54 protein-coding genes, 1 tRNA gene and 1 pseudogene (2 of these 56 running past the window's edge) are annotated in these 55,675 nt (G+C 67.9%); 20 read left to right on the top strand and 36 right to left on the bottom strand.

Translation table 11 applies throughout. The features are described 5' to 3' along the window. From QRT08_RS10865 to QRT08_RS10850, 4 genes are all read right to left on the bottom strand, one after another. A protein-coding gene (locus QRT08_RS10865) for a sodium:calcium antiporter (RefSeq protein ID WP_286045968.1) crosses the window boundary here: on the bottom strand, positions 1-653 show its 5' portion. The gene continues 352 nt to the left of window position 1, outside the view; only the first 653 of its 1,005 coding nucleotides appear in the window; the start codon lies at positions 651-653; the stop codon falls past the left edge of the window. 84 nt (positions 654-737) lie between these two features. Then, positions 738-1,703 carry an ABC transporter substrate-binding protein gene (locus QRT08_RS10860; protein ID WP_286045967.1) on the bottom strand — a complete coding sequence of 322 codons (966 nt, stop codon included), beginning with the start codon at positions 1,701-1,703 and terminating at the stop codon, positions 738-740. Continuing rightward, positions 1,700-2,689: an ABC transporter substrate-binding protein gene (locus QRT08_RS10855; protein WP_286045966.1), complete on the bottom strand. Its 990-nt coding sequence runs from the start codon at positions 2,687-2,689 to the stop codon at positions 1,700-1,702. The genes QRT08_RS10860 and QRT08_RS10855 overlap by 4 nt, the downstream gene beginning before the upstream one ends. Before the next feature lies 1 nt (position 2,690). Continuing rightward, a complete protein-coding gene (locus QRT08_RS10850; protein WP_286045965.1) occupies positions 2,691-3,581 on the bottom strand; it encodes an ABC transporter substrate-binding protein in 891 nt (296 codons plus the stop codon). A gap of 89 nt (positions 3,582-3,670) precedes the next feature. On the opposite strand from QRT08_RS10850, the gene QRT08_RS10845 reads away from it, so the two are divergent. Continuing rightward, complete coding sequence (locus tag QRT08_RS10845; protein WP_286045964.1) at positions 3,671-4,039, top strand: cupin domain-containing protein; 369 nt, start codon at positions 3,671-3,673, stop codon at positions 4,037-4,039. 38 nt (positions 4,040-4,077) lie between these two features. Continuing rightward, positions 4,078-5,769, top strand: a complete 1,692-nt coding sequence (locus tag QRT08_RS10840) for an aldehyde ferredoxin oxidoreductase family protein (RefSeq protein ID WP_286045963.1) — start codon at positions 4,078-4,080, stop codon at positions 5,767-5,769. 19 nt (positions 5,770-5,788) lie between these two features. Here QRT08_RS10840 and QRT08_RS10835 read toward each other — a convergent pair whose 3' ends face one another. Continuing rightward, complete coding sequence (locus QRT08_RS10835) at positions 5,789-6,064, bottom strand: MoaD/ThiS family protein (RefSeq protein WP_286045962.1); 276 nt, start codon at positions 6,062-6,064, stop codon at positions 5,789-5,791. A 36-nt stretch (positions 6,065-6,100) separates the two neighbouring features. Continuing rightward, entirely contained in the window at positions 6,101-8,278 is a 2,178-nt protein-coding gene (locus QRT08_RS10830) for a CDC48 family AAA ATPase (protein WP_286045961.1), read from the bottom strand. A 266-nt stretch (positions 8,279-8,544) separates the two neighbouring features. Between QRT08_RS10830 and QRT08_RS10825 the strand changes: the two genes are divergently transcribed. From QRT08_RS10825 to QRT08_RS10815, 3 genes are all read left to right on the top strand, one after another. After that, positions 8,545-9,456 (top strand): hypothetical protein, encoded by a 912-nt coding sequence (locus tag QRT08_RS10825; RefSeq protein ID WP_286045960.1) that lies wholly within the window; start codon positions 8,545-8,547, stop codon positions 9,454-9,456. 16 nt (positions 9,457-9,472) lie between these two features. Further along, positions 9,473-11,179 (top strand): pyrroloquinoline quinone-dependent dehydrogenase, encoded by a 1,707-nt coding sequence (locus tag QRT08_RS10820; RefSeq protein WP_286045959.1) that lies wholly within the window; start codon positions 9,473-9,475, stop codon positions 11,177-11,179. A gap of 162 nt (positions 11,180-11,341) precedes the next feature. Then, entirely contained in the window at positions 11,342-11,821 is a 480-nt protein-coding gene (locus tag QRT08_RS10815; RefSeq protein WP_286045958.1) for a hypothetical protein, read from the top strand. 62 nt (positions 11,822-11,883) lie between these two features. Here the strand turns inward: QRT08_RS10815 and QRT08_RS10810 are convergent, their stop codons facing one another. Both QRT08_RS10810 and QRT08_RS10805 read right to left on the bottom strand, forming a co-directional pair. Further along, positions 11,884-12,630, bottom strand: coding sequence for a class I SAM-dependent methyltransferase (locus QRT08_RS10810; protein ID WP_286045957.1), 747 nt, complete (start codon positions 12,628-12,630; stop codon positions 11,884-11,886). After that, on the bottom strand, positions 12,630-12,938 hold the full coding sequence (locus tag QRT08_RS10805; RefSeq protein WP_286045956.1) for an amphi-Trp domain-containing protein: 309 nt from the start codon (positions 12,936-12,938) through the stop codon (positions 12,630-12,632). Before QRT08_RS10805 ends, QRT08_RS10810 begins: the two co-directional genes overlap by 1 nt. Positions 12,939-13,041: 103 nt before the next feature. Here QRT08_RS10805 and QRT08_RS10800 point away from each other — a divergent pair, with 103 nt between their 5' ends. Both QRT08_RS10800 and QRT08_RS10795 read left to right on the top strand, forming a co-directional pair. Continuing rightward, the gene (locus tag QRT08_RS10800; protein ID WP_286045955.1) at positions 13,042-13,335 is read left to right on the top strand and encodes an ArsR/SmtB family transcription factor; all 294 of its coding nucleotides are present in this window, start codon (positions 13,042-13,044) and stop codon (positions 13,333-13,335) included. Between the two features lie 52 nt (positions 13,336-13,387). Next, positions 13,388-13,840, top strand: a complete 453-nt coding sequence (locus QRT08_RS10795) for a hypothetical protein (RefSeq protein ID WP_286045954.1) — start codon at positions 13,388-13,390, stop codon at positions 13,838-13,840. Position 13,841: 1 nt separating this feature from the next. Here QRT08_RS10795 and fer read toward each other — a convergent pair whose 3' ends face one another. The 5 genes and pseudogenes from fer to QRT08_RS10775 form a co-directional block, all read right to left on the bottom strand. Beyond that, on the bottom strand, positions 13,842-14,318 hold the full coding sequence (fer, locus tag QRT08_RS10790) for a ferredoxin Fer (RefSeq protein WP_483299948.1): 477 nt from the start codon (positions 14,316-14,318) through the stop codon (positions 13,842-13,844). Between the two features lie 75 nt (positions 14,319-14,393). After that, positions 14,394-15,545, bottom strand: coding sequence for an ABC transporter ATP-binding protein (locus QRT08_RS18825; protein ID WP_369684837.1), 1,152 nt, complete (start codon positions 15,543-15,545; stop codon positions 14,394-14,396). A gap of 24 nt (positions 15,546-15,569) precedes the next feature. Next, positions 15,570-17,183 (bottom strand): annotated as a pseudogene (locus tag QRT08_RS18820) (ABC transporter permease); the annotation flags it as partial. Between the two features lie 18 nt (positions 17,184-17,201). Then, on the bottom strand, positions 17,202-18,296 hold the full coding sequence (locus QRT08_RS10780) for an extracellular solute-binding protein (protein ID WP_286045952.1): 1,095 nt from the start codon (positions 18,294-18,296) through the stop codon (positions 17,202-17,204). Positions 18,297-18,382: 86 nt separating this feature from the next. Next, positions 18,383-19,213: a DUF8054 domain-containing protein gene (locus QRT08_RS10775; protein WP_286045951.1), complete on the bottom strand. Its 831-nt coding sequence runs from the start codon at positions 19,211-19,213 to the stop codon at positions 18,383-18,385. 387 nt (positions 19,214-19,600) lie between these two features. Here QRT08_RS10775 and QRT08_RS10770 point away from each other — a divergent pair, with 387 nt between their 5' ends. Both QRT08_RS10770 and QRT08_RS10765 read left to right on the top strand, forming a co-directional pair. Further along, positions 19,601-21,538: an aldehyde ferredoxin oxidoreductase family protein gene (locus tag QRT08_RS10770; RefSeq protein ID WP_286045950.1), complete on the top strand. Its 1,938-nt coding sequence runs from the start codon at positions 19,601-19,603 to the stop codon at positions 21,536-21,538. Positions 21,539-21,582: 44 nt separating this feature from the next. After that, entirely contained in the window at positions 21,583-22,872 is a 1,290-nt protein-coding gene (locus QRT08_RS10765) for a glycoside hydrolase family 68 protein (protein WP_286045949.1), read from the top strand. Here the strand turns inward: QRT08_RS10765 and QRT08_RS10760 are convergent. The 13 genes from QRT08_RS10760 to QRT08_RS10700 all read right to left on the bottom strand — a co-directional run bounded on the left by QRT08_RS10760 (position 22,866) and on the right by QRT08_RS10700 (position 35,479). Further along, positions 22,866-25,007, bottom strand: coding sequence for a glycoside hydrolase family 32 protein (locus QRT08_RS10760; RefSeq protein ID WP_286045948.1), 2,142 nt, complete (start codon positions 25,005-25,007; stop codon positions 22,866-22,868). The genes QRT08_RS10765 and QRT08_RS10760 overlap by 7 nt on opposite strands. Positions 25,008-25,052: 45 nt before the next feature. Continuing rightward, complete coding sequence (locus QRT08_RS10755; RefSeq protein WP_286045947.1) at positions 25,053-28,292, bottom strand: DEAD/DEAH box helicase family protein; 3,240 nt, start codon at positions 28,290-28,292, stop codon at positions 25,053-25,055. A 36-nt stretch (positions 28,293-28,328) separates the two neighbouring features. Further along, positions 28,329-28,682 carry a DUF8048 family protein gene (locus QRT08_RS10750; RefSeq protein ID WP_286045946.1) on the bottom strand — a complete coding sequence of 118 codons (354 nt, stop codon included), beginning with the start codon at positions 28,680-28,682 and terminating at the stop codon, positions 28,329-28,331. Then, positions 28,679-28,933 carry a MoaD-like domain-containing protein gene (locus tag QRT08_RS10745; RefSeq protein ID WP_286045945.1) on the bottom strand — a complete coding sequence of 85 codons (255 nt, stop codon included), beginning with the start codon at positions 28,931-28,933 and terminating at the stop codon, positions 28,679-28,681. Before QRT08_RS10745 ends, QRT08_RS10750 begins: the two co-directional genes overlap by 4 nt. After that, complete coding sequence (locus tag QRT08_RS10740) at positions 28,930-29,214, bottom strand: ubiquitin-like small modifier protein 1 (protein ID WP_286045944.1); 285 nt, start codon at positions 29,212-29,214, stop codon at positions 28,930-28,932. The genes QRT08_RS10745 and QRT08_RS10740 overlap by 4 nt, the downstream gene beginning before the upstream one ends. A gap of 53 nt (positions 29,215-29,267) precedes the next feature. Beyond that, positions 29,268-29,705 (bottom strand): hypothetical protein, encoded by a 438-nt coding sequence (locus QRT08_RS10735; RefSeq protein ID WP_286045943.1) that lies wholly within the window; start codon positions 29,703-29,705, stop codon positions 29,268-29,270. Continuing rightward, entirely contained in the window at positions 29,702-30,085 is a 384-nt protein-coding gene (locus QRT08_RS10730; RefSeq protein WP_286045942.1) for a DUF7971 family protein, read from the bottom strand. Before QRT08_RS10730 ends, QRT08_RS10735 begins: the two co-directional genes overlap by 4 nt. A gap of 77 nt (positions 30,086-30,162) precedes the next feature. Further along, positions 30,163-30,633: a hypothetical protein gene (locus tag QRT08_RS10725; RefSeq protein ID WP_286045941.1), complete on the bottom strand. Its 471-nt coding sequence runs from the start codon at positions 30,631-30,633 to the stop codon at positions 30,163-30,165. Between the two features lie 113 nt (positions 30,634-30,746). After that, the gene (gene arcS / locus QRT08_RS10720; RefSeq protein WP_286045940.1) at positions 30,747-32,501 is read right to left on the bottom strand and encodes an archaeosine synthase subunit alpha; all 1,755 of its coding nucleotides are present in this window, start codon (positions 32,499-32,501) and stop codon (positions 30,747-30,749) included. Further along, positions 32,498-33,985: a tRNA guanosine(15) transglycosylase TgtA gene (gene tgtA / locus QRT08_RS10715; RefSeq protein WP_286045939.1), complete on the bottom strand. Its 1,488-nt coding sequence runs from the start codon at positions 33,983-33,985 to the stop codon at positions 32,498-32,500. The genes arcS and tgtA overlap by 4 nt, the downstream gene beginning before the upstream one ends. 39 nt (positions 33,986-34,024) lie before the next feature. After that, complete coding sequence (locus QRT08_RS10710; RefSeq protein ID WP_286045938.1) at positions 34,025-34,579, bottom strand: class I SAM-dependent methyltransferase; 555 nt, start codon at positions 34,577-34,579, stop codon at positions 34,025-34,027. Then, positions 34,576-35,115: an NUDIX hydrolase gene (locus QRT08_RS10705; RefSeq protein ID WP_286045937.1), complete on the bottom strand. Its 540-nt coding sequence runs from the start codon at positions 35,113-35,115 to the stop codon at positions 34,576-34,578. Before QRT08_RS10705 ends, QRT08_RS10710 begins: the two co-directional genes overlap by 4 nt. Positions 35,116-35,122: 7 nt before the next feature. Next, positions 35,123-35,479, bottom strand: a complete 357-nt coding sequence (locus QRT08_RS10700) for a CHY zinc finger protein (RefSeq protein WP_286045936.1) — start codon at positions 35,477-35,479, stop codon at positions 35,123-35,125. Positions 35,480-35,641: 162 nt separating this feature from the next. On the opposite strand from QRT08_RS10700, the gene QRT08_RS10695 reads away from it, so the two are divergent. The 4 genes from QRT08_RS10695 to QRT08_RS10680 all read left to right on the top strand — a co-directional run bounded on the left by QRT08_RS10695 (position 35,642) and on the right by QRT08_RS10680 (position 41,082). Then, positions 35,642-36,520, top strand: coding sequence for a helix-hairpin-helix domain-containing protein (locus QRT08_RS10695; RefSeq protein ID WP_286045935.1), 879 nt, complete (start codon positions 35,642-35,644; stop codon positions 36,518-36,520). A gap of 111 nt (positions 36,521-36,631) precedes the next feature. Next, a complete protein-coding gene (locus QRT08_RS10690; RefSeq protein ID WP_286045934.1) occupies positions 36,632-37,819 on the top strand; it encodes an alpha-1 4-glucan-protein synthase in 1,188 nt (395 codons plus the stop codon). Positions 37,820-37,858: 39 nt separating this feature from the next. Beyond that, complete coding sequence (locus tag QRT08_RS10685; protein ID WP_286045933.1) at positions 37,859-39,001, top strand: extracellular solute-binding protein; 1,143 nt, start codon at positions 37,859-37,861, stop codon at positions 38,999-39,001. Between the two features lie 11 nt (positions 39,002-39,012). Beyond that, the gene (locus tag QRT08_RS10680) at positions 39,013-41,082 is read left to right on the top strand and encodes a DUF7846 domain-containing protein (protein WP_286045932.1); all 2,070 of its coding nucleotides are present in this window, start codon (positions 39,013-39,015) and stop codon (positions 41,080-41,082) included. Here the strand turns inward: QRT08_RS10680 and QRT08_RS10675 are convergent. From QRT08_RS10675 to QRT08_RS10665, 3 genes are all read right to left on the bottom strand, one after another. After that, positions 41,079-41,726, bottom strand: a complete 648-nt coding sequence (locus QRT08_RS10675; RefSeq protein ID WP_483299954.1) for a dolichyl-phosphate hexose transferase — start codon at positions 41,724-41,726, stop codon at positions 41,079-41,081. The two genes, QRT08_RS10680 and QRT08_RS10675, sit on opposite strands and share 4 nt — an antisense overlap. A 175-nt stretch (positions 41,727-41,901) precedes the next feature. Further along, a complete protein-coding gene (locus tag QRT08_RS10670; RefSeq protein WP_286045930.1) occupies positions 41,902-43,485 on the bottom strand; it encodes a GMC family oxidoreductase in 1,584 nt (527 codons plus the stop codon). Next, complete coding sequence (locus QRT08_RS10665) at positions 43,482-44,006, bottom strand: gluconate 2-dehydrogenase subunit 3 family protein (protein WP_286045929.1); 525 nt, start codon at positions 44,004-44,006, stop codon at positions 43,482-43,484. Before QRT08_RS10665 ends, QRT08_RS10670 begins: the two co-directional genes overlap by 4 nt. Before the next feature lie 128 nt (positions 44,007-44,134). Here QRT08_RS10665 and QRT08_RS10660 point away from each other — a divergent pair, with 128 nt between their 5' ends. After that, on the top strand, positions 44,135-45,733 hold the full coding sequence (locus tag QRT08_RS10660; protein ID WP_286045928.1) for an ABC transporter permease: 1,599 nt from the start codon (positions 44,135-44,137) through the stop codon (positions 45,731-45,733). Positions 45,734-45,802: 69 nt separating this feature from the next. On the opposite strand, the gene QRT08_RS10655 is transcribed toward QRT08_RS10660, so the two are convergent. From QRT08_RS10655 to trmY, 3 genes are all read right to left on the bottom strand, one after another. Next, positions 45,803-45,973 (bottom strand): hypothetical protein, encoded by a 171-nt coding sequence (locus tag QRT08_RS10655; protein WP_286045927.1) that lies wholly within the window; start codon positions 45,971-45,973, stop codon positions 45,803-45,805. A 204-nt stretch (positions 45,974-46,177) separates the two neighbouring features. Beyond that, positions 46,178-46,250 (bottom strand) — tRNA-Pro (locus QRT08_RS10650). A gap of 49 nt (positions 46,251-46,299) precedes the next feature. Next, positions 46,300-46,896, bottom strand: a complete 597-nt coding sequence (trmY, locus tag QRT08_RS10645) for a tRNA (pseudouridine(54)-N(1))-methyltransferase TrmY (protein WP_286045926.1) — start codon at positions 46,894-46,896, stop codon at positions 46,300-46,302. A gap of 171 nt (positions 46,897-47,067) precedes the next feature. Between trmY and QRT08_RS10640 the strand changes: the two genes are divergently transcribed. The 5 genes from QRT08_RS10640 (at position 47,068) to QRT08_RS10620 (ending at position 51,993) form a co-directional block, all read left to right on the top strand. Next, positions 47,068-48,387 (top strand): tRNA pseudouridine(54/55) synthase Pus10, encoded by a 1,320-nt coding sequence (locus QRT08_RS10640; RefSeq protein WP_286045925.1) that lies wholly within the window; start codon positions 47,068-47,070, stop codon positions 48,385-48,387. A gap of 253 nt (positions 48,388-48,640) precedes the next feature. After that, the gene (locus QRT08_RS10635) at positions 48,641-49,489 is read left to right on the top strand and encodes a LolA-like protein (protein ID WP_286045924.1); all 849 of its coding nucleotides are present in this window, start codon (positions 48,641-48,643) and stop codon (positions 49,487-49,489) included. Positions 49,490-49,492: 3 nt separating this feature from the next. Then, positions 49,493-50,476, top strand: a complete 984-nt coding sequence (locus tag QRT08_RS10630) for a hypothetical protein (RefSeq protein ID WP_286045923.1) — start codon at positions 49,493-49,495, stop codon at positions 50,474-50,476. Between the two features lie 79 nt (positions 50,477-50,555). After that, positions 50,556-51,197 (top strand): ribonuclease HII, encoded by a 642-nt coding sequence (rnhB, locus tag QRT08_RS10625; protein WP_286045922.1) that lies wholly within the window; start codon positions 50,556-50,558, stop codon positions 51,195-51,197. Positions 51,198-51,345: 148 nt separating this feature from the next. Then, positions 51,346-51,993 carry a DUF8215 family protein gene (locus QRT08_RS10620; protein WP_286045921.1) on the top strand — a complete coding sequence of 216 codons (648 nt, stop codon included), beginning with the start codon at positions 51,346-51,348 and terminating at the stop codon, positions 51,991-51,993. Positions 51,994-52,109: 116 nt separating this feature from the next. Here QRT08_RS10620 and QRT08_RS10615 read toward each other — a convergent pair whose 3' ends face one another. Together QRT08_RS10615 and secF are read right to left on the bottom strand one after the other, a co-directional pair. Next, positions 52,110-53,681 carry a preprotein translocase subunit SecD gene (locus QRT08_RS10615; protein WP_286045920.1) on the bottom strand — a complete coding sequence of 524 codons (1,572 nt, stop codon included), beginning with the start codon at positions 53,679-53,681 and terminating at the stop codon, positions 52,110-52,112. After that, entirely contained in the window at positions 53,678-54,538 is an 861-nt protein-coding gene (secF, locus tag QRT08_RS10610; protein WP_286045919.1) for a protein translocase subunit SecF, read from the bottom strand. The genes QRT08_RS10615 and secF overlap by 4 nt, the downstream gene beginning before the upstream one ends. Before the next feature lie 81 nt (positions 54,539-54,619). Between secF and QRT08_RS10605 the strand changes: the two genes are divergently transcribed. After that, the gene (locus QRT08_RS10605; protein ID WP_286045918.1) at positions 54,620-54,934 is read left to right on the top strand and encodes a DUF7968 family protein; all 315 of its coding nucleotides are present in this window, start codon (positions 54,620-54,622) and stop codon (positions 54,932-54,934) included. Here QRT08_RS10605 and QRT08_RS10600 read toward each other — a convergent pair. Together QRT08_RS10600 and QRT08_RS10595 are read right to left on the bottom strand one after the other, a co-directional pair. Continuing rightward, on the bottom strand, positions 54,931-55,395 hold the full coding sequence (locus QRT08_RS10600) for a DUF5812 family protein (protein ID WP_286045917.1): 465 nt from the start codon (positions 55,393-55,395) through the stop codon (positions 54,931-54,933). The genes QRT08_RS10605 and QRT08_RS10600 overlap by 4 nt on opposite strands. Before the next feature lie 37 nt (positions 55,396-55,432). Then, on the bottom strand, positions 55,433-55,675 hold the end of the coding sequence (locus tag QRT08_RS10595) for a DUF8056 family protein (protein WP_286045916.1). Its footprint extends 270 nt past the window's final position; 243 of the gene's 513 nt are visible here — the last part of the coding sequence; the start codon falls outside the window, past its right edge; its stop codon occupies positions 55,433-55,435.

Below are 55,675 nucleotides of genomic sequence, written 5' to 3'. Positions count from 1 at the left end.
AGCAGGTCGCGCGCGCCCGTCACCGCGAGTTCCGAGCCGACGGTCATCCCGAGGGTGGCGACGAGCGCGATCCCCAACTGATACCAGCCCTCGTAGCGCTCGCGCAGCGAGTCGTCGCCGGCGTCCCCGTCGTCCTCCTCGGATCCCTCCTCGAGCGCCTCCTCGACCTCCTCGGCCGAGAGGTATCGCGTACTCCGGTTGCGTTCGAGGGCGTAGACGATCCCCAAAAGCGGGAGGAACGAGCCGGTGAGAAGCGCGCCGTCGAGGCGCGAGAGCGTCCCGTCGAACGCGAGCACGAACAGGAGCGACGGGGCGCCGAGCGCGAGCAAGAGGTACGACCGGGGCACCGCGGTCTCGAACGGCGTGAGCACGCCCGCGAGCCCGACGGCCGCACCCAGCACGAACAGCGCCTCCCCGAAGACGGTGCCGAGCGCGAGATCCGGGAGCCCGTCGACGACGGCCGCCAACCCGAGGATGGCGTTCTCGAGGTCGGTCCCGGCGAGGACGACCGTCAGGAAGAAGCCCGAGACGCCGATCGAGAGCGCGCTCTCGGCGACCGCCTCGATGAACGTCTCGACGCTCGCGATCACCAGCACGACGCCGGCGAGAAAGAACGCGAGCGCGATCAGTTCCGCCGGGAGTCCGAACGGCATGCTCGGCACCGACGCGACGACGGGCCATAAGTGCGGGCCCCTCGGGTGGAGGATGTCGATCGCCCCGACGCGGTCTCGACGGCGCTACCGACCGATCCGGTCGGCGTACTCGGCGATCGCCGGGGCCTCGCCGTCGAGGTACTCATTCGTCCAAACCGCTCGAGGGTCGATCTCCCCGTCGAGCAGGTCGGTCTCGGCGAGCGTCTCCCCGAGGCGCTCCCACCGCGCGGCGTCGTGGTTGCCCCACCCCTCCCGGGCGACGTGCTCGGTGAACTGCAGGTCCTCGGCGGCGGTCTCGAACTTCACGCGCTCGATCCCCCGGTCGCGTTCGAGGGTGGCGTTTCGCGCGACAAGCGCGTCGATCGCCGCCGCGGGGTCGGTCGTCGCCGCGGCCCACCCGCGGGCCGTGGCTCGGAGGAACCCTCGAACGGTATCGGGGTCCCCGGTGGCGAATTCCGGGTTCGTCACGAGCGTCATCCCGTAGATCGGGAGGTAGTCGCCGATCGGGAGTTCGTCGGCCTCCCGGTCGTGCTCGCGTTCGAGTTCCGTTCCATTGGTGACGACCCCGACCGCGGCGTCGACCGACCCGTCGAGCAACTGGTGTTCGACGCGGTGGTGCGTGTGGGGGTCGACATCGAGGAGGTCGACCTCGTCCCTGATCCCGGCGTCCGAGAGGAGCTGGGCCGCGAGGATCCGCGTCTTGGTCGCCGAGGGCGCGACCGTCTTGCCGGCGAGCTGTGTTGGCTCTTCTAAGGGCTCGCCGAAGACGTCCCGGAGCGTGTAGACCGCCGCGGGCGTCTTCTGGGTGACGGCGGCGACCGCCAGCGGCTCGTGACCCCGGCTCTGCACCGAGAGCACGGCGCTCGCGCCCGCGAGCGCGAAGTCGGCCCGCCCGCGGGCGGCCTCCTTGGCGGCGAAGGGCGAGCCGTGGCCCTCGACGAACCTGACCTCTATCCCCTCCTCCTCGTAGAACCCCCGCTCCCGCGCGAGGAAGTAGGGGGCCTGAAAGCCGTTGGGTTCCCAGTTGAGCTGGAAACTGATGGAACTCATTCGGGGACCTCCAGGCGGAATAAGCCGTCTGGAAGGTGATCGACGCCGATTGCCTCCTCGCCCGCGACGTCGAGCAGGTGGTCGAACAGCCGGTCCATCCCTTCTATCGTACTCTCGTCCCAGTCGGCGACGACCATGTCGCGCCAGCCGTCCCGCACGGCACGAATCACCTCGGGGTCGTTCTCGTACATCAGCTCGTCGCCGATGGTCTCCCAGAGCTCGTCGTCGCTGGTCAGCTGCTCTACCGCCTCGCCGTAGGCGCGCTTGAACCCGCGGATCGCTTGGGGGTCGTCCTCGAAATAGTCCTCGCTCGTCAGAAACGTCGATATCGGGAGCTTGTTCTCGGTGCCCGAGAGGCGCTGAACGAGATCCGAGACCGGAAACGCCTCCCGATAGGGGCCCGTCTCGGTGATCTCGGGGACGATCGGCCAGAACTGGAAGATTCCGTCGACTTCACCGGCACGAAGCATCTCCGTGAGTCCGACCTTCGAGCCCGCCTCGATGGGTGTCGCCTCCTCGTCGGGGTCGAAGCCGTGGAACTCGCGGCACGCGGCCCGCGTGAGGATCCAGTTCTTGTCGAGCCGACGGACGACCCCGAGGCGCTTCCCGCGGAGGTCCTCTAGTCCCTCTATCTCCGAATCATCGGGCACGACGAGCCCGCCGACCGTCCGCCCGTAGGGGTGGAAGGCGACGATGGGCGCGCCCTCCGCGCGCTCGCGCGCAGTTGAAATGTAGTCGATGTCGATCAGGTCCGCGTCGCCGTCCTGGAGTTTGGCCTCGACGGTCTCGACACCTCCCTCCAACTCATCGGAGACGAGTCGCACGTCGAGATGGAAGCCGTGGTCGTGGTCGAAGCCGAACTTCTTGATCGTATAGAGCATGTACCGCGGGCTGCCGTTGTGCTCGAAACGCGCGCGCAGCACGGGCAGCTCCCCTGAATCGTCGTGGAGCGCGTCGAGCGCCTCCTGTTGGGTCTCGACGTCCATGTCAGTTGGCGACGATCCGGTCGATGTCCGCGCTCTCCTCTACTAGCTTCCGTTCCTTCATCCACTCCAGATGCGCGTCGAGTTCGGCCCTGTCGGCGCGCTCGGGCACCTCGTACCGCGGCACCGAGAGGTCCGCCCGGACCGCGTCCATGTCGACGTCCTCGAAGAGGTCAGGCGCGACTCTCGAATCCTTCTCGAGCATGTCGAGATACTCCGCTCGATAGCGCTCGGGGTTCGCGTTGATCTCCATCGCCGCGCGGTCGTAGGCGGCCATGAACGCGTCGAGCACCTCTCCATCTACGTCCTCGCCGCCGACGATCCCCATGTGGTTCTCGAAGGTGAGGACCTCCCGGAAGCCCATGTGCTCGGCGAGCGTGCTCTGGGGGTCGAGCAGGATCGCGGCCGCGACCTCGCCGTCCCGCAGCGCTCGCAGGCGGTCGGTCGGCATCCCGAAACCTTCGAGAGTCACGTCCTCGGGGGCCATGTGCTCCTCCAGCGCCCGCATCGCGGTGTACTCCTGGCCGGTTCGGCGGTTGACCGCGACCGGCACCCCCGCGAGGTCGGCCGGATCCTCGATCCCCGAATCGGGCCGGACGAACACGGTGTAGGGCAGGTCCGCGAACGTGCCCTTGGCGACGATCCGGCCGTCGTCCATCTCCCACGTACGCTTGATGGACTCCCACTTGCAGATCGGGTAGAGGTCGACGCCGTGATCCCCCGTCAGGCTCGACTCGCTCGGGATGTACTTCACGTCGACCGATTCGCGCTCGCGCTCGATCAGTTCGACCGCCAGCCCCGCCTCCTCGAAGTACCCCCGCTCGTGTGCCACCCGCTGGGGGAGCATGAACGAGAACGGGAGGTGAAACAGCCGCACACTGTTACCGGTTCCCATGTCTCTAGGTCGATGGGGAGTGTTCCACTTAAAAATTCCTCCAGAATGTTTATTAGGAAATCGACCCACGACTCACGGGAACGCGAACCATGGAACGCATCAGCACCGAGGGGGCGGGCATGGAGGAGGTCGCGGAGGGCGTGTTTCTGGGCGATCTGGCGACGGGCGAGCGCGCGGGGATGAAGTACTGGCGCGTCGATCCCGGCGCGACCCTGCCGGCCCATCGCCACGACCACGAGCAGATCGGCTACATGATCAGCGGACGGCTCGTGGCGGTCGTCGAGGGCGAGGAGGTCCTTCTGGAGCCGGGCGACTCCTACCGCTTTTCGAGCAACGAACACCACGGCGCGGTCAACAGGGGCGACGAGCCCGCCGTCGGCGTCGGGATCCTCGCGCCGCCACGGGGGAAGCCCGCGTGGGGCGACCCGGGAGCCGAGGAGCCGAACCCGCCGCAGTAGGGGCCACCACTTTTGTCCCAGTAGGGCGATCGATACCCATGCTCCACGCAACCGGTCCCCTCTTGACGGTCGACGTCTCCGAACGCACCGCGGAGCGGACGAACATCGACGACGTCCTCGCGGAGTTCATCGGCGGGCGCGCGGTCGCGACCGCGCTCGCCCACGAGCGGATCCCGTTCGACGCCGACCCCCTCGGGGCCGAGAACCGCGCGTACCTCTCGACCGGCCCGCTCCAGACGAGCAGGATGAGCTTTACGGGACGGATGAACATGACCGGCCTCTCGCCGCTGACCGACGGGCTCGCCTCAACCAACGCCGGCGGCTATCTCTCGCGGAACTTCGCCGCCACCGGGATTTCGGTCGTCGAGTTCGTCGGGCGCTCCGACGACCTCCTCGCGATCCACATCACCGATGAGGACGTGGAGTTCGAGTCGGTAGCCGAACTCGAGGGGGCGACGGTCCCGGAGACTTCGGCGTACATGGCCGAACACCACGATCTCGGCCCCGACCACTGCATCGCGATCGGCCCGGCGGGCGAGAACCTCGTTCGGTTCGCGAGCGTGATGACGTTCGACTCGCGGGCGTTCGGCCGGGGCGGGCTCGGCGCGGTCCTCGGCTCGAAGGGAATCAAGTGCGTCACGTTCGAGGGCGATTCGGCCCCCGAGATCGAGGTCGCGGACGTTCAGAACGAGGTCCACCGGGAGGCCGCGACCAGCGACGACCTGATGCGCCGGCAGGGGACGACCAGCAGCACCGAGTTCATCAACGACAACTTCGCACTCCCCACGAGGTACTTCGACGAGTACGAGTTCGAGTCGGCGGCGGGGATCGGCGGCGACGCCGTCGAGGAGAAGAAGTACAAGAAGGGGGCCTGTTCGGCCTGCGCCTACGCCTGCAAGCTCCCGACGCGCGACGAGGCGGAGGGGGTCGAGACGGAGGGTCCGGAGTTCGAGACGGTCTACTCGTTCGGGTCGTGTCAGGGCGTCGGCGACGTCGTCGACGTGATGAAGGCCAACCGGCTGTGTGACGACCTCGGGATGGACACCATCTCGGCGGGCGTGACCGTCGCCGCGTACCTCAAGAGCGAGGACGCCTTCGGCGACGCCGAACTCGCACGCGAGATAACGGAGAAGATCGCCCGCCGCGAGGGGATCGGCGACCTGCTCGCGGAGGGGGTCGACCGCGCCCACGAGGAACTCGGCGTCGACAACTACACCGTGAAGGGAATGGAGTTCGCGGCCCACGACGGCCGCGTGCTGCACGGACAGGGACTCTCCTATGCCGTGGCGAACCGCGGGGCCGACCACATGTACGGCGGGATGCTCACGCTCGAGTACGAGGGCGCCCTCGACCCGGAGGGAACCCTCGGCAAGGCCGAACGGCTCGTCCACGAGGAAAACAGGAGAGTAGTCCGGGACTCGGGGATCGTCTGTGCCTTCGCCAGCGGCTACGTCACGAACGACCGGCTGGCGACCCTTCTGGAGACCGAGTACGACCGCCTGCTCGAGATCGGCGCGCGAACGGTCGCCCGCGAGCGCCACTTCAACAACCGACGGGGGAGGGACGCCGACGACGACGGCCTCCCCTACGCCGAGGAGGTACCCGATCTGGAGGCGGCGATCGAGGAGTACTACGAGGCGCGCGGCTGGAACCCGGATGGAACGGTTCCATCGAACGCGCTCGATTCGATCCCCGAGAGCGCGGTCGGCGCGGGCGTCGCCGACGACTGATTTCGTCACCTCTCCCGCCTCACCCGCCGTAGACCGACGGCGTGAGCCGGATCACGTCGTCCTCGTTCAGTTCGGTGGCGGTGCCGTCGAGGTGTCGAACGTCCTTCTTGGCCTTCGTGACGACCGTCGAGCCGGCGATACCGTCGTCGTCGAGGAGCCGCCCGTCGAGCGCGGGGTACGCCGCCGATAGCTCGCTCAACAGCTCCCCGACGATTCGGGCGTCGGTCTCACGAACGATCCTCTTCTCGCCGACGTCCTCGCGGAAGGGGCCGTAGAAGCGACACTCGATCCGCATGGGTCGTCTACGCGGCGGGACGGGTTATAACCGTCCTCATCCGAGAAACTCGCCGAACCGGCCCGAACCCTCGGCCGCGTTCGGGTCGACGTCGTCCAGCGCGCGCTCGAAGCCCGCGCGGGTCAGGAAGATCCCCTCGACGTCGCCGTCGCCCTCGACGTACTCGCGGACGGCGGCGGTCGCGGCCTCCCGGCAGACCGCCTCGACGTCCGCGCCGACGTAGCCCTCGGTCTCGGCGGCGAGCCGGTCGAGGTCCACGTCGTCTGCCAGCGGTTTGTCGCGGGTGTGGACGGCGAAGATCTCCCTCCTGGCCTCCTCGTCGGGCACCGAAACGTGGATGTGGCGGTCGAGCCGCCCCGACCGGAGCAGCGCGTCGTCGATCAGGTCGGGGCGGTTGGTCGTCGCGATCACGACCACGTTCTCGAGCTCCTCGAGCCCGTCGAGTTCCGTGAGGAGTTGCGAAACCACCCGTTCACCGACGTTCGAGCCGCCGGGGCCGCCGCCGCGCTCGGCCGCCAGCGCGTCGAGTTCGTCGAAGAAGACCACGGTGGGAGCGTTCTCCCTCGCCTTCGCGAAGATCTCCCTGACGCCGCGCTCGGACTCGCCGACGTACTTGTCGAGCAGTTCGGGGCCCTTGATCGAGATGAAGTTCGACTCGGCCTCGTTGGCGACGGCCTTCGCGAGCAGCGTTTTGCCGGTGCCCGGCGGGCCGTAGAGCAGCACGCCCGTCGCGGGCTTGAGGCCCGCGCGTTCGAACGCCTCGGGATACGACAGCGGCCACTGGACGGTCTCCTGCAGGCGGGCTTTCGTCTCGCCCAGCCCGCCGACGTCGGCCCAGGTCACGTCCGGGAGTTCGACGAACACCTCCCGGAGCGCCGAGGGCTCGACGGCGCGCAGCGCCCGGCGGACGTCCCCGTCGGTGATGCGAAGCGAGTCGAGCACCGAGGGGTCGACCTTCCCGTCGAAGTCGACGTCGGGGCGGAGCCGTCGCAGGGCGGCCATCGCGCTCTCGCGGACGAGGTTCTCGATGTCGCCCCCGACGAACCCGTGGGTGGTCTCGGCGTAGGCCGCGGGGTCCACGTCGTCTGCGAGCGCCACCCCGCGGGTGTGGATGACGAAGATCTCCTCGCGGCCCGCCCGGTCGGGGACGCCGATCTCGATCTCGCGGTCGAACCTGCCGGGCCGCCTCAGGGCCGGATCGACGGCGTCGACGGCGTTTGCCGTCCCGATGACGGCGACGCGCTGGCGGTCCTCGAGACCGTCGAGCAGCGAGAGCAACTGGGCGACGGCCCGCCGGTCGCCCTCGCTCCCCTCGCGCTCCGTGCCGATGGCGTCGATCTCGTCGATGAAGACGATCGCGGGGGCGTTCTCCTCGGCCTCCTCGAAGACCTCCCGGAGGCGGTCTTCCGTCTCGCCGTAGCGTTTCGAGAGCAGGTCCGCGATCGAGAGCCGCCGGACGTAGCTGTCCGTCTCGTTGGCGATCGCCCGCCCGAGCAGCGTCTTCCCGGTGCCCGGCGGCCCGTACAGCAGTACCCCCCGGGGCGGGTCGACCCCGAGGACGTCGAACAGTTCGGGGTGTCCGATCGGGAGTTCGACCATCTCGCGGATCTGCGTGATCTCGCCATCGAGGCCGCCGACGTCGTCGTAGGTGACGCCGCCCGGTCCGACCGCCCGCCCCCCGGCCTCGACCGAGAGCCCCTCGGCGGCCGTCTCGGAGATCGTGAGCCGGGTCCATTCCTTGACGACGACCGGTCCGGTCGGCTCCGTGGCGACGATCCGGACCGGAACGCGGCGCTCGGCCTCGGCCGACTCCGCGAGCGGGACCGTCGCCGTCTGCCCGGTCGTGACGACCCGGTCGACGAGCGCGTCCCGGAGGCGGAGCAGGGGGTGGTCCGCGGGCGGGAGGTCCCCGGGGAGCGCGACCGTGACCCGGTCGCCGGTCCCGACGCTGACCGCCTCGACGGCGACAGTCTCGTCGACCGACACCCCTGCCGCCCGCCGGAGGTCGTCGTCGAGGCGGATCACGCCCTCCTCGGCGTCGTTGAAACTGGGACGCACCGTCGCGACCGCCCGCTCGCCGCCCTCGCCCTCGATGGCGACGTGATCGCCGCGTTCGAGCCCTAGTTCGTCCATCGTCTCGTGGTCGATCATCGCCAGCCCCTCGCCGACGGCGCGCTTCTCCATCGGCCTGACGAGGAGGTTCCCGGAGCCCATACTATCGCGTGTCGTTCGCGACCGTGATATTCCCGTCGCCACCCGGTCCCGAACGGTCGTCGGAGGCGGCTATAGCGTCAGCCGATGATATCGTCTTTTTGAACTGATCGATTGGACGGAGAATCACGCGACTGGAGCGAGGAGAGAGGAGTGTGTCTCGGAACACATACTAAGTTATTGTTCTTCTGCTTATGAATTATTCTTAATATTGGAGATTCTTATACGAGAAGAACTATGTCGTCCCCCTGTATAATGAACAATGGTCCATGGCAAACGTAAACAGGCCGCAGGTATCGGTCGAGGACCAAGACGAGTTGGCGAGGAACCTCGGGATCGGTGCGACGGCGTCCGGCGAGGAGTTGACGATCGAGGGGTTGCGCGGCGCGATCGACGCCGGGACCGACCCGGGATTCGCCTCGATGGGCGAAGCGATCCGGGACGACCTCACGGGGAAGCTCGACGCCGACCTCCTCGAACGGGAGCTGTCGGAGCTGGCGACGCAGATCGGGAGGCTCTCGGAGGTCCGAGAGGCCGGTATCCCGGATGGGGACGCCCAGCCGGAGGTCCTGTATCGGGAGCTCGTCGCTCCCGGCTGGCGGGTGTACGATCACCTCGTCGAGGCGGGATTTTTCGACAGCGTCGAGGCCAACCTGCCGCGCTTTACGCCCGAACACATCGAGGGAACGGCCCACGGGCTGATTCGGGCCGAACCGCTCTCGTCGGCGCTGGCCGACTGTGGATTCGACGAGCGCGAGCAGACCGTCTTGGTGATGAACGTCGTGAACAACAACAACCGCCTCGCGCGGTGGACGCCCACGAAGGACATCCCCGAGGGGGTGGAGTTCAACGTCGAGGACGTCCCGCCGCTCCAGCAGCGGGCGATGGGCGGGACCCTGCTGTGGGTCAACGCCCTGGACGTCCACCTCTGGCAGAAAAAGATCCTCATCACCGACGCGATCCTCGACGACGGCTACTGGGACGTCAAGGCGATGCTCGGCGGGCTGTACGTCATGACGATGGCCGCCCACGAGATCGCGACGGGCGAGTCGCTCTCGGACGAGGAGTTGGCCGCGGCGCTCTCGGCGAGCACCGCGATCATGATCACCAACCAGGAGGAGATCGTCAAGGACATGTTCTGGATCACCGAGGAGATGCGCGCGCCAAGTACACTGCGATAACACACAACACACAACAATGTCAATAGACGAAGACAGGGCCGTCAAGGCCGCACAAGACACGGTCGTACGGGAGACAGACAACGGGTATCGGGTGCTCGGCGCACCGGAGAAGTCGGTCACACACCAGCACGACATCGACCGGATCCCCGAGAGGGACGTCACCCAGGAGATGCTGAACGAAACCGCCGAGAATCCCGAAAGCTGGTTGACGTACGGCGGCGGCTACGAACAGCATCGCCACACGACCTGCGAGGTCATCACGCCCGAGAACGTCGGGGACCTCGAACTCGAGTACGAACTCTCGGTCGGGGCCGGCTCCAGCATGGAGGGAACTCCACTAGTGGTGCCGGGCGACCCGCCGATCATGTACCAGACCAACGGGCCGACCCACATGAAGGCGATCGACCCCCGCGAAGGGGAGATCCTCTGGAGCTACACGTACGCGGTCCCGAACGACGTGGTGCTCTGCTGTGACGACAACACCCGCGGTGCCGCGGTGCTGGGCGATCAGGTCTTCATGACGACGCTCGACTCGGGCGTCGTCGCGCTGGATCGCTACACCGGCGAGGAGCAGTGGTACACCGGTACCGCCGATCACGAGCGCGGCTACTCGGCGACGTGGGCGCCCGTCGTCTACGACGGCACCCTGTTCACGGGCAGTGCCGGGGGCGAATACGGGGTCCGCGGCTTCCACACCGCCCTCGACACCGACACCGGCGACGAGAAGTGGCGCATCAACGTCTCCTCCGAGGAGGAGTGGGTCGGCGACAGCATCAACCAGTCGAGCACGACCAACTGGATGACCGCGACCCCCGATCCCGAGAACGGGCGGCTGTACATGCCGATCGGCAACCCCGGACCGGACTTCGACGGCTCGGTCCGGCCGGGCCCCAACAGGAACAGCGCCGGAACGCTGTGTCTCGACCTCGAGACGGGCGAGGAGCTGTGGTTCCACCAGGAGTCGCCCCACGACGTCTGGGACTACGACTCGGCGATGCCCCGCATCCTGATCCGCGACGTCGAGATGCGCGGGAAGACCCGCGACGTGGTCGTGAGCGTCGGCAAGACGGCGTGGCAGTACGTGCTGGACGCCGAGACCGGCGAGCTGCTCATGCGCAGCGAACCGCTCGCCCAGCAGCTCAACATGTTCCGGATGATCCCCCACATCGACGAGGGCCGACGGGTCCCGTTCATGCCCGGCGGGATGGGCGGCAACGACTGGCAGCCCGGCTGTTACAACCCCGAACTCGGCCTCACGTACCACAAGCTCCACAACTCCTTCCAGGAGGCGTGGTGGCGCTTCGAGGAGTTCGAGGAAGGCAAGAAGTACTGGGGCGGCATCCTCGAGGACGAGACCGAAGCGGTCCCCGAGGGGTACAACGAACACATCAGCGTCATCACGGCGGTCGACCCGTTCACGGGCCAGATAGCCTGGCAGGACTGGATCGACAGCGACATCTACCTGTGGGGCGGCACGATGTCGACGAAGACCGGTTTGATGTTCGCCGGAAACCAGAACGGCGACTTCGTCGCCTACGACGGCGAGTCCGGCGAGCGCCTCTGGGAGTACGACTGCGGCGAGCCCGCGATCTCGGGCGACCCGATGAGCTGGTACGACCCCGGTACCGAAAAGCAGTACGTCGCCGTCCAGATCGGCGGCAGCGGCTGGCTCCGCCGGGGCAAGCGCGACGACAGACTCGTCGTCTTCTCGATGGAGGAGTAGGACGACGCCGCGATCACGGTTTTTTCGAGGCGAAACCGGCACCAGCGACCGGTTTGCGATCCGTGTATCGACCGAGGAGGTGTGGTACGGCCCGTTCACCGCTCGTTGAAGTCCTCCACTATCCCGGGCAGATATATATTCACAGAAATATAATGGTTCGACATGGCCTCGCTCGTGAGAGCACGGCGGACCCTACTCGGGCGCGACGTCGCGGTCGCCTATGCAGTCATCATCGCGCTCTATCTCGTGAGGACCGTCGAGTTTCGAGCGTTGCAGATTCCGGCCTACCTCCTGATCGTCGCATACGACGTCGTCGAGGTCGTCCTCCCGTTCCTGACTCCCTACTATCCCCTCGGGTTCCCCCTCTTCCTCTACCTGCTGGCGCTCGTCGGAGCAGGAGTAGCCCGTCGACTCCAGTCGGGGGACGGATCGACCGTGATCCGGACGGTCGGCGGCGTCTGTCTGATCGTCGGAACGATCTCGCTCCTGTTCGGCGCGTCCATCGGCGGCCCGCTCGTTACCCCCGGCGACAACCCGACGCCGTTGGTCATCACCGCGACGACGGGGGGCGTCCTCCTGATCACCGGTTGGTGGTTACTCGGTCGTCCACTGCGAGGAGCGAGGCCGTCACGCCGTGAGTGACGGAATGAACCGCCGTCCCTACCGCTCCATCAGTATCGAGCGACGCCTCGACCAGTACCGTGTCACCCGATGGGCGCGGCGACGAGCACGATGTAGGGCTCGCCGCCGCGCGTTCGCTCGACCCGTTTCACCCGTTCGATCGAAAAGCCCGCCTCTGCGACCCGCTCGCGCCAGTACGTCTCGGGATCGCTCGCGGCCCCGTCGGGAACCAAGGGCAGTTCGAGGACGCCGAGGGTTCCGCCGGGTCGGCAGACCCGGTTGATCTCCCGGAGCGCGCGCCCGTGATCCTCGGCGGGCAGGTCGTGGAGGACGCGACAGGCGGTGACGACCTCCTGTGAGTCCTCGACGAGGGGGAGTCGGACGGCGTCACCCCTGACGGGAACGACGTCGATCCCCGCCTCGCGGGCGTTTCGCCGGGCGAGCAGCGGGGCGTTGCCGAGGATCACTCGGTCGTCGAAGACGTCGAGGCCGATCACCGACGCGCCCCCCGAGAGGTGGGGTGCGAGCCCGACGAGCGACCGACCCGTCCCACAGCCGACGTCGAGGACCCGCGTGGCGTCCCCGAGGGGGAGTTCGACCGCCAGCGCGTCGTACTTGTGGCGTTCGAGCGCCCACGGCGGCGGACGCAGGAGCTTCGATCCCGCGCGGCCCGCGCGGACGAACGCCGGCGTCGCCACGACCACCGCGAGCGCGCGAGCGCGCCGGAAGGGGGTCGCGCGCCACGCCGCGGCGACCGCGAGGAGCGCGCCAACCCCGACGGCGAGTTCTCGAAGCCGCCGTCGCCAGTGGTACAGCCCGAAGTAGTACACTACTCGACGCTGAGGCCGCTCCCCTCGCCGCCACGGGCCTCGGAGAACTCGACTTCGATCTCGAGTTCGCCCTCGCGCTTCTTCGAGAACTCGACCTCGACCTCGATGGGTTCGCGGTACTCGAAGGGGATCTCCCAGTCGCTGCCCGAGACGGTGATCGAGGTATCGCTCTCGATGGCGTCGGCGAGGTTACGGAGGAAGGCCGCGGTCTCGCCCCCCGAGAGGCGTATCTCGCGCTCGAAAAAGCCGCTGGTGATCGTCTTGCGCCCGTGGTCGCTCTCGTCCGGAAACTCGATGTCGTTACCCATGGTGATGGGTGTCACCCGACTCACTTAACTCCGGGCGCTCCCGTCGGGAGCGCCTGTCAGTCGAGTAGCAATGACTATGGTGGGGAGTTACAAAGGGTATCCCGTGTCACTGATTGACGTGCTGGGGAGCACGCCGCGGTTGAAGATCATCCGCGAACTCTCCCACGGGCCGCGGTACGTCTCCGAACTCACGGAGGCCGTCGGGATGGACGGGAAGACGGCAGCCCACCACCTCTCGACGCTCGAGGAGAGCGGGATCGTCGAACACTACCGTCGGGGGAACCGCAAGTACTACCGGCTGGTTCGAACCGTCGAGTTCCGCGTCGCCCCGCCGCCCCAACGGACGTTCATCCTCCAGGCGACGGAGCGCCCGGACGCCGCGTCGGGCGACGACTGATCCCCGAGTCCCGTGCCAAAGCTATATGGTAAATCGTGGTGATTGTGCTCACATGTCTTCCAGCGACGGGGCGGCAATCGAGACGGGCGAGGACGCCGAGAACGGCGAATCGACGGTCGACTACCAGATCGAGGAACTGATCGACCGACGAACCGAGGAGATCGAAGAGCGGATCGACGACCTCCAGACGGAGATCGAGGAGGTGGACAACTACGCCCGGATCAGCCTGGGCGAACGGCGGGTCAAGGGCACCGAGGCCAACCTCGCGGAGTTCTCCGAGTCGCTCACCGACTTCGCCGACCGGACGTTCACGAAGACGAACGCCCTCGAGAGCCAACTGGAGATCCAGCGACTCCTGCTGGCGGAGGTGCTGGAGGCGCTTGCGGAGGCCGACGTCGAGGTCGACGTCTCGGAGGTGACGAGCTACCAGGAGGACCAGTTGGTGATGAGCGCGTCGCCCGAAAAGCGCCTGCAGGAGGCGATAGAGAAACACGCCACGGACTGACTCAGACCTCGCGGACGCCGACGACGTTCTCCTGGAGGTAGTCGTGGTGCATGGCGTTGTAGACCACCTTGACCTCCTCGCTCTTCGGGATCGACTGACAGCTCAGGTAGATGTTTCGTTCCTCGACCTCCTCGTCGGTGAGGATCAGGTCCATGTCCATCTTCACCTCTCCCTCGACGAGGATCATCGTACAGTACGCACACGAGGCCGCCCGGCACTCGAAGGGCCACTTCTGGTCGGCGTCCTCCGCGCCGTCGAGGATGTAGCGCGTTCCCCGGATCTCGAAGGTCCCGTGGTCCTTCTCGTCGAGGTCCGCCCGCGCAGCCTTCTCGAAGAGGTCGTCGTCGTCGATGTCCCAGCCGTGCTCGGGGATCACCTGATAGTTCAGATACTCGATCTCGTAGACGGGGAGTTCCTCGGGATCCATGTCCGCCTCGGCGTCGCGCCCGACTTTGATGTTTGGAAGGCTACTGGACATACACGGACGATAGTGACACACGTACTTAACTGGCGTGCTGGCCGGTACCGGGGGACATCGGGTCGTGTGAGCACGTCATTCGATCGGCGGAAACGCCCTGAGCCGGTGGGAGGCGACGACCCGGAGATCGACCGCCGTGCCACGGTCGAGCAGCTCGTCGTTGCTGGCCGTGCAGTCGACGACATCGCCGTTTTCGAGCGTGACGCGGTAGCTCACCGTGGGACCGTTGAACCGGCGGTAGCCGATCGTTCCGTCGGCCCGGTCGTCGCCCGCTCGTTCGATCGAAACGTCGTCGGGACGGACGAGCACGTCGGGCCGGGGCCCCTCGTAACCGACGAGCCGGTCCGCGTCGATCGGCCCGACGGGCGTCTCGACGGTACCGTCGCGTCGGCGGCCGGGGAGGTAGCTCGCCTCGCCGAGGAAGTCCGCGACGGTTCGCGAAACGGGTTGCATGAACACGTCGTGGGGTGGGCCGACCTGTCGCAGCCGCCCATCGTCCATCACGGCGACGCGGTCGCCGATCGACAGCGCCTCCTCCTGGTCGTGGGTGACCCAGACGGCGGTGACCGCCACCTCCTCGAGCACCCGCCGAACGGCCTCGCGCATCTCGACCCGGAGACCGGCGTCGAGGTTCGACAGGGGTTCGTCCAGAAGCAGGACGTCGGGTTCGGGCGCGAGCGATCGCGCGAGCGCGACGCGCTGTTTCTGCCCGCCCGAGAGCTCCGCCGGGTAGTGCTCGGCGTGGTCGGACAGCCCCACCAGATCGAGCAGTCGGGCGATCCGTCGGTCGCGTTCGGCCTCCTCGACACCCCAGAGCCCGAAGGCGACGTTCTCGGCGACCGTCTTGTGGGGAAACAGCGCGAAGTCCTGAAAGACGATGCCGACGTTTCGTCCCTCGATCGCCGTCGAGGCCCCGCCGTCCGCGAGGGTCTCCCCCCGAACGGCGACCGTCCCCGCGTCGGGCTCCTCGAGGCCGGCGATCAGCCGCAGGGTCGTGGTCTTCCCGCAGCCCGAGGGACCGACGAGTGTCAGCACCTCCCCTTCTCGAACCGCGACCGAGACGTCCTCGACGACCCGCTCCCCGTCGAACGACTTCGTGACGCCGTCGAGTTCGAGCGCGTCCTCGTTCGACGGGCGACGGTCGCGCTCGGCCGCCGGCTCGACGCCGCCGTCGGCGACCGCCGGCTCGTCGACGCCGAACCCGTCGTCGGCGACGTCCTCGGCGATCGATTCGCGGACCGTGCCGCGCCGGTCGTAGCGGTCCCGGAAGACGACGACTAGCATCGACAGTCCCGAGACACAGAGCAACACGAGCGCCGGGATCGCGGCGAAGCCGTAGTAGGCGCTGCGCTCGATCCGCCAGATGAACGTCGCGAGCGTCTCGAAGCCCGCCGGTCCCAGAAGCAGGGTCGCCGGGAGCTCCTTCATCGCCGTCAGGAAGACCAGCGCCGCGCCCGCGACGATCCCCGGGACGATCAGCGGGAGGACGACGTGTCGAAACGCCTTCGAGGGCGTACAGCCCAGCGACCGGGCGGCCTCGACCAATCGAGGGTTGACGTGGAGCACTCCCGTCCGAGTGGAGCCGACGGCCTGTGGGAGGTACAGGACGACGTAGGCGAACACCAGAAGCGGGAAGGTCTGGTAGAGCGCCCCGACGTAGCGCGTGCTGAAGTAGACGAGGCTCAGCCCGATGACGACGCCGGGCACCGCGTAGCCGATGTACGTCGCCCGCTCGAAGAGCGCGACCAGCCGCGAGGAGTAGCGTGCCGAGAGGTACGCGACGGGGATCGCGGCGAGGGCGGCGACGAGGGCCGCGGCCGCCGCGACGGTGACGGAGTTGATCGCGTAGGACGGCTCGAAGGCGAGCGACGGGGCGTACACGTCGGGCATCCGGAGTAGCCACATCGTCAGTACGCCGATCGGAAACAGGAGGGTCGCCCCGGCGAGCAGCGCAAGACAGGCGAGCGCGGGCCACTTCCAGCGGCCCAGCGAGACGGCGTACTCGTCGGTCGAGCCGCGGACGCTACCGTGGAGCGTGTCGTCGCCCCTGACCCCCGACTCGATCGCGAGGATCACCAGCGCGATGACGACGAGATGCATCGCCAGCAGCGAGGCGTACTCCCGACCGAAGGCGTTGTACTCGACGTAGATCACCCGGGTGAAGACGTCCAGTTGGAGCATGGCCGGGGTGCCGAAATCCCCGACGGCGTACAGCGCGACCAGCAGCGCCCCCGCCGTAATGCCGGGCCGGACGAAGGGGATCACTGCCCGGAGGAACGAGCGCCACGTCCGGCCGTCGAGCGATCGGGCGGCGTCGAGATACGTCTTGTCGAACGAGCGAAGCGCCGCCCGGGTCGTGATGTAGACGTAGGGGTAGTTGTAGAGCGTGAGGATGACCACCGCCCCGGGGATCCCGTAGAGATCCGGCAGGGAGTCGACGCCGAGCGGTGCGAGCAGCGACTGGATCTCTCCCTGTGGCCCCCAGACCGAGATATAGGAGAACGCGCCGATGTAGCTCGGAACGACGAGGGGAAGCGAGACGACGACCGCCCAGAAGCGGCTGTAGGGCAGGTCGGTGAGTTCGGTGAGACAGGCCAGCGGAACCGACAGCAGGACCGACAGCGCGGTGACGCCGACGACGAGCGCGAGCGTGTTGAGCAGTATCTCGAGGGTCTTCGTCCGGAACAGGAGCGCGGCCGCCCGCCCGGGGTCGACGCTCCCGGCGACGACCGCGATCCACAGGACGGGAACGACCACGCTCGCGGCGACCGCGCCCGCGAGCAGCGTCACCGTGAGCGGGGGGCGCTCTCGCTCCAGTCCGTCGCCCGCCGCGCGACCGACTCGGGGCGTCGAATCGCGTCCCATCAGCGCGCACCTCCCCGATCAGAGCACATCCAGATCCCGGAGCAGCTCGAGGGTCGTCTCGATGTCGGCCAGATCGTTCAGGTCGATCTCCGGGGGCTCGAGTTCGTCCCGATCGGGCAGCACGTCGAGCGGCTCGACGTGGGGGCTGACGGGGTACTCCCAGGTCGTCGTCGCGAAGTACTCCTGGGCCTCGGCGGAGGCCCAGTGGCCGATGAAGTTCACGGCCGTCTCGTGGTCGTCGCTCGCGTCCATCACACAGGCTCCTGGAACGATCGGAACGACGCCCGCGTCGTTTCTCGTGTAGGTGACGTCGATCGGCATATCGAGGTTGCCCCGGACGATGTAGTGGTTGTAGAGGCTGGCGCCTATCTCGCCGCTTCCGGTCGCCTGCGCCAAGTCGCTCCGGCCGCCCTCGTAGGTCCGGAGGCCCGCATCGAGCATCCCCTCGATCCACTCGCGGGTCTCCTCTTCGCCGTGGATCACCCGCATCGCGGTGACGAAGGCCTGGGTCGAACCCCTGAACGGGGCCCACCCCATCTCGCCCGCGACCTCGCTCTCGGGAAATTCCATGATCCCCTCGGGGATGTCGCTCGCCTCGAACCGGTCGGTGTTGAACGCGACCGCCCACGAGCGCCGGGTGAGCCCCATCCACTGGTCGTCCGGATCGCGGAACTCCTCGGGACAGAGTTCGAGGACGTCCTCGGGCATCGTCTCGGTGTAGCCCTCCTCCTTCAGGAAGGTGAGCGTGCCCGATTCGGTGGTGTAGTAGATGTCGGCTGGCGTCCCCTCCTCGGTGAGGATGGCGTTGACCAGATCCGCGGAGTCGGCGTACCGGACGTCGACGGTGAGGTCGTCGTATCTGTCCTCGATGTGGTCGATGAGTTCGCCGACGCGCTGTTCCGAACGTCCCGAGTAGACCGTCACCTCCCCGCCGAGATCGGGCAGGTCGTCCATCGTCGGCCCGTCGGGGTCGGGCCGGCCCTCGGCGAACTCGGGGTTGCCAAGGGTCCCCCCGTCCGTCTGGCCGGTGAACCGTCCCGTACACCCTGCGAGACCGACGCCGCCCAACCCGACTCCCACCCGAAGGACCGCTCGTCGCGTGTTATCGACCATGGGACTACCACAGGAAAGGATCGTTATGAACGTTCGCGGTCACGTACAGGAGTCCACGGGAATATTGTACACGGGGCGGGTGGCGATCACGTCGGGGGGTCGGCCCGGGGGAGGAGGGGAGCGAGTTCGTCCTCGTCGGCGGTGGGAACGGAGAGTTCCGCGAGGAGCGCACCGCAGCCCTCACACTCGGTCCAGACGACGGTGTAGGAGCGCTGGCAGCACGGATCGACCCGCTCTCGCTCCCGACGGGCGGGCGCACTGCAGTCGGGACACCGATCGAGCAGGAGTCGGAGGCGTTCGAGCAGGTCGCGGCGCGTCGCCCCGTCGAGGCCGGCCCAGTCCTCGACGCGTTCGTCGAACACCGCCGCGGCCGCGACGTCGGCGAGGAACGCGGCCCGCGAGTCCCACCGGACGAGTCGGTTGCCCGCGACGGAAAAGGCCCGGTCGCCGCGCTGTGCGACCTCGTCGGCGTCCAGCATCCGGGCGACCTCTCGCTCACCAAGCTCCGCGTCCCGTCGTTCGTCGATCGCCGCCCACCAACGCTCGCGGAAGTCGTCGGCGAGGGCGACGGCGTCGCGGCGCTCGACGACCCCGGCGGCGTAGAGCGCCTCCCAGAGCCCCCGTGCGTCGAGGTCGCCGAAGCGCGTTCGAGGGACGTCCTTGCCGAACAGACGGAGGACGGCGGGCGGGAGGTAGCGTTTCGTGAGTTCGGGCGTCCCGGGGACGAGATACCCCCGGAGGTAGATGGCGAGCAGACAGCCGACGAACAGCACCAGCGCCGCCGGCGCCGAGACGGCGACCACGGGCGCGACGAGGACGGCCGCGAGCAGGACGTTGATCGCGGTACATGGGGTACAGCGGTTCTCGCCGGTGTACTCGGGCCGTCGAACGGCCGCTTCGATCTCTGCGAGCCCCATCCGCTCACCAACCGGACGGAACGGCCGATCCAATGCGGTTCGATGACGGTTCACACATACCGCCGGGGACGGACCGGCGAACGGTAATACTGTCGGTCATGGGACTATGACCGTCCGTGGCACGAGTCATTCTCACCAGCGCAGCTACTCCCCGTCGTTGCCAGCGGCGATGGACGGAGGCATGACCGACGGTATGAACTGCCGGATAGAGTGGTTTCGTTCCACACGAGAGAGAAAGAAGCTCGTCGAGGCCGATTCCGGCCGGACGGGTGTGTGGTCCGGCGGTTCGGCCGAAGCTGACGGCCCGTCGGCTGTAACCGGTATCGGTTACTTCGAGGTGAGAAGACCTAACACGTTCCCAACCCAAAGTAACACTCGTAGATTACCATGACAGACTTAGGCGGATTTCAGGACCACGTCGCACGAGTCGACCTCTCCTCGGGCGATGTGAACTACGAGAGCATCGACGACGAGGACGCGAAAAAGTACATCGGCGCGCGCGGGCTGGGCGTCAAGTACGTCTTCGACAACGGCCCCGACGTCGACCCCATGAGCGACGACAACCTCCTCGCGTTCATGAACGGCCCGCTGACGGGCACCCAGACGGTGATGAGCGGGCGGATCGCGGTCTGTACGAAGTCGCCGCTGACGGGCACCGTTACCGACTCGCACCACGGCGGCTGGTCGGGTGCCCGACTCAAATGGGCGGGCTTCGACGGACTGGTGTTCGAGGGGCGCTCCGACGAGCCCGTCTACGCCGTCGTCGAGGACGGCGAACTCGAGCTTCACGACGCCTCGGACCTCTGGGGGAAGGGCACCCACGAGACCCGCGAGCTCCTCGAGGAGAAACACGAGGGCGCCTACGGCAAGAACATGTCCTTTATGGGCATCGGCCAGGGCGGCGAGAACGGCGTCAAGTACGCCTGCATCATGAACGAGGACGACCGTGCCTCCGGTAGAGGGGGAACGGGCTGCGTGATGGGCAACAAGAACCTCAAGGCCATCGTCATCAAATCCGGGACGAAAATGCCCAAACCGGCCGATCAGGAGACGTTCATGGAGGGCCATCAGCAGGCGATGCAGCTCATCCAGGAGTCGGACGTTACGGCCCCGAACGAGGGCGGGCTCTCGATGTACGGGACGAACGTCCTGATGAACATCACCGAGGAGATGGACGGCCACCCGACGAAGAACGGCCGCTACACCTCGGGCAACGCGTACAACGACCTCGAGGAGGACCGCCCGCACGATCTCGACGCCGAGAAGATCAGCGGCGAGAACGTCCGCGAGAACATCCTCGTCGACGAGCCGACCTGCCACTCCTGTCCGGTCGCCTGTAAGAAGGAGGTCGAGGTCCAGACGATGCACAAGGGCGAGGAGATGAACGTCCGCATGGAGTCGTTCGAGTACGAGTCGGCGTGGGCGCTCGGGACGAACTCCGCGAACGACGATCGCGACAAGATCGCCGTCATGATCGACCGGTGTAACGACGTCGGGATCGACACCATCGAGGCCGGCAACATCATGGCGATGGCGATGGAGCTGACCGAGCGCGGCAAGCTCGACGAGCTGGGGGACGGCATCGACTGGGGCGACTCCGAGGAGATGATCGACATGATCACCCGGATCGCCAACCGCGAGGACGATTTGGCCGACTTGCTCGCGGAGGGCCAGAACGGCGTTGCGGACGAACTCGATGCCCACGACTCGAAGCTCTCGGTCAAGGGCCAGGCGATCGCCGCCTACGACCCCCGCTGTATGAAGGGTATGGGCATCGGCTACGCCACCTCGAACCGCGGGGCGTGTCACCTGCGCGGGTACACCCCCGCGGCCGAAATCCTCGGCATCCCCGAGAAGGTCGACCCCTACGAGTACGAGGGCAAGGGCGAACTCACCGCGACGTTCCAGGACCTTCATGCGATCTCGGACAGCTTCGACATCTGCAAGTTCAACGCGTTCGCGGAGGGCATCGAGGAGTACGTGCTGCAGTACAACGGGATGACCGGGCTCGACGTCAGCGAGGACGAGCTGATGGAGGCCGGCGAGCGCGTCTACAACCTCGAACGGTACTACAACAACCTGGCCGGCTTCGACGGGAGCGACGACTCCCTTCCCGAGCGGTTCCTCGAGGAGGGCGGCACGCCCGGCCAAGGCGCCAGCGAGGGCGAGTACTGCGAACTCGACGAGATGAAGGCGGAGTACTACGAGCACCGCGGCTGGGTCGACGGCGTGGTCCCCGACGAGAAGCTCGACGATCTGGGGATCGACGTCGGGCCCGGAACGGGCGTCTCGTCGGGCGACTCGCCGGCCCCCGCCGACGACTGACGCGATAACGCAACCGTTTTTCCCGCGATGTGCGGACTGCGAGTATGACTCCGGAGCGCCGCGAGCGCACCCCTCGGTGGACCCGCGAGCACGCCTCGAGGATCGAACGCACCGACGAGACGGTCGCGCCGATCATCTATCCCCCGCGGGAGGCCGTGGCGCCGGACGTCCACGGCTGGGACACCTGGTTCCTCCGCGAGCGCGACGGCTCGATCGCTTCTATAGGGGGGTGGCGCGTGATCTTCTCGCTGACTGCGCCTGCGGACCTCCTGCCCGGAAAGCGCCACGACGTCGCCGAGATCCGCTACTTTTACTCGCGCGAGGGCGAGACGTGGCACGACGGCGGCCCCGTCTTCGAGGGCGAGACCCGGGGCTCCCGCCAGTGGGCCGGCTCCGCGCTGCTCGACGACGGGGAGGTCTACGTCTTCTACACCGCCTCGGGTCGGGTCGGCGAGGCCGATCTGACCTACGAGCAGCGCCTCGCGGTCGGTTTCGGGGGGACCGTCGAGGCCGACGACTCCGGGCTCGATATCGAGGGCCCCTTCGAGCACGAGGTCCTACTCGAACCCGACGGCGAGCGCTACGAGCGCGAGGAGCAATATAGAGGAATGATCTACACCTTCCGGGACCCGTGGTTCTTCGAGGACCCCGCGGACGGGGAGACCTACCTCCTGTTCGAGGCCAACACCCCGGTCCCGGAGGGCGAGGGCGTCTGTGAGGACCCCGTGTGGGAGGAGTTCAACGGCAGCGTCGGGATCGCACGCTCGCCGACGGGCGATCCCACGGACTGGGAGCTCTGCGATCCGCTCTTGGAGGGGATCTGTGTCAACCAGGAACTCGAACGCCCGCACGTCGTGGTCCGTGACGGTCGGTACTACCTCTTTATCTCGAGCCACGACCACACGTTCGCACCGGGCTTAGAGGGACCGGACGGCTTGTATGGATTCGTCGCCGACTCCCTCCGGGGGGAGTACCGCCCGCTCAACGGCTCCGGGCTGGTGCTCACCAACCCCGCGAACGCGCCGTATCAGGCCTACTCGTGGATCGCCTTCCCCCACCGCGAGGAACTGCTCGTCAGCGGCTTTTTCAACTACTACGACCTCGGGGGGCTCACGCTCGACGACGTGGCGACGCTGTCGCCCGACGAGCAGTTGGCGAAGTTCGGCGGCACGCTCGCGCCGACGGTCCGAATCGCGTTCGACGGCGACCGGACGCGGATCACGGGCACACTCTCGCACGGACGGATCCCGCTCGAATCCGAGGAGCTACCCGCTCTCCCCGAAGAACGGCTGTCCCACCGCGAGGAGACTCGACAAGGGTACGGCGGCTACTGATTCGATGTCGGCCCGCGTTCGCTGGCGTTCCACGCCGACCCGAGCGTCCAGATCTCGAGTTCCTCGAAGCGCGCCGAACCGCCGTGTGCGTGGACCGAGAGCCCGTCGCTGTCGGGTCGGGTCGGGTAGACCCGCGTCGAGAGGGTGCGGCGCTCGTTGACGAACACCTCCAGAACGGAGTCATCGAGGAACACTCGAAGATCGAGGGGTCGTTCGAGGTCGTCGATCGGGAGTTCACGGGGGTCGACCGAGGAGGCCGCGAGGCTCGAGTCCTCGCGATGGACGACCAGTTTTCCGTCCTCGATCCCGATCCGGGTTCGCTCGACGCCGTCGGGAGACTCGAAGACGCCGATACCCGCCTCGCTCGCGTCGGTCTGGACCCTCGCCCGGAGTTCGATCGCCCGTCCGCGAACGTCGAGTTTCCGCGAACCGTCCTCGACGTCGAGGCCGACGTGGCGGGCGTGCGAGCGCCGGAGCGCCTCGAGTTCGGGGGCGGGACGCTGGCGTAGCTGGCCGTCCTCGACGGCGAGTTCCCGGGGGATCGAGAGGGTGCCCGACCAGCCGGCGTCCCACTGGGCGCGCTCGTCGCGCAACTCGGGGATCCAGCCCCACGTGAGATAGCGTTCCTCGCCGAACAGCGACTGGGGGGCGTACAGGTCGCCGTGATCGAGCAGGCCCCGCCGGTCGGCGTGGAACTCGTTCTCTCGAAACTCCCCGAGGAAGTAGATCACGTCCTCGTAGTTCGAGACGTGAAGCAGGTCACGCTCGTCGAGTTCGAGCAGTTCGGGACACTCCCACATCCCGCCGGTCTCGCCGTCGCCGACCAGCAGCGGGCCGACGTACTCCCACTCGCGGAGGTCGGGGGAGGTGTAGTAGAACACCGCCCCGCCGACGTCCGCGAGTCCGGAGCCGATCAGGTGGTGCCACAGTCCGTCGGAAAACCAGATGCAGTGGTCGCGGAACTCCGCCTCCCAGTGGTCCGAGCCGACGACGCCCTCGGGCACCTGCTCGATCACCGGATTGTTCGGGTCCTTGTTCCACCGACTGAGGTCGGGATTGGCCGCGTCCGCCCGGCAGGGCAGTTGGACGGGGCCCCGCCCGCCGGTGTAGAAGACCGTCGCCGTGCCGTCGTTCTCGACCGCACAGCCCGACCAGCAGCCGTCGCGGTCGGGGCCGTCGGGCGAGGGGGTGAGCGCGACCGGTTCGTCCTCCCAGCGCACGAGGTCGTCGCTGACGGCGTGACCCCAATGGATCGTCCCGTGCATCGGGCCCGCGGGGTTGTACTGGTAGAAGACGTGATACCGGTCGTCGTGCTCGATGATCCCGTTGGGATCGTTGAGCCAGTTGGCCGGCGGCGTGAGGTGGTACTGTGGGCGCAGCGGGTCCCCCGCGAGGCGCTCGCGCATCGCCGTCAGTCCCGACGCCGAGCGCGGGTCGTGGATTCCGGGGTGGTCGCCCTCGGCGAGGAGCGCGAGGAGGTCGCCCACTAGCTGTGAGCGGTTGCTCGCACAGGTCCCGTCGACGGGGCCATCGAACGCGAGCGCGCTGCCCGCGCCCACTACGGACCCGTTCCCGACCGCCCACGAGACGAGCGACGGCTCGTGAAAGCGGTCCATCCCGCCGTCGACCGTCGCCGCGAGCATCTCCCCCCGTTCGGGGAGGACGCGCTCGTAGCGCGCGTAGGGCACCTCGTGGCCGGGCTCGCAGGTGTGGATCCGGAGGTCGTCGAAGGCCGCAAACGGCGGGTCGTCGGCGTAGATCGACTTCGCCAGGTAGCCCGTCGGCTCCCCGCTCTCCTCGACGCCCGTCAGGTCGGGGACGACGGGATCGATTCTGAGGGCGTCGACCGCCGAGAGCGCCCGCAGGCTGAGCAGGAGTCCACCGCCGCGTTCGGCGTACGACCGCACGGCGGGACCGGCGTCCGCCGTGGAAGCACCGAGGTCCTCAAGCGGCGCGGCGCGGTGCCACCAACAGACGTCGTAGCGGTCGAGATCGGCGGTGCCGGCGGCGATTTCGGGGATCGAAACCGTCTCGACGAACGGGGCGACGGCCTCACACCACTCCAGAGCGGCCCGCTGCTCGGCGGAGAGGTCGCCGGCGTGGAGGAATCCGACGGCCACTGCGGGATCGAACATCGACTCGAAGTCGCACGCACGCGAGTAAAACGTGTGCGATCCCGTTCAGGCGGTCTCGGCGTCCGTTTCGAGGACGTTCACGCCCTTCTGCTGGAGGTGACGCATCTGTCCGCGCGCGAACTCCTCCTCCTCGGTCCCCCGCGTCGCGAGCACGTACACCTGTGCGCCGCCGACGGGACGCATCGTCCGGCCCGCGCGCTGGGCACCCTGTCGGCGCGACCCCCCGAGCCCGCTCGCGACGATGGCGACCGTCGCCGCGGGCAGGTCGATCCCCTCGTCGCCCACCCGCGAGACCAGCAGGACGTCGCGCGTTCCATGCCTGAATTCCGAGAGGAGGCGCTCGCGTTTCGCGTAGCGGGTCTCGCCGCTCAGGAAGGGGATGTCGAGCGCCTCGGCGTACTCCTCGCCCTGTTCGAGCCAGTCGACGAAGATCAGGACCTTCTCCTCCGCGTGATCCTCGAGCAGGCGGCGGATCTCCGCGAGTTTCGCGGGGTTCGAGGCGGCGACCTGCCGGCGCTCGTGGCCCAGCGCGCTCGCGTATTCGGATTCTGCCGCCTCGCTCGCCCACGGGACGTAGCGGATCTCCACGTCCGGTTCCATCACGTAGCCCGCCTCGAACAGCGCCGACCAGTCGGTGCCGATCGGCGGGCCGATCAGGGTGAAGATCTCGGCCTCGTCGTCGCTTTCCCTGACGGGGGTCGCCGACAGCCCCAGCCGGTGTTTCGACTGGAGGTCCGCGCTCTGGCGGAAGATCGGCGCGGGAATGTGGTGGCAGTTGTGCGTCAGGATTCCGTTCGCGAGGAACGTGTGCGATTCCGTCTCGAAATCGTAGACAGTCTCTGTCCCGATCTCTTCGATATCATCGACGCGGAGGACGTTAACGTTCGTAAGCTCCTTTAACCGTCGAACGTACTCTACTGCACGTTTTTGACGAGAAACGACGATCTCTGCGACAGCGTCGCGGGCGGCTGAGGTTTTTGATCCGAACTGCCGGTGTGCAGTACCGAGTGAAACGTCCATCGCGGTAGCGAGGCGTTCGAACGTGATATTGTACTGCTTGCGAGCAGTCGCAGCGTCAGCGGCAGTTTCGTCCGCATACTGTGCTAAACCGTCGGTAAGTGCGTGCAGATTTCGCTGTCCAAGCTGGTACTTTCCGCGAATAACGTCGTCGACGGTGGTCCTCGATATATCCATCATCGAACCCAATTCGCTCCCAGTAAGGCGCAGATCGTCCTTCACTGCCGACAGGAACGGTCCAACTGGCAGTCCAGTCGCTGGAGTATCTCCATCGGTAAGCCGGTTCGACTTGTGGTCGAATCGGAACCCGACTCGTTCCCTGAACCGGGGACCGTAGAACGAGGGAACGTACAGTCGATGAATCGTGTTGTGTCGTGGACTCTCGCGTTCGAGGGTATGACGTCGAACCATGATCCCCACTTTCTGAAGGAGCAAAGAGACATCAGTCGCCAACTGCTCCGATGTCGTATCGAATTCGATACGTCCCTTCGGATCGATGGACCCCTCAGCATCGAACAGTCCTCGGAGGAGTGCGCCGATACGATCTTCGGACCACACGTAACTCTCGTCCGGAACGGAAACGGTGGTTGTTTTGTTGCCAGACGGGCCTTGCCAATCGAGCGTCTCGCGTAGCTTCGGGATCCATAGGGTGCGATCACCACGCGCGTTCTCGAACGTCGAATACGTTGCTCCGAGTGAGTCACACAACTGGGTTAGGATAGCTATCTGCTCGTTCGAGCGGCGAGAGAACGAAAACTTCACGTCGTCGTACCGATTCAGGTGTCCGTCCCCGATAAACCAGCCGAGCAGTTCGGCACGCGCGAGATCTACTGCGGTGGCAGTGTCGGCCGGTCGAGCGGTCGGCTCCGAAAGCGGCTGGACGAGGTAGTCTCCCTCCCTAAGTCCCTGTTGTTCGTGAATCTCGCACGTTTTCGGGTCGAATACGAGGTGAGTATGTCCCTCCGTGGCTTTCAAACGACGGCCAGTGTTGGTCGTGATCCGCTGAACCGGAGCGGACGTTCTGTATACGCCTGTAACCGAGTCCCACTGATAGGTCTCGTGTTCGAGATCATACGTCCGTACTGTGAGGTCCACCTCCTCGTTCCACCCATCATCGAACTCATACTTCGCATCCAGCGCCTCGAACGTCGTTTTCCCGTCTGAAGTCTCAACGACGGTATCGCCGGAAAGACATTCGTCGTAGAGTATGAGGCCCCACCGCCGTTCGTCGAACAGCCGGCGGTGGCGGTCCATGCCCGCCGTCTGGTAGGTGGCGATCGTCACCGGCCGGATCTCCTTCTCCCCGCCGTGATACTCGCCGATCCGGCTCTCGTCGAGCGACGTGTTCGCGAGCAGCGACTCGCGCCACTGGGCGGCGAGTTCCCGAGAGGGGACGAGTACAAGGGTCTCGCCGCCGACCGCGGCCATCGCGCCCATGCCCGCGACGGTCTTGCCGCTGCCGGGCGGCCCCACGAGGACGCCCGCCTTCCGCTCGACGAAGCGCTCGACCCACTCGCGCTGATAGTCCCGGAGTTCGAGCGAGAGGTCGACCTCGAGGGGATCGCCCGTATCCAGATCGCGGGCGTCGCGCACGGGGTAGCCCTCGTCGTAGAGGATCCGCTTGATCTCGGCCTCGCTGCCCTCGCGCACCCAGCTCTCGGTGTCGGAGATCGGCGCGTGGAGGTGCGATTCGTCCAGTACCTGCCGGGCGACGTTGCCCATCAGGCTCTCGCTGCTCGCCTCGAGGACGGTGTACCCGTCCTCGTGGGTCCGCAGGGTGAACTGTCGGGCGCGCTTCCACTGGCTCGTGATCCACTCCTCGAGGGCCTCGTGGCGCTCGCCGGTCACCCGCCGGAGGGCGACCAGCAGATCGGCGAGGTCGTCGTAGGGCGCCCCCCAGATGTCCTCTTCCCTGATGCGATAGAGCGCGTCGCCCGCGCTGTTCGAATCGACGAGGTGGGCGAACGTCGAGAGCCGCGCCCGGGTGAACTGCTCGGGGTGCGAGACGACGAGTTCGCGGCGGTTGGGGAAGGTGACGACCCGCTCGCGCCTCGCCTGCTGGTCCCACTCGGCGGGGTAGAAGACCACGGGGTCGCGCTCGACGTTCCGGCGGCCTACCCCGCCGGTCTCGGCGAGTTCCGAGAGTCGGCGATCGGCCTCCTCCTGCGTACAGTCGAGGACCCGCGCGACCTCCTCGGCGGTGACGACCGGGTGGCCCAGTTCCTGGATCGCGTCGTAGAACTCGTCGAGCGGGGTGTCGTCGGTCACTGTCCGCGGGTAGGACCGCCGGGGGCTAAACGGCTTTCACTTCCCGATCACGACGGCCGACCGCAGGTCGAGCGCGGTCTCGAACTCCTCGCGGCGATCCTCGCGCTTGCCGAGGCGTTTCAGTTGCTCCTCGTGGGTCCGGCGGACCGCCTCGTACTCGCGGCGATCGAGTCCGATCGCGTCCCCGACCCCCTCCCAGTGGTCGGCGGAGACGAAAAAACAGCAGGCGTCGTCGTCCTCGGCGGCGAGTTCGTAGCGCCGTCGGTACTCGTCGAGTTCGGGAGCCAGTTCGGTCTGGACCCGTTCGAGGAGGTCGGGGAGTCGGCTCCCCGCGACGCTCGCCTTCGCGGCGGCGAGCAACACCACCTGCCCGTCGATCGGATGGCTCATCCGCCCGCGCGCATCGCCTTCTGGGCGAAGTCGTCGATCAGCGGCGTCAACGTGTCCTCCTCGCCCTCGAAGACGACCGTCACCTCCGTCAGCGACATGCTGGGGCCGATCGAGACCTTCTCGGAGGAGAGGTCGGCCGTCCAGTCCTCGCCGACGACCCGGTCGTCGGCCTCGACCTCGCCGCCGAGGTTCGAGAGGTAGTGGCGGGCGAGGCGCTGGCTGATCCCCCGAAACGAGCGCTCGGTTCTCATCGTCCTCCGGCGACCGGCGGGAAGAGGCTCACCGTATCGCCCGACTCGAGCGGCGTCTCCGGACCCTGTGCGTGGGTCACGTCCCGGCCGTTCTTGAGGATCGAGAGCTGCGGTTGGATCGCCCCCTCGTCGTCGAGAAGCCGGCCCTCCAACCCGTCGAACTCGGATTCGAGGGCCGCGAGCACGTCCCCGACCGTGGCCCCGTCCTCGTACTCGCGTTCGATCGTCTTCCGGCCGATGGCCTCCCGAAACGTCGCGAACGAGCGCAGTTCGAGGTTCATACCCGAAGCAGGAACGCCGGCAGTATAAATGCCGGTCGTCGCGCCGTGCGGGATCAGCGACGGAGGCGAACGCCGAGCGCGCCGCTGAGCGCGCCGAGACACACCGCGAGCGTGCCGACCGCGGCGAACGACGGGGGCGAGAGCGTCTCGTAGGCGAGCACGAGCGCCACCCGCGAGACCGAGCCGGTCCCGAACGCCAGCGACACCGCGACGGCGACCATCAGCCCCGCGGTACAGCACACCACCGCGGCGCCCTGGAGCGCGCCGCTCGCCGTCGGTCGGGTGAAGTAGCCCGCCGTGAGGCCGCCACAGAACAGCCCGACCGTCGTGATCGTGAGCCGAACCGCCCCCGAGAGCGGCCCGACGATCGAGACGAAGATGGCGAGCACGCCGAAACAGAGGCCGGCGGCGACCGCACCGCCGTCTATCGCCCGGTCCGCCCCGCCCCGCGAGCGCCGTTTGCGGGCATAGGCCGGGTCCTCGTCGCTCATACGGCGTCGCTCAACCGGATCCCGTCGTCCACGAGGCGGGCGTGGCGCTCCTGGTCGAGCGCCTCCGCCAGCTCCTCGTGGTCGTAGAGCTGCTGGATCAGCGCGTACTGGAAGTCACACCACACCTCCGCGTAGATCGACGACTGGCCCCACGCCCGGAGTTCGGCGATGAGCCCGTCGTATTGCTCCCAGCGCTCCTCGATCCGATCGAGCACGTCGGCGGCGGCGCTCGCGGCCTCGCTTTCGCCCTCGTCGATGGCCGCGTTGATGTAGCCCTCGTACTGGTCGATCTCTCGCTGCATCGCCACGATCGTCTCGTCGCTGTCCTCGGGCAGCGTCTCGCCGAGCTCTCGGGGTACCGCAAGTGTGATCTCGTCCATGGAGGCGCATGGAACGCATAGGATAAAGATCTGTCCGACGAACGGAGAGCGACGACGCCGTCAAAAGCGGTGATCGCTTAGTTCGTGTCGATCTCCTCGGTCGTCGTGTATTCCTCGTCCCGGTAATCGCGTTCGATCGCGGTTATCGCCGACGGGAGCGACTCGAATTCGAGACGGACCTCGTACTCGTCTGCGCTGATGTCATCGGTACACACCCCACCCTCGTCGCTCGCCCACGTCACGACAACGGTCACCGTATCGGACTCGCCGTCGTAGGTGATCCCATCGAGCGTCGCTTCGTTGCACGATCCGGACCCGACCAGTAGCGTGCCGGTGACGACCGCACGGCCGTTCTCTGCGTCAATCCGAACCGTAGGATTGTTCCGGTGGTCTTCGTACCGTCCATCCGAGAACTCGAAGTCGGCCTCGGCCACCGGTTTCGGCGTCTCGATTTCGTTCGACGGTCGGGGGTCGAGACGTCCCAAGCACCCGCCCAGCGGGATAGCTACTCCTGCAAGGGATACCTTGCAGATCTGACGGCGGCGCATAGTCGTACCGTTTGCCGTCGTTCGCTATGCTTTTTTTGGCCGTTTTCGTTCGACTGACCCCGAGAACGGGAAATAACAGGCACTCCCACCGCTGGACAGAGTACGGAGAAACGCTATCGGTACCGCTCCTCGACGTGACGGACATCGACCGCAACTCCCCGAGAGCTCTCTGTCATCTCGCGGCCGAACATCTCCGCGCGCCCGACCGCGAAGGCTTTGGGACCCTCGACGACCACCTCGTCGCCCGTGCGGATGGTCTCGTCGGCATCCAGAATCCCCGGCGCGAGGACGTTCCCGTGGGGAACGAACCCGTCGATCTCGACGCGTTTGGTGTGAGCGTCGCTCTCGATCCATTGCCGAGCGCCCGCGAGCGTCAGCGCCAGCGTCCCGTACTGGGGGACCATCGCGGCCAGTTGCTCGCCATCCGCGGTGTGCGCGCGGAACTTCGGGTACCGGCTCTGGATCGAGAGGTCGTCGAAGAGTTCCTCGCCCGCGCCCTCGCCGAACTGGTAGTCCGCGATCGCTTTCACCGTGTTGTGCTGGCGCTCGCGCTTTCCGTACTTGAGTTCGCCGTCGAGCGTCCGCATGAGGTTCGCGATCGAGTCGGTCGTGGTCGGGTGGTCCTCGACGGTGTACTCGATCTCGGCGTCGACGTGGGGTTCGACGCGCTCTACGATCTCGCGGTAGTCCTCGGGCAGGTGAGCGATGATCCTCGGGTAGTCGTTGCGTTCGAGGTAGCGCCGGAGCACGCGGGAAACGAAGGCGATCTCGGTTTCAGTCCACCTTCCCGTAACGGCGGTGTCGTAGTGCTGGGCGGGGTAGGTCGTCTCGAGTTCCTGGGGGACGACCCCGATCGGCGAGGTCATCGAGACGAGGTGGGCCCGGTACTGGATCGCGTCGTGGAACTGGCCGTGGCTCTGGGACTCGCTGTAGGGTTTCGTGGCCGAACAGGGTACCAACACGAGCGGGTTCGAAAACCGATTGCGATAGCGCGACGTGACCCGGTCGGCGAAGCGCTGGATCTCCACCCGGCGAAGGGTGTCGTCGGTCGTCGCGCTGATTTCACTGGTGCGGTGGATCGGGGTTCGCTCCTCGAGGTAGCCCCACTCCGAATCGAACTCCCGGAAGAGAGAGGTCAGCCACGGCGCGTGGCGGGCCTGCCCCTCGACGTAATCCCGAAGCCGTCCCGCGCGGATCCGCTCGCGCACGGTCGCGAGTTCGGCCCTGAGCGCGTTCTCGTTGTGTTCGGCGCAGTCCTCGCGGGTGAACTCCTCGATCGAGCGCTGGCACGCCGGACAGGCACACGGCAGTTCCTCCAGATCCGAGAGGAAGTGCTCGCCCTCGCTCGTGAGATACTTGCCCTGGGTGCCCTTCACGACCGCTCTGTGGGTATCGAGGAGGTCGACGCCGACGTAGGCGAGCAGGGCGGCGTTCCGCGGCGTGGCGACGCCCGAGAGATAGAGTGCGGTGTCGGCGGGGATCGCCTCCCTGGTTTCGATGATCGCCTCCCGAAGCGCGCTCGCGTGGCCGACGACCCCCTGCGCGGTCGAGAGGACGTAGGCGTCGGTACCGACATCGCCGGCGGTAGAAGGGGAAACGACCGCGGCGCTCGGGTACTCGACGTCCGGATGCGAGACGGCGAACGCCTCCTCGACCTCCTCTGCGGTGCCACTCGGAAACGCCCGATGCGGGAGGATCGTCACGCGGTTCTCGTGGCCGTCGGGCAACTCACGGTCCTCCGACCAGAGGCTGCCGGCGTCCTCGACGAAGTCGTCGGCGAGCGCCGGGGTCCGTACGGACTCACTGAGGCGGACCTCGCCGAGGCGTGCGGCCCCGTCGCGCCCGTGGACCTCGAAGTGCTCGGTCATGGCCCCTCGTCGGACCCCTCACGGGAACTATCCGTCGGTTCGACCCGTACCGTCTCGGGCAGGGCCGCGAGCGCCCGATCGGGCCACTCCGCGACGAGCGTGACCTCGCAGTCGGGGTTCGCCTCGGCTAGCTTGGCGACCCCGCGGGCGGCGGCGGCGTAGGCCTCGGCGTCGAGTCGGTCGGGGATCTCGGCGTTTGCAGGATAGGTCTCGGCGAGTTCGTCCGGGACGGGCCCGAACGGCGGGCGGACCGCCCAGACCTCCTCCGCGTCGATCCCTTCGGCGGAGCCGTCGGCGAGCAGGAGCGAGTCGGGGACCGAGAGCCGTTCGAGTCGGCGGTGGTGACGGAACACCTCGGGTCGGCGGGCGCTCTCGCCCGAGAGGTAGAAGAAGGTGGTCTTCGAGGCGGGGTCGGTGCGTTCGAGTTCGTCGACATGGGAAAGCAGTGCCCGGTAGCCGTCGAGCATGGTCGGATGGCCTCTCGCCCGTGTTTCGACGAGTTCGAGCAAGGTGCCCGACCGGATGGCCTGCTTGATCCGCCGTATCTCGCCGAAGGAGACGTGGAGGTTGTGCTCCGAGAGCAGCCGCTCCGTCTCGTCGTGTGCCTCAACCTCCGCGGGCGAGAACTCGGCGCAGACCGGACACGAACACGGGAAGTAATCGAGGTCCGCGAGGTGGTCGGTCCCCCGAACCGTGAGGTAGCGCCCGTCGCGCGCGTAGATGGCGTAGGCCGCCGAATCGAACAGGTCACAGCCCGCGGCGACCGCGAGCGCGAACATCATGGGGTGGCCCGCGCCGAAGAGGTGGACCGGCGCGGCCGGCCCGAGCCCCCGTTTGGCGGCCATCACGACGTCGATCATCTCGCCGTACCGGTAGTCGTTCATCAGCGGGACGACCGCCCCCACCGGAAAGACGTCCAGCCCCGTCCCCGCGGCGTGTTCGCCCGCCGACTCGCGCAGGTCGGGGTAGGTCGATCCCTGGACGGGGGCCGAGAGGAGCATGTCGCCCGCGTCGAACTCGCTCGCCCGTTCGAGTCGCTCCTGCGTGGTTTCGAGTTCGATTTCGGCGCTCTCTCGGACGGCCTCGGGCGGCGTCGGGATGTCGACCGGCGTGGCGATGTCGGAGCCGATCGCGCGCTGAAAGTCCAGGATCTCCGCGCTCGTGACGTCGATCTCGCCGTATTCGGAGAGTTGAAACGAGCCCGAGTCGGTCATGATCGCGCCGGGGAAATCCAGCAGGTCGTGCAGACCACGCGAGAGGGCCTCCTCGCGCAGGTCGTCGCTGCCGTGCAGGATGTAGGAGTTCGTGATGAGGATCTCCGCGCCGAAGCGTTCTGCGAGTTCCCGGGGAGGGATCGTCTGGATGTGGGGGTTGACCACCGGCATGATGGTGGGGGTCTCGACGGTGACGCCCGCACGCGGGACCGAGAGCCGGCCGATCCGCCCGGCGGCGTCCCAGTCGCGGGCCTCGAAGATCTCGCTCATTGGCCGGGGTTGGACGGAGTTCCGGGTAAGGGTTGCGAGTCACTCCTTCCGGGCGACCAGCCGCACGTCGGCGTCGTCCTCCGTGATCTCCATCGGCTCCTCGTAGCTGACGACCCGCAGGTCGAGGCATGCCCGCAGAAGGTCGTTGGGGTGAAACCGAAATCGGTGGGAGTCGTCGCCGGGCGGGTGGAGGCGATGTTCGTACAGCAGGACGCCCCCGGGTGCGAGCGCGCGCTTGAGGGCGGGCAGCGCGTTCAGGCTGTAGTAGCGACTCACCACGATCATGTCGTACGTCCCGGAAGGAAGCTCGTACTCCTCGACGTCGTCCCGGACGAACTCGATGCGCTCGGAGACGCCCCGGTCGGCCGCGCGCTCGCGGGCGATCTCGAGTCCCTCCTCGGAGACGTCGATCGCGTCGACCGAGTAGGTATGATCGGCGAGGAAAAGCGCGTTCCGGCCGCCGCCGGTCGCGACGTCGAGCGCCCGACCTGCGGGGAGGTCATCGATCCACTCCCGAAGGAGGTCCGAGGGATCGCTCGGCGGGTCGCGCTCGCGATAGCGCTCGTTCCAGCGGGCGCGCTCCTCGTCGGTCATGTCGAGAGGGCGTAGCGGAGCACTCCGAGGGCGGTCCGCCCGTCGCGGATCTCGCCGCTTTGGACCTCCTCGAGGAGCGCGTCCCAGTCGGCGGTCGTCACCCGGATCGACTCGTTGAAATCGAGGTCCTTTTCGGCGGTCGGCTCGCAGTCGTGGGCGACGAAGTAGTGGTGGACCACGTCGAGCAGGCCGTTCGCCGGCTCCGCCGTGGTGAGGTTCTCCACGCGGTCGGCCTCGTATCCGGTCTCCTCGGCGAGTTCGCGCCGTGCGGCCGTTTCCATGTCCTCATCGGGTTCCATGCTCCCCGCCGGAAGCCCGCGGTTGACCCGTTTCACGGCGTGGCGCCACTCCTCGATGAGGACGACCTCGCCCTCGGGGGTGAACGGGAGGATCACCGCCGCCGGTGGCTCGCGCGCGTAGTCGAACTCCGTCTCGGTGCCGTCGGGCAGGCGGACCTCCTCGTGGATCACGTCGAAGCCGGGGCACGAGTAGGCAACCGACTCGTCCAGCGTCTCCCATTCGAGGGGATCGCTCATGCCGGGGTTAGGACCGATCGAAACCAGAAGCTTCCGACACGCCGGCGAAGTAGTAGTGATAGTGGTTCGCACAGCCGGGGTTGAACGCCGCGCCACAGGCGGGGCAAACGTGGCGTGAATCGAGGTACTCGCGGATCGTGAGTTCGACCCCGCAGACCCCACAGCGGACGGCGCGTTCGTCGCGGGCCTCTGCGGGCCAGCGTTCGGCGTCGTGGTCCGCGCGGGCGGCGTGACACTCGTAGCAGGCGTACCACTCGCCACAACAGGGAAACCGGATCGCGATCACGTCCCGTGGCGAGTCGTAGTGGGCACACCGTGTCTCGGAGTCGAGGTCGACGCCACGGACGGTTACGTCGTCGACCATCGTCGATCGATCGGCCCGGGCGGTCATCAAGCCGTCGCTATCGCAGCCGACGGCGACCGGACTCGACGCGTATCGTGGCCTCCTTCCATTTAATGGTATCAAATGGTAGCGAATGGTATTTCGGGGCAACACTTAACCCGCCGAACGGTGTACGTTCGGGTGATGACCGATCAGCATACACCGATGAACGTGGCGTTCGAGATGCAGCGACTGGCGATCGAGCAAGGCCAGCGTGCCTTCGAGCAGGGGGTCCAGGCCCAGCGAAACGCGAACCGGATGGCGCTCAGCGGCTTCGAGGTCCAAGAAGAGCTCCAACACCAGAGCCTCGAGCTGATGCGCGAGACGACCCACGGCTATCTCGACGCCGTCGAATCGACGGTTCCCGGCGGGCGAAGCGGGTTCCGTCAGCTTCACCGCGCCGTCGACCAGCAGTTCGACAGCGTCGAAGAGGGCCACGATCAGCTCCTCGAGAGCCTCGAATCCGGGTTCGAGGAGGGGACTGAGGCGTACGATGAGGCCCTCGAACGGCAGGTCGACGTGATCGAGGAGCAGACCGAGACGCTGCTCGACGCCCAAGAGGAAACCCGGGAACGGACCGAAGCGGTCTCCGAGGAGTTCCGAGAGCAGATCGAGGAGTCACAGGAGCGAATGCGCCAGCAGTCGGAGCAGTTCCAGGAGCAACTCGAGGGACAGTCCGAACAGTTTCGAGAGGAGATGCAGCAGTTCCAGGAGCAACTGACCGAACAGCTCGAAACGCTCCAGTCCGAGATGCTCGAGACCCAAGAGCAACTGCAAGAGCAGGCCGAAGAACAGGTCGAGGGCACGCAGACACGGCTCCAGCAGCAGACCGAGGAGACAGGGGAACGGATCGAGCGGATCCAGGGACTCGGCGAGACCTACGCCGACCGACTGCGCGAGGCCGGCTTCGAGTCGATGGAGACGCTCGCGGAGGCCAACGCCGAAGCCGTTGCCGAGGCCGCCGAGGTCTCCGAGGAGCAGGCCGAAGAGTGGATCGGCGTCGTCGAGTCGAACCAGTTCTAAGTAATCGAATCGACCGCGAACGACCACCATCCCCGAATATCTCACTCCCCGCTTCCCGTCGCCGCGGACACCGTCAAGTTTTTAGGCAATCCTAAAAGATCTCGGATCGACATGGGCCGCGACATCTGCGTCATCGTGCCGACGATCCGTGAATACGAGTGCATGCGCGAGTACATCGACAACGCACGCGATCACGGGTTCGACACCTCGCGGCTCCACGTTCTCCTGATCACGGAGGACTTCTGTGAGGTCGACGCGATGGCGGCGATGCTCGACGAGGAGGGCGTCTCCGGGGAGGTCTTCGACGGCACGCGGCGGGAGGAGTGGTACGAGGACCACGGAATCGCCGAGTACGACCACCTCGTGCCGGCGGCGAGCCACGCCGAGACGAGTTTCGGGCTGCTGTACGTGTGGGCGAACCCCGAGTTCGAGTACGGCGTCTTCATCGACGACGACACCCTCCCCCACGAGGACGAAGACTTCTTCGGAACCCACGTGGAGAACCTCGCGTTCGAGGGCGAGGTCGAGGAGGTCTCCTCGGACGAGCGGTGGGTGAACGTCCTCTATCGGAACGCGGACGACCACGGGCTCTACCCTCGGGGGTACCCCTACTCGGCGATGGACGAGACGGTCGAGACCGACACGACCGGGATCGAAGCGGGTCGGGTCGTCGCCTCCCAGGGGCTCTGGACCAACGTACCCGACCTGGACGCCGTGCGCATCCTGATGGACGGCGACCTGGAGGGGCAGGCCCGGACCCGGACGAGCCGGGAGGACTTCGGGGCGGACTTCGTCGCCGCGCCGGGCAACTACCTAACGGTCTGCTCGATGAACCTCGCCTTTCGCCGCGAGGTGATCCCGGCGTTCTACCAGCTCCCGATGGACGACAACCGCTGGGACGTCGGCCGGTTCGACGACATCTGGAGCGGCGTGTTCCTCAAGCGCGCCTGCGACCTCCTCGGGACGCGCATTTACAACGGCGCGCCCCTCTGTGAGCACAACAAGGCCGCCCGCTCGACGTTCGACGACCTCCACAACGAGGTCGCCGGCCTCGAACTCAACGAACACCTCTGGGAGATCGTCGACGACGTGGAGCCAGAAGTGGAGGTCGCCCGAGGTGGGGACGCCGGGGCAGAGGATTACGCCGCGGTCTACCGGGCGATGGCAGGCGAACTCGCCGTCGGCGAGTTCGACGGGTACCGAAACGGGGCCTTCCTCAACCACGTCGGCGAGCACATGCGCGACTGGCTCGCGTGTCTCGACGCCCTCGACCGGGTTCCCGCAGTCGCCGACGACTGAAACAGCAGCTATAAGTCGGTTTAGGCAGACCTAAAACCCATGACACGAGACACACTGGGTCGACGCGGTCGCCGGCGGTTCCTGATCGGGACGGCGGCGGTCGGGGCGGCGGGGCTGTCGGGCTGTACGGGACTGTTCGGCGGCAACGAGGACGACGAGGACGAAAACGGGGGCGACCCGTCGATCGGCCAGATCGGGTCGGGCCGCGAGGGGCGGGACGCGCCCGGGGGGACGCCGATGGAGGAGTTGCCCGCCCTCGAGGGCGAACTCACCGTCTACTCGGGCCGGGGCGAGTTCCTCGTGGGCGACCTGGTCGGCTACATCGGGGACCTCTACGACGGCTTCTCGCTGGACGTCCGGTACGGCAACTCGACCGACCTCGTCAACCAGATCCTCACCGAGGGGGGCGGAACGCCCGCCGACGTGTTCTACTCGGTCAACGCCGGATCACTCGGGGCGCTGGCGTCGGAGGGGCGGACCCGGTCGCTGCCCGACGACCTGTTGGAGACGGTTCGCGAGGAGTTCCACGCCCAGGACTGGATCGGCACCTCGGGGCGCGCCCGGACGGTCCCGTACAATACGGAAGCGCTCTCGGCCGGGGACATGTCCGACAGCATCGACGACTACGCGAGCGGGTTCGCCGGATCGCTCGGATGGGCGCCCTCGTACGGCTCCTGTCAGGCGTTCGTGACCGCGATGCGGATTCTCAGGGGCGAGGCGGCGACCCGCGAGTGGCTCCAGGGCGTCCTCGACGCGGGCATCGCCGACTACCCCGACGAGTTCGCGGTGTGTCAGGCGATCGCCGACGGCGAGATCGACGCCGGCTTCACGAACCACTACTACATCCAGCGCGTCCTCGACGGCTCGCCGGAGGCCCCCATCGAGACGTCGTTCACCGAGGGCGACGCCGGGGCGATCCTCAACGTCGCGGGCGCGACCGTCACCGACGCCGCCGCCGATCCCGACCTCGCGGTGAACTTCATCCGCCACCTCCTCTCCGCGGAGGCCCAGGACTACTTCGCGCGCACCACCTTCGAGTACCCGGTGATCCCGGACGTCGAACCCATCGGGGACCTCCCGACGATCGACGAGCTCAGCCCGCCTTCGGAGTTGGATCTGACCCAGCTATCGGACCTCGAACCGACGATCAACCTGATGCGCGACGTCGGCATCGACGTCTAACGCGCCGCCGAATGAATCGCCCCTCGGGCCGGTGGCCGGATCGCGAACCGCTTTTGGCCGCCGTCGTCGCGGCCCTCGCCGCTGTCGCCGTCTTCGCCGTCGCCAGCGTCGTCTTCCCGTATCACTCGGTCAACCACGACGAGGCGGTCTACCTCCAGCAGGCCGCGATGTTGCTCGAGGGACAGCTCCAACTGCACGCGGGCGACCTCGCGGGCGCGTTTCGCCCGTGGTTCTTCGTCGAGGACGGCGGGCGGCTCTACCCGAAGTACGCGCCGGTGCCCGCGGCGATGTACGCCGTCTCGATGGCGCTGTTCGGCGAACCCCGCGTGACGCTCGCCGCCGTCGCGGGCGGGAACGCCCTGTTGGTCTACGTTCTTGGAACGATGGCGTTCGACCGCCGGATCGGCGTCGTCGCCGCCGCGACGTTTGCGGCCGCGCCGATGACGCTCGTGACCTCCTCGGTGTTCCTGCCGTACGCCCCGACCACGCTGTTGAACCTGCTCTTTGCCGTCTGCTATCTCCGGGGGGTCCGGCGTCGAAACCGGCGGTACGCCGCCGCCGCCGGCCTCGCCATCGGTCTCGCCTTCTTCGCTCGGCCCTACACCGCCGTACTCTTCGCCGCGCCGTTCGTCGTCCACGCCCTCTGGACGGTCGGGTCGGCGCTCCGCGAGGAGGGGCTCCGACCGCTGCCCGGCCCCGTCGAGCGGAACGCCCTGACGGCGGTGGGTGGGCTTTCGTTCGTCGGCCTGACGCTCGCGTACAACGCCGTCCTCACCGGGTCGCCGCTCGTCTTTCCGTTCGCGGCGTTCGCGCCGATGGACGGGCCGGGCTTCGGCCGGCGGCGCATCCTCGAACACGCCATCGAATACACGCCCGCGCTCGCGCTGGAGGCCAACGCCCACGTCCTCCGATACCTCGCGACGCGGTGGTTCACCGCGGGCGCGCTCGGGGTCGCGTGTGCGGCCTGTGGGCTGGCGCTCGCGGTCAGCCGGTGGCGCGGTTCGGAAAATCGGGTCACCCGGGCGACGCTCGCGGGGCTGTTCCTCACGGTTCCGCTCGGGAACGTCTTCTTCTGGGGGAATTTCAACATCCTGGCGACGATGGACGACCCGACCGACGGCCTGATCGCGTCGCTGGGCCCGTTCTACCACTTCGACCTGCTCGTTCCCCTCTCGATTTTCGCGGCGGCAGGAGTCGTGACCGGCTGGCGGTGGCTCGCGGCGCGGGTCCGTGAGCGGGCCTCCCCGCCCGCGGCTCGCCCCGTACTCGCGGCTACCCTCATCGTGAGCCTCGCGCTCGCGGGGGCCGCGACCGCCCCGCTGGTCGCCGAGCCGATCGAGCGAAACGCCGACTACACGGCGAAGTACGAGACGGCCTACGAACCGATCGAGGCGGTCGACTTCGACGAGGCGCTCGTCTTCGTCCCGACCCCCTACGGCGAGTGGCAGAACCACCCCTTCCAGTCGCTGCGCAACGACCCCGGCTTCGACGGATCGGTGGTCTACGCGCTGGATCGCGACCCGGGCGAGGACTTCGCCGTCCTCGATGCCTATCCGGATCGAAACTACTACCGCTACGCCTACCGCGGCGAGTGGACGCCCGATCCCGACGAGGGCGTCGCTCCGAAACTCGAACCCCTCTCGGTCCGCTCGGGCGATCGGCTCGCGGGCGAGACGACCGTCGGCGTCCCCGCGAACGTCGACCGCGCGACGGTCCGCCTGGAGGCCGGCGGCGAGGTCGCCGAGTACGGGGTCGACGACCCCGGCGAACGGATCACGGTGGACTGGACGCTCGAACCGGGTGCGGCCCGGCTAGAAGGAAGCGACTCGCCCGTGGACGTTGAGGGAACGGAGGAGGTCGTCCTCACGGTCACGCTGGTCCAGCCCGACGGCTCGACGCTGACCTACCGTCAGGAGACGGCCGTCAGGGACGAGGGCGAGCGCGTCGAGGCGATCGCGCCGCCCGAGCGGTCCGTCTGCACGCTCGTGACGCAATGCGGGTCCGAGGGGACGTACCTCTCCGAGAACCCCGACGCCCACCGCGAGGGCGTCTCCTTCGAGACGCGGATCGAACCCGCCTAGCGAAGGCGTTCCTCGATACCGGCCCGCAGGATGGATTTCGCGATCGCCGCACCACCAGAAAAGGGATCGAGCTTCGTCTCGCCCGCGCGCTCGCGGTACTCGATGGGTATCTCCCGGACCGCGTAGCCCCGCATCAGCGACCGGATCAGCAGTTCGGCCGACAGGCCGGTGTTCTCGGTCCACTCGATCGACTCGACGACCTCGCGGCGATAGGCGCGCATCCCGGTGGTGGTGTCGTGGACCCGCTCGCCCATCAGGGCGCTCGCCAGCAGCGCGAACGCCGCGTTGCCCAGCCGATTGGTCGTCGGCATCGCGTCGGCGCCGTGATAGAGGCGGTCCCCGCTGACCACGTCGTAGCCGGCGTTGATCCCGGCGAGGAACTCCGGTAGGCGCTCCATCGGGTAGGTGTCGTCGCAGTCGGTCGTCACCACCACGGGTCGCTCGGGCGCGAGGATCGCCGCCCGGACCGCGACCCCGTAGCCCTGTGGCTCCTGCTCGATCACTCGCGCGCCGTGCTCGCGAGCGATCTCCGGGGTGCGATCCGAGGAGCCGTCGACACAGACGACCTCGGCCCGTCCGTCGGTGACCCGCTCGATGTCGGCCAGGACCGTGCCGATCGCCGCCTCCTCGTTGTACGTCCCCATCACGACGCTCACGTCCTCGAACGTGTACTCCTCCCCTTCGCCCGTCGATGACGCCGGACGCGCTACCGATCGTTCGAGCCCCGAGTCGCCGGCCCGATGAACCTGACTCATTGCCCCCCGTTTCGGTCGGGGGGACTTATTCTTTTAGGTTCGCCTAAATCACTGGGTTGCGGATTCACAGGGATGCGTCGACGCTCTCGGCGACCTTCAACGCCAGCGCGGCGATGGTGAGCGTCGGATTCACCGCGCCGCCCGTGGGAAAGACGCTGCTCCCGGCGATCCAGCAGTTCGAGAGGTCGTGGGTTCGGAGGGTAGGACCGACGACGCTTTCCTCCGGGTCCTCGCCCATCCGGGTCGTCCCCATGTGGTGGAAGGCCGGACCGGTGTTCTCGGGGCCGACCGTCCACGTGATCTCGGCACCCAGTTCCCCGAGGATCTCGCGCTGGACCTCGTTCGCGCGTTCGAGGGTCCGGAGCGCCCGGTCGTCGACGCTCCAGTGGACGTCCGGGACGGGGAGGCCGCGGTCGTCGGTAACGTGGGGGTCGAGTCCGACGTAGCTGTCCTCGCTCGGGAGCTGTTCGACCAGCGCGCCGATCCCGACGTGGGTCCCGGACTCGGCTCGCAGGCGGTCGAGGAGGTCGTCGCCCCAGTCGTCGCCCGAGAGCGCCGACTCGACGGGCGAGGGGCCGGCGTAGTTGAAGAACTCGAGTTTGAAGGGTGCGAGGTCGGCGTCGGCCTCGTCGTAGAACTGGTGGCTCTCGCTGGTGAGGAAGCCGACGTGGTTCTGGCGGGTCGGTTCCTCGATCGTGCCGCCCATTCCCGCGAAGAGGTGCTCCATGAAGCACGTGCCCACGAAGCCGCTGGAGTTCGCGAGGCCGTCGGGGTACCGCTCGGACTCCGAAAGCAGCAGCAATCGGGGCGTCTCGACGCCGCCACAGGCCAGCACGAACGCGTTGGCCTCCTGGTCGTGGGTCTCGCCCGCTGGCGTCGTGTAGCGTGCGGCGGTGACCCGGTCGGCGTCGTGTTCGAGGAACCGGACGGGCGCCCGGTCGATCACCGTCGCGCCCTTCTCCTCCGCGCGCTTGACGTGGACGGCGGCGTCGTACTTCGCGCCGGAGGGACAGACCGGCTGGCAGGTTCCGTAGCCGGCGCAGGCCCCCCGACCGTCGTAGGACTCGGAGTTGCGGGCGTTGGGCACCGAGTGCATGGCGATCCCGAGTTCCTCGCAGGCCTCGGCGAACAGCGAGTCGCTGTAGGAGGGGGGAAACGCCGGCATGGGAAACGGTTTCTCTCGAGGGGGTCCGAACGGGTTGTCGTCCGCGCCGGCGACGCCCAGTTCCGACTCGGCGGCGGCGTAATAGGGTCGGAGGTCCTCGTAGGAGACCGGCCAGTCGGTCCCAACCCCGCGGGCGCTCGCCGAGCGGAAGTCGTCCTCGTGCAGTCGCATCACCATCCCCTGCCAGTGGAGCGTCGTGCCGCCAACGGCCTTCACGCGGGCGTGGTTCAGCGGGTAGGGGCGCTCTCCAGAATTCGAGTGGGCGTCCCGGTCGCCGCCCATCCCCCAGACGGCGGGACGGTCGTAGGCGGGCCGCAGCGCCCGTTCCATACGGTCGAGGCGATCCGCCGGGTCGAAGCGGGGACCGGCCTCGAGGATCACGACCGCGCGGCCGGCGTCGGCGAGTCGGTCCGCCACCAGTGCGCCGGCCGGGCCCGCCCCGATCACGCAGACGTCGGCTTCGACCGGTGTTCGAGCGCTCACGCCTCTGGCCCCCGCCGGTAGCTCTCGATCCCGCCGGGGTGGCCCTGCGGGTTCTCGATGCCGACCAGCTCCCCGCCCGTCGGCGAGCTATAGAGCGCGAGCAACAGTTCGTTGACCACGTAGTAGCGCACTCGTTCTGCGGTCGTTCCCTCCGGGTCCTCCTCGGCGGTGTCGGCACCGATCTCCCGGAGCAGGCGGTCCCGATCCGCGGGAGACAGCGCCGAAAACCGCCCGTCGTACCACTCCGTCGCGGCGTCGTCGAGGTCGGAAACCGCCGCCCGGAGCCCCTCGGCGTGGGTCCCGTCGTCGAGACGGCCCTCCAGGAAGGTCTCGACAAATCCGCGCACCCCGCTCACCTCCGAGGGGTAGACGACCTCGGCGGCCGCGACGAACGCCTCGCGAACCCGCGCGTCGGGCCCCTCGTCGCTCCCCGAGCCGGCGCGTTCGCGGACGCCGAGCGCCGCCGCGCCGACCCCCAGTGCCCCGAGCGCGGCCATCGCGTCGCGTCTCGACAGCTCCATGCGTCCGATTAGGCTAACCTAAACCTTATATCCGTTGAACCACCATCGCCCCACGAAAGACGGCGTCCGGGCCCGGTATTCGGCGTCGATCGGACGTCGCCGTCGACCTCCCGTCTTTCGATGCACCAATGAGATCCGTCGTTCCCGCCGCGATACGCACACGGTTTGGTAGCCTCCCGCTCGGGTTGACGCTCCTATCGGCGGTGATCGCCACGGGCGTCGTGTTCCCGCTGACGTGGCTGGTGATCCGGGCGACGAGCGTCGATCCCAAGCGGGCGCTGTCGATGCTGACCCGGCCCGCGACCCTCGAGATCGTGGTCAACAGCCTGCTGCTCATGGCCGCCGTGACCGCTCTTTCGGTGTTGCTTGGCGTCCCGCTCGCGTACCTCACGGTCCGGACGGACCTGCCCTTTCGACGGTTCTGGTCGATCGCCGTCTCGCTGCCGCTCGTGATCCCGAGCTACATCGGTGCGTTCGCGTTCGTCTCGGCGTTCGGCCCGCGCGGGGAGTTCCACTCGATACTGTCCCCGCTCGGGATCGACCGCCTGCCCGAGATCTACGGCTTTCCGGGCGCGATCGTCGTCATCACCCTCTATACGTACCCCTACGTCTACCTGACGACCCGGGCCGCGCTGCTGTCGTTCGATACGACGCTCGTCGACGCCGCGAGGACGTTGAACCACGACCGAAAGAGCGCGTTCCGTCGGGTGACCCTGCCCCACATCCGGCCGGCGATCGCCGCCGGGGGGCTGCTGGCGGCGCTGTACGCCGTCTCCGACTTCGGAACGCCGACGATCATGCGCCTGCCGGTGTTCACCCGCCAGATCTACGTCGAGTACAACGCCTTCGGACAGGACTACGCGGCGCTGCTCTCGCTTCAGTTGCTCGCGATCGTGGTGGTCGTGCTGGCGCTCGAACGCTGGGTGCGCTCCGAGCGGACGGTCCACGGCGACATCGGGGAGGCCGCGGGCGAGGCCGTCGTTCCGCTGGGGAGGTGGCGCTGGCCGGCGACGCTGTTCCCGGCGGCGGTCGCGGGGGTCGCGCTGGTCGTCCCGATCTGGATCCTCGGGCTGTGGCTGGTCACCGCCGAGGCCGGCGGGCGCTCGTCGCTCGCGTTCGAGTGGTCCTTTGCGTTCAACTCCGTCTGGGTCGCGGGCGCGGCGGCGCTGGTCGCCACGCTCGCCGCGCTGCCGGTGGCGTACCTCGCCGCGAACCACGACTCCCCGCTCGCGACGGTGTTCGAGCGCGCGACCTACGTCGGCTTCGCCGTCCCGGGGGTCGTCCTGGCGCTCGCGCTGGTGTACTTCGGTGCCGGATACGTCCCGGCGCTCTACCAGACGATCCCGCTTCTGGTCTTCGCCTACACCGTGCGGTTCATGCCCCAGGCCGTCGGCGCGATCCGGACGACCACCCGCCAGGTCGACCCGCGGTTCGTCGAGGCGGCACGCACCCTCGGCGAGGGGCCCAACCGCGCGTTTCGCCGGGTGACGCTGCCGCTGATCGCGCCGGGGATCGTCGCGGGGGCGGCGCTGGTCTTCCTGACGACGATGAAGGAGTTGCCCGCGACGCTCGTCCTGCGTCCGACGGGTTTCGAGACGCTCGTCACCCACATCTGGCGCGCACAGGAGGCCGCCTACTTCCAGTACGCCGCCGTCCCCGCGCTCGTGCTCGTGGCGGTTTCGGGACTGTCGATGGTCGTCATGCTGTCCCAGGAGCGCGGGGAGTGACCGCACATCGGTCGAAAACCGATGGAAAACGGATCGAAGTCGATCGGTGCCCGCGCTGCGGCGCTACTGCTAATTGGCGACGGCCCTCGCGACGATCACGATGGGGACGACCGGGATCGCCAACCCCGTGACGAGGAGGAAGACGACGATCACCGCCTTCTCCAGTTGGCTGGAGTCGTCCCAGATCGAGCGTGACATCTCGTCGATCGACTCGGCCGTGCGCTGGATGAGTCCCGCCATCGCCGTATCCGAGGCGGTCGACCGTTGTAAAGTCCCCGGCGGTCGAACTGTGGTGGCGGTCCTCGGCCGGGAGGAGTGGGCCGGCTCGGATTCGAACAGCGCGAACCTCGCTGCGCTCGGCTCGCTGGCTCGAATCCTCGCGGTTCCATTTTACACTCACTACGGACTCCTCGCTGTCGCTCGTCGTTGCGAAGTGAGGTAAAATGGGCCGGCTCAGATTCGAACTGAGGTTACGGCCACCCGAAGGCCGAAGGATACCAAGCTACCCCACCGGCCCGCGCTCGGAGAAAAGCCGGTGGCGTTGTTAAGCGTTCCGGAACGACTCATCAGTACCGGCTGTAGCCCTCGGTGTCGAGCCAGTTGTGCGCCACCGTGATCGCGTGGTTCGCGTGCAGGCGCTCGGGTCCCAGCCGCACCCGCTCGTCCGCGTGCTCGGAGAGCAGGTCGGTCTCGTGCGCCGAGAAGTCGTGGTGGTCCGAGAGGACGAACACGGGATCCTCGGGCGGGGCGACCTCGACGACCGGGTCGCCCTCCTCGTGGAGTTGGATCACGGTTCCCTCTCCGGCGGCCGTCTCCAGCACGGGTTCGAACCCGCGCCGCGAGAGATGAACTCCCGGGGAGGTCTCGACCTCCATGTGGCCGACCGCCTCCTCGCGCTCGCCGAGGGCCTTCCTGATCAGCGCCGCCGTGGAGCGCTCGTCGGGGTTGAGCCGTCTGAGCTCGCTTCCCTCGAACCGGATCGCGAACGCGTCGGCGAGCACCAGATGGACGCGAACGTCCTCGCGGATCGCGTGCGAGAGAAAGAAGGCCGAGGAGACGCACCGACAGAGCACGTCTAGACGGCCCGCACCGCCCGCGAGGTCGGAAAGCGAGAACTCCGCGGTCGTGGGGACCTCGTGGCCCGAGACGATGAACTGGCGCATACCCGTCCTCGCCGCTGGGCGGGGAAATAGTCGCGGATCCTCGCCGCCCATCGGGCGAAAACGTCAAGCCCTTACCCCCACACGGCCAGAATTCTGTATGTTCGGAGTCGAGAGACGGCGACGCCTCCACTCGAACGGTGTCGCGAAAACGACGGTCGCGGGGGACGCGAGATGAGCGTCCTCGAAGACGCTCGGGAGATCGTCGCACAGGACCCCGTCTGTAACGCCTGTCTCGGGCGAGTCTTCGCCGACAGGAGTTTCGGGCTGACCAACGAGGAGCGCGGACGCGCCCTGCGCACGGCGTTCGCCCTTGCGGACGACGAACCGTACGAGGCCCCCGAGATCGGGGACTGTTGGGTCTGTGAGGGCTACAGCGGCGCGTTCGACGCGCTGGCGGAACGCGTCGTCGAGAAGCTAGAGGGGGTGGGCTTCTCGACCTACCAGGTCGGCACCCGGGTCTCCCCGCTGATCGAGGAGAACGAGCGCCTGCTGCGCGAGAGCGCGGACCTGCCCGCCGACGCGGGCGAGTCGTTCAAATCCGAGTGCAACCGCGAGGTCGGCAAGCGGGTGGGGCGCGAGACGGACACCGAGGTGGACTTCGAGCGCCCGGACGTGCTCGCGCTGTGTACGATCGAGGGCGACGGCCCCGAGTCGATCTCGGCACACGCCGTCGACCTCCAGATCAACCCCGCGTTCGTCTACGGGCGGTACAGAAAGCTCGAACGCGACATCCCCCAGACCGAGTGGCCCTGCCGGGAGTGCGGCGGGTCGGGAAAACAGCTCGGCCCCGACGGCGAGGAGCCCTGCGAGTACTGCGGGGGCTCGGGCTACCTCTACGACGACAGCGTCGAGGGCTACACCGTCCCGGCAGTCGTCGAGGCGATGGACGGAGAGGAGGGCGTTTTCCACGGCGCGGGCCGCGAGGACGTCGACGCGCGCATGCTCGAGTCGGGCCGCCCGTTCGTGATCGAGGTCAAACACCCGCGCGAGCGCGACCCCGACGTCGCGGCGCTCGAGGCCGAGATCAACGAACGAGCCGCGGGATCGGTCGAGGTCGAGGGGCTCGAACTCGCGACACACGAGATGGTCGAGCGGGTGAAGGGCCTCGACGCGAGCAAGACCTACAGGATGGACGTCGAGTTCGCGGAACCGGTCGATCCCGAGGCGTTCGAGCGCGCCCTCGAGGAACTCGACGGCACGACGATCGAGCAGGACACCCCCCAGCGGGTCTCCCACCGCCGGGCCGATCTCACACGCGTGCGGGAGGTCTACTCGATCGAGGGCGAGCTTCACGACCCCGAACGCGCCGAACTCACGATCCACGGCGCGGGCGGGCTCTACGTCAAGGAACTCGTAAGCGGCGACGAGGGCCGGACCGATCCGAGCTTCGCGGGGCTGGTCGGCGTCGAGAGCGTGGTCACGGCGCTCGACGTGATCGACGTCCGCGGCGAGGACGAGCCGTTCGACGACCCCGACTACCTCCGGGAGTGATCGCGTCGGGAGCGTGCCGGGAAGGCGTCCCGCATTCCGACCCGTCCGCCCGACCGCGGTCCGTTCACCGCGTCGGTCCTCCGACGCGGAAATACGGCTCAAAATGGTTCGTCGAAAGACACGTCACCGAAACGAATATATCTTGTGGTGTGGTACCGTTTCGTATCACGGTGGGAGAGCCGCGATTCGAGCGGCCTCACGGCGTGAGGACGCCTCACGGGAGGGAACGTTCCAGCGGAGACGGACTGATACGATGAGTACGACAGACACGGACATCGACGGGGAACTGACGGACGACCGGGCGGAACTCGGGCCGCCCCGCCGGTCACGGCGGCCGGCGATCGGCGGTGCGTCCGGGACGGGCGCGCCGACGCACCGAGTCGGGCGGCGACGGGTCCTGCGGGCGATAGGCGCCACGAGCGTCGTGGCGCTCGCCGGCTGCCTGGGCGACGGGTCCGGTGCTGGCGGCGCGGGCGGTGATCCCACCGATAGCGGTGAGGGTAATGGAGGAACCGGAGGTGCCGAGACGAGCGCACTGTTCGGCCAGAGCGCCCGATTCGCCGACTCGTACGCCTTCGAGATGCGGAGCCTCGAGACGGGGGAGACGCTGGGGTGGAGCGGACGGGTCGACGGGGAGGACAGCTACATGCGAATGGAGGAAGACGGCGGGGCGATGGAGTTCTACTCGGTCGGCGGCGAGACCTACATCGTCCAGGACGGGGGGTGTTTCCTCATGCGTCCCGAGGAGTTCGAAGCGGCCGAGGGCGAGGACGTCGACGAGCCCGACATGGGGGCTCACGAGGGGGAGGCCGCGGCGCACCCGGAACTGGAGGCGGTCGGTCGGGACACGATCGACGGCGAGGAGGTGTACGTCTTCGAACTGTCGGCGAGCGAGGCCTCGGAACACGACGGCGCCGTCACCTACTACGTGAGCGTCGAGACCGGCTACCTGCGGCGGGTGGAGTCCGAGGACACCGCCATGGACTTCCACTCGTGGGGGGACGTGGACCCGATCGAGCCGCCGGAGATGGAGTGCATGGAGATGGGCGGCTGGGACGAACCCGGGGAGATGCCGGCGGTCGGCTTCCCCGACGAGGGGTGAGCGATGGCGCTCTACTTCGGGAGGGCCACGAAGGTCTTCTTCAGGACGCTCCCGTTCGTCGCGCTACGGATGGTCGTCGGGGCGCTGTTCGGCCTCGTCACGGTGGTGTACTTCGGGGTCGTCGGCTGGTTGGTGCTGACACTGCTCGATGCGGGGACGGTCTCGGGCCCGATCGGCGGGATCGGGCTGCTGGTCGCCACCCTCCTGTTCCTCGCGGCGATGCGCTTCGCGAGGCGGTACGTCCTCTACATGGTCGCCGCGGGCCACATCGCCGTCATCGCCCACGTCGTCGAGACCGGCGAGACCCCGCCGAACCAGATCGCGTTCGGGACGAACGCGGTGAGGGATGACTTCGTGGAGGCCAACGCGCTGTTCGCCGTCGACCAACTGATCAAGGGGGCCCTCGAGCAGTTCAACGGGACGGCCCTCCCGCTCTCGCGCTGGGTGCGTTTCGTCCCGGCGCTCGAACACGTCCTGACGGTGCTCCGTCGGGCGCTCTCGCTCGCGGCCACCTACCTCGACGAGGCGATCCTCGCGTACGTCCTCCTGAACGACGAGGGGGACAACTGGCGGGCGGCCCGCGACGGCGTGGTGCTCTACGCGAAGACCTGGAAGTCGGTGCTGGGGTCGACCCTGCTGATCGTCCTCGGGATGTACGCGGTCGCGGTCGCGCTCCTGCTGTCGCTGACCCCGCTCGCGGCCGTCTTCGGCGGCCTCTCGCCGACGTTCGAAGTGCTCGGGTGGGTCGTCGTGGCCGGCGTGGCGGTGACTCTCTACCTCGGCGTGCTCCGGCCCTGGGTCAAGACCGTCGTGATCACGACGTTCCTCCTCGAATCCCGGGGGTTGACGCCCGACAGCGACACGATGGGGTTCATCGCGAGCCGATCGGACGAGTTCGGACGGCTCGTGGCCAACGCCGAGGCGGTCGAGCGCGACGAGCATCGGAGCAACCGCGATCCGCTCGGCGAGGGACGAAGCCCGAGTTGAGCGGAGGCCCGCCGGTCGTGGAGGGAGGGCCGTCGGACCGTCCCGTCACCTACTTCATCCACGCGCGCCAGCGGCGGGTATGGAACGCTTCGGGATCGACGAGGCCGGCAAGGGTCCCGTGCTGGGGCCGATGATCGCCGCCTGCGTGGTCGCCCCCGAGGGAGCCCTCCCCGAGGGAATCGACGACTCGAAGCGCCTCGCGCCCGCCCGCCGCGAGGAACTCGCGCGAGCGCTTCGCGAGGACGACCGGATCGCGGTCGGTCTCGCCGCCGTCTCCCCGGATCGGATCGACGCGCCCGGAACCGACATGAACTCCCTGACGGTGGCCGCCCACGCCGAGGCCGCGAGCGGGGTCGTCCGCGAGGGCATGCGGGGGGTCTGTGACGCGGGCGACGTGGACGCCGGGCGGTTCGTCCGCCGGGTGAGCAAGCGCCTCCCATCAGGGGTCTCGCTGACCGGCGAACACGGCGCCGACGGGACCCACGCGATCGTCGGCGCGGCCAGCGTCGTCGCCAAGGTCGAGCGCGACGAACGGGTTCGGGCGCTCGAAACGGAGTACGGCGGGGTGGGAAGCGGCTATCCGAGCGATCCCCGTACGAGGGAGTTCCTCGCCGAGTACGTCGCCGAGAACGGTGCCCTCCCCGAGTGTGCCCGGGCGTCGTGGAAGACCTGCACGGACGTGCTGGCTGCCGCGGAGCAGGAGACGCTCGCGGAGTTCTGATACCGTCGGTCATGGGAGTCTGGCCTGTAGTGGCGTGAGTCGACGGGCACGGGCACGAGTCCCCGCCCTCGTGGCTCGTGGCGATTCACGGCGGTATGACCGACGGTATGACCGTGGTACTATACGTCCCGTGGACCATGCGCGAACGATGAGCGACGGGGGACGCGAGCCGATCTACGGGGGCGACGACTGGCGGACGGGCGACGCGCCACACGAACACGAGGCCGTCTACGACTTCTTCGTCGACCTCATCCGGGGTGGGCTCGCACAGGTCGCCTTCCTCGGCGCGCCCGCGCTCTGGATCGTCGCCGGGACGCCGGTCTACACCGTCGAGATCGCGACGGCGGCCGGGAGCGCGCTCGTCGTCCTCGGGCTCCTGATCACGACGTTCCGCGGCGGGCACTTCTCGGTGGGCCGGCCGTGGCCGGTGCTCACCAACAGGCGCCTCGGGACCACGGGCTGGCGGGCGTTCCTGACGCGCTCGGTCTACCTCTCCTCGACGCTCCTGGTCGTCGTCTTCGGCGGCGTGCTGGCGCAGGCGGCGGGCGGGTCGTCCCTCGCGAACGTCCTCGTCGCAGGGGCGCTGAGCGTCGCGGCGCTCGTGGCGCTGCCGTACCTCTCCGCGTCCACGCCGCGGGCCCGGATCGGGCGGTTTTGCTACTGCGTCCTCGGCCTCCTCCCCCCGGTCGTCGTCGCCCTGACCGGAACCGACCCGACCGGCGTGCTCGCCGCGGTAACGGTGCTCGCGCTGGCGGCGGTCGACACCCGGCCGATCGCCGCGATGCGGGGGCGGTGATCGCGGCCAATACTCATAGGGAGTATCGTAGGGGTCCATGGATCTTCTACCCAGGGATCGAACCACGGCGTCAGTTCTCGTGAGTCGCACTAGACGGTTGGCTACGATACTCCCTATCAGCGGTCGATCGTCAGCAGGATCCGGAGGACGTCGCCGTAGGCCGGCCGGGTGACGAGCACGCCGATCAGCACGCCGACGATGGTGAACAGCGCGAACCCGGTCAGGTCGCCGAGGCTCATGAACGCCAGCGGCGACATGGCGATGATCGTCGTCGCCGCGGCCGCGCCGATCACCCAGAACGCCTTCCTGAAGCGGGACTCGAACACCCGGCCCGTCGAGACGTCCCCCTCCTGGAGGATCTCGTCGGCGATGATGATCAGGTCGTCCACGCCGGTGCCGACGACGGCGATGAAGCCCGCGATCGCCGCGAGATCGAGCGGATAGCCGACGGCGGCGGCGAAGCCCAGAAGTAAAAAGACCTCGGCCGCGGCGGTCAGGATCATCGGGCCGGCGATCCGGGGGCGGCCGTAGCGGATCGCGACGACCCCCGAGACGGCCACCACGGAGATCAGACCCGTCACGAGCGAGTAGAGCTTGAAGTCGTCGGCGAGGCTGGGTTCGAGGTAGTACTGCGTGCCCGCCTCGATGTCGAGCGGCGCGGGCGTCGTCCCCGCCAGCAGGTTCACCCGGAGGGTGCGCACGTCGTCGATCGACTCGCCGCTCATGACGAACGATCGATCGTTGAGGTACGCGCCCGACTCCATGCTCGCCGCGAGGCTCTCGCCGAGGCTCGCCGAGTAGACCACCTCGCCGTCGACGACGGTCAGCAGGCAGTAGCCCGGGTCGTCGGGGTTCTGCTCCCACCGGCAGGCCTCGACGCCCTCCTGGGTGAAGCCCGTCTCCTGCATCACCTGCGAGAAGTCCTCGGCACCGTTCTCGCTGAGCGTGATCGACACGTGGGGGCCGTAGGGCGGTTCGTCCGCGGGCTGGCCGATCGACTGGATGTCGTCCGGTTGGATCGCGGTGGTGTTGGTGTAGCCGTCGTCGGTCGGGTGGTGGGCGTAGACCTCGACGAACCCGCGGTCCTCGATCAGGTCGATCACCGTCTCCCTGTCCTGGCCGGGCACCTCGACGACCACGAAATGCTCGCCGGTCGAGGAGGTCGACTTCTGGACGTCGCCCGTCGCGAAGGGCGATTCGCGGATCTTGTCCTCGAGGACCTCGACGGCGTCGTCGACGGTCTCCTCGGTCACGCCCTGCCGGACGTCGCCCTCGTCGACCTCGTCGTAGCCGGCCGCCCGCAAGGCGGCGAGGAACTCCTCCTCGCTCACGGTGTCGGTCGTGACCTCGATCCGTCCATCGTCCTCGGACTCGCCGGGGTAGACGTTCACGTCGCGCCCGCTGATGCCCAGTTCCTCCGCGATCGCCGACTCGATGTCGGCCTCCTGACCGGGGTCGACGTCGAGACCCTCGGCGGTGAGGCCGGCCAGCGGCGCGCGGATCCGCGTCCCGCCCGAGAGTTCGAGGCCGAACTGGAGGTTCGTCGGGCCGGTCTCGGCGACCTGTTCGCCGCCTTCGCCGTCGCCGGGGGCGAACTGGGGGGCGAACAGAACCACCGCGCTGACCGCCACGAGCACGACCAGCAGGGTGATCCGCCAGTGCTTCCGGACGAGGCCGAGCGTGCTCATCGGGCGACCCCCTCGTACTTGTACCAGCGAAGCAGGCTCACGTTGAGCAGGTAGGTGTTCATCAGGTCGGCCAGCAGGCCGAAGACGAGGACGAGGCCGATCGCCGGGAGCAGCGGGATCGCAAAGAGCGTCGCGACGCTCGTCATCACGAGCATCGCGAGGATCGACGTGACCGTCATCGTCACCCCGGTGCGCATCGCCCGGTGGGTGCTCTCGTAGAAGTCGCCGCGACGGCGCAGGACGTGGTTGTTCAGCAGGAGATCCGAGTCGACGCTGTAGCCGATCAGCATCAACAGCGCGGCGACCGTTCCCAGCGAGAGTTGAATCCCGAAGAGGTTCATCAGCGCCACCGGGATGACGATGTCGCTGAACGCCGAGAGGACGACCGCGATCGAGGGCACGAACGTCCGGAACATCAGCGCGACCAGCGCGCTCATCCCGGCGAACGCGATGGCGACGCCGACGACCGCCTGAAACTGGGTTTCGGCGCCGAACGACGCCGAGGTGCTGGATATCGAGATGACGGTGAAGCCGGCCTCCGTGGCCTGTTGTTCTATCGCCCCGGTGTCGGTCGACTGGAACGTGACGATGTACTCGCCGTCGCCCGTGGCGATCGACTGGACCGACTCGGGTTCGGTCTCGAAGGCGGTCTCGATCTCCCCCTGTGGGGCGTCGGTCTGGATCTGGAGTTCGGTGCCGCCGGTGAAGTCGATGCCGGGGTCGACCGGCGTCCCCGTCGTCACCCACATGCCCGCGATGACGAGAAGCGAGAGCGCGAGAAGAGCGAGGGGGACCGCCGCCAGTTGGCGGTTCGAGTACCGGGAGTATTCGACCACCGGCACCGTCGCATCGAGCATACGTCCGCTCGGACACGGCCAAAAATAAACGTTCGTATCCGTCGGGTGTGTGCTTTTCCCCCTCGAGTCCCTACCCCGGGTATGGCATCGAACGCGGCGGAACGGATCGTCGTCTCGTACCCCGCGGACCTGAGCGACTGGGGGCGATTCCAGGTCGAGAAGCCCGCCTTCCGCGCGTATCTCACGAAGACGCTCGGGCGCGTACGGGAGGGCGACGAGTGGGAGGAGTTCGTCGGCGTGGGCTGCTGTGGCAACACGCTCGACGTTCCCCTGCGGATCGAGGCGGTCGAGGGCGGCGACGAGGTCACGCGCGACACCGAGGTCGAGTACAGCGTTCGAGAGGCCTGCGGAATCGAGGGCGGGTGGCGCGTCCAGAGCGCGGGCGGACCGGCCTAGGGCAGATAGCGAACGCTCACGATCCCCTCCTCGGCGCGGATCTCCACCCGCTCGACGCCGTAGCGCGCCGCCCGCGCGAGCGTCTCCTCGTCCGCGCGGATCTCGGCGACCGCCTCGTCGGTCCGCTCGGGCGGCACCGTCAGCACGTGGATCTCGCCGATGCCCGCCCGCTCGCGCCGGGTGACCTCCCCCATCCCCTGTGCGGCGGCGATCTCGCGTTCCTGGCTCGTGGGCGGCTCCTCGCTCTCCTCGACCGACAGCGTCCGGCGCCCGTCGATCTCGCGGAGTTCCCACGTCGCCTCGACCGGGGGTTCGGGCGCGAGTTCGCCCTCTATGGCCTCGCCCTCCTCGAGGCCGGGGTTCGAAGCGAGGGTGTGGACCTGCCCCGTCTCGACGTCCCGGAGGATCGCGGCGGCGTCGTCGGCGTGGGTCACGAGAAACGTTCCGGCGGTCTCGTCCATGTGGGGGAAAGGCCGCGGACCCCTTTGTCGATTTCGCCTACCGGAACCGCCGGTGGAGGGCGACGATGAGGGCCACCGCGAGAAGCGGCGGGACGACCCCCAACGGGGACGGCAGCGCGTACAGGGCGTCGACGACGGCCCCGAGGACGCCGCCCGTCGACTCCTGCAGGTCCGGCGGGACCGAGATCACGAGTCCGAGGTAGAGCGCGCCGATAAAGAGGAAGCCGCCGAGCGCGAGGGCGGTGTCGTAGGCGGTTCCCGAACCGGAGCGCCGCCGGTG

Origin of the sequence: Halalkalicoccus sp. NIPERK01, assembly GCF_030287405.1 — an archaeon.
Lineage (GTDB): Archaea > Halobacteriota > Halobacteria > Halobacteriales > Halalkalicoccaceae > Halalkalicoccus.
The sequence above is the reverse complement of the archived record's forward strand: the minus strand, read 5'-3'. Positions and strand labels throughout refer to the sequence as shown.

Excerpts from the sequence above, each read along its gene's own strand:
- QRT08_RS10860 (WP_286045967.1), bottom strand. The coding sequence starts at position 1,703 with ATGAGTTCCATCAGTTTCCAGCTCAACTGGGAACCCAACGGCTTTCAG.
- QRT08_RS10855 (WP_286045966.1), bottom strand. The coding sequence starts at position 2,689 with ATGGACGTCGAGACCCAACAGGAGGCGCTCGACGCGCTCCACGACGAT.
- QRT08_RS10850 (WP_286045965.1), bottom strand. The coding sequence starts at position 3,581 with ATGGGAACCGGTAACAGTGTGCGGCTGTTTCACCTCCCGTTCTCGTTC.
- QRT08_RS10845 (WP_286045964.1), top strand. The coding sequence starts at position 3,671 with ATGGAACGCATCAGCACCGAGGGGGCGGGCATGGAGGAGGTCGCGGAG.
- QRT08_RS10840 (WP_286045963.1), top strand. The coding sequence starts at position 4,078 with ATGCTCCACGCAACCGGTCCCCTCTTGACGGTCGACGTCTCCGAACGC.
- QRT08_RS10835 (WP_286045962.1), bottom strand. The coding sequence starts at position 6,064 with ATGCGGATCGAGTGTCGCTTCTACGGCCCCTTCCGCGAGGACGTCGGC.
- QRT08_RS10830 (WP_286045961.1), bottom strand. The coding sequence starts at position 8,278 with ATGGGCTCCGGGAACCTCCTCGTCAGGCCGATGGAGAAGCGCGCCGTC.
- QRT08_RS10825 (WP_286045960.1), top strand. The coding sequence starts at position 8,545 with ATGGCAAACGTAAACAGGCCGCAGGTATCGGTCGAGGACCAAGACGAG.
- QRT08_RS10820 (WP_286045959.1), top strand. The coding sequence starts at position 9,473 with ATGTCAATAGACGAAGACAGGGCCGTCAAGGCCGCACAAGACACGGTC.
- QRT08_RS10815 (WP_286045958.1), top strand. The coding sequence starts at position 11,342 with ATGGCCTCGCTCGTGAGAGCACGGCGGACCCTACTCGGGCGCGACGTC.
- QRT08_RS10805 (WP_286045956.1), bottom strand. The coding sequence starts at position 12,938 with ATGGGTAACGACATCGAGTTTCCGGACGAGAGCGACCACGGGCGCAAG.
- QRT08_RS10795 (WP_286045954.1), top strand. The coding sequence starts at position 13,388 with ATGTCTTCCAGCGACGGGGCGGCAATCGAGACGGGCGAGGACGCCGAG.
- fer (WP_483299948.1), bottom strand. The coding sequence starts at position 14,318 with ATGTCCAGTAGCCTTCCAAACATCAAAGTCGGGCGCGACGCCGAGGCG.
- QRT08_RS10780 (WP_286045952.1), bottom strand. The coding sequence starts at position 18,296 with ATGGTCGATAACACGCGACGAGCGGTCCTTCGGGTGGGAGTCGGGTTG.
- QRT08_RS10775 (WP_286045951.1), bottom strand. The coding sequence starts at position 19,213 with ATGGGGCTCGCAGAGATCGAAGCGGCCGTTCGACGGCCCGAGTACACC.
- QRT08_RS10770 (WP_286045950.1), top strand. The coding sequence starts at position 19,601 with ATGACAGACTTAGGCGGATTTCAGGACCACGTCGCACGAGTCGACCTC.
- QRT08_RS10765 (WP_286045949.1), top strand. The coding sequence starts at position 21,583 with ATGACTCCGGAGCGCCGCGAGCGCACCCCTCGGTGGACCCGCGAGCAC.
- QRT08_RS10760 (WP_286045948.1), bottom strand. The coding sequence starts at position 25,007 with ATGTTCGATCCCGCAGTGGCCGTCGGATTCCTCCACGCCGGCGACCTC.
- QRT08_RS10750 (WP_286045946.1), bottom strand. The coding sequence starts at position 28,682 with ATGAGCCATCCGATCGACGGGCAGGTGGTGTTGCTCGCCGCCGCGAAG.
- QRT08_RS10745 (WP_286045945.1), bottom strand. The coding sequence starts at position 28,933 with ATGAGAACCGAGCGCTCGTTTCGGGGGATCAGCCAGCGCCTCGCCCGC.
- QRT08_RS10740 (WP_286045944.1), bottom strand. The coding sequence starts at position 29,214 with ATGAACCTCGAACTGCGCTCGTTCGCGACGTTTCGGGAGGCCATCGGC.
- QRT08_RS10735 (WP_286045943.1), bottom strand. The coding sequence starts at position 29,705 with ATGAGCGACGAGGACCCGGCCTATGCCCGCAAACGGCGCTCGCGGGGC.
- QRT08_RS10730 (WP_286045942.1), bottom strand. The coding sequence starts at position 30,085 with ATGGACGAGATCACACTTGCGGTACCCCGAGAGCTCGGCGAGACGCTG.
- QRT08_RS10725 (WP_286045941.1), bottom strand. The coding sequence starts at position 30,633 with ATGCGCCGCCGTCAGATCTGCAAGGTATCCCTTGCAGGAGTAGCTATC.
- arcS (WP_286045940.1), bottom strand. The coding sequence starts at position 32,501 with ATGACCGAGCACTTCGAGGTCCACGGGCGCGACGGGGCCGCACGCCTC.
- tgtA (WP_286045939.1), bottom strand. The coding sequence starts at position 33,985 with ATGAGCGAGATCTTCGAGGCCCGCGACTGGGACGCCGCCGGGCGGATC.
- QRT08_RS10710 (WP_286045938.1), bottom strand. The coding sequence starts at position 34,579 with ATGACCGACGAGGAGCGCGCCCGCTGGAACGAGCGCTATCGCGAGCGC.
- QRT08_RS10705 (WP_286045937.1), bottom strand. The coding sequence starts at position 35,115 with ATGAGCGATCCCCTCGAATGGGAGACGCTGGACGAGTCGGTTGCCTAC.
- QRT08_RS10700 (WP_286045936.1), bottom strand. The coding sequence starts at position 35,479 with ATGGTCGACGACGTAACCGTCCGTGGCGTCGACCTCGACTCCGAGACA.
- QRT08_RS10695 (WP_286045935.1), top strand. The coding sequence starts at position 35,642 with ATGACCGATCAGCATACACCGATGAACGTGGCGTTCGAGATGCAGCGA.
- QRT08_RS10690 (WP_286045934.1), top strand. The coding sequence starts at position 36,632 with ATGGGCCGCGACATCTGCGTCATCGTGCCGACGATCCGTGAATACGAG.
- QRT08_RS10685 (WP_286045933.1), top strand. The coding sequence starts at position 37,859 with ATGACACGAGACACACTGGGTCGACGCGGTCGCCGGCGGTTCCTGATC.
- QRT08_RS10680 (WP_286045932.1), top strand. The coding sequence starts at position 39,013 with ATGAATCGCCCCTCGGGCCGGTGGCCGGATCGCGAACCGCTTTTGGCC.
- QRT08_RS10675 (WP_483299954.1), bottom strand. The coding sequence starts at position 41,726 with ATGGGGACGTACAACGAGGAGGCGGCGATCGGCACGGTCCTGGCCGAC.
- QRT08_RS10665 (WP_286045929.1), bottom strand. The coding sequence starts at position 44,006 with ATGGAGCTGTCGAGACGCGACGCGATGGCCGCGCTCGGGGCACTGGGG.
- QRT08_RS10660 (WP_286045928.1), top strand. The coding sequence starts at position 44,135 with ATGAGATCCGTCGTTCCCGCCGCGATACGCACACGGTTTGGTAGCCTC.
- QRT08_RS10655 (WP_286045927.1), bottom strand. The coding sequence starts at position 45,973 with ATGGCGGGACTCATCCAGCGCACGGCCGAGTCGATCGACGAGATGTCA.
- trmY (WP_286045926.1), bottom strand. The coding sequence starts at position 46,896 with ATGCGCCAGTTCATCGTCTCGGGCCACGAGGTCCCCACGACCGCGGAG.
- QRT08_RS10640 (WP_286045925.1), top strand. The coding sequence starts at position 47,068 with ATGAGCGTCCTCGAAGACGCTCGGGAGATCGTCGCACAGGACCCCGTC.
- QRT08_RS10635 (WP_286045924.1), top strand. The coding sequence starts at position 48,641 with ATGAGTACGACAGACACGGACATCGACGGGGAACTGACGGACGACCGG.
- QRT08_RS10630 (WP_286045923.1), top strand. The coding sequence starts at position 49,493 with ATGGCGCTCTACTTCGGGAGGGCCACGAAGGTCTTCTTCAGGACGCTC.
- rnhB (WP_286045922.1), top strand. The coding sequence starts at position 50,556 with ATGGAACGCTTCGGGATCGACGAGGCCGGCAAGGGTCCCGTGCTGGGG.
- QRT08_RS10620 (WP_286045921.1), top strand. The coding sequence starts at position 51,346 with ATGAGCGACGGGGGACGCGAGCCGATCTACGGGGGCGACGACTGGCGG.
- QRT08_RS10615 (WP_286045920.1), bottom strand. The coding sequence starts at position 53,681 with ATGAGCACGCTCGGCCTCGTCCGGAAGCACTGGCGGATCACCCTGCTG.
- secF (WP_286045919.1), bottom strand. The coding sequence starts at position 54,538 with ATGCTCGATGCGACGGTGCCGGTGGTCGAATACTCCCGGTACTCGAAC.
- QRT08_RS10605 (WP_286045918.1), top strand. The coding sequence starts at position 54,620 with ATGGCATCGAACGCGGCGGAACGGATCGTCGTCTCGTACCCCGCGGAC.
- QRT08_RS10600 (WP_286045917.1), bottom strand. The coding sequence starts at position 55,395 with ATGGACGAGACCGCCGGAACGTTTCTCGTGACCCACGCCGACGACGCC.